The following is a 55,740-nucleotide window of genomic DNA, read 5'->3' on the forward strand; positions in this document are numbered from 1 at the left end:
GTATGCCCGGATCTTCTGCTCCAGAGAATGGTTATACACAAACCGACAGGCATGGATGTGCTTCATAAGGAGCGTAACCTGCTCTCTCGATGGATACATCCGATACTTGTAGGCTTGAAGCATGTAAGGATTGCTTGTTTGTTCTTATAATAATATATAGTCCCTGGTAATTGTGCGACGAGGGGCGGCTCTGCTTTTATCCCCACCCTAAAGGGTGGGGTCTTCCCGCTCCGCCACCTTCACCCCCCCAAGATAAATTTGAAAACTATACAGAGACATTTCATTACAGTGACCCCTTATCTCTCTGAAGAGTGACCCCGGGGCGCGTACCTTGTTCGGGGCGTGATAACCTGACGTGGGATGTTATCGTTGTGGGTGCAGGGCCTGCGGGGAGCGCTGCAGCGCGGGCCTGCGCGGAGGAAGGGCTCTCAACGCTCTGTATCGAGGAGCACGGGACGATCGGCCACCCGGTGCAGTGTGCCGGGCTCCTCTCGACCTCTGCGTTTGCGGAGTGCGGTGTATCAAGACGCCCGATCTTAAACGAGGTGAGCGGCGCCCGCATCCTCTCCGGCCTCGGCGGGGAGATATCCTTCGATGCGGGTGTCACAAAGGCCTATGTCGTTGACCGTGGTCTCCTCGACCGCGAGATGGCAGAGAGGGCGGCAGACGCCGGGGCGGAGTTCCGGTTGAAGACCAGCGCAACCGGTATACAGGGCACCACTCTCCAGACCCGGGGCGTCTGCGGGCACGAGGAGTTCTCGTTCCGTCTCCTGATCGCCGCCGACGGACCACGGAGTTCTATCGCCCGCATGCTCGGGTTCCAGCGCCCGGCGGTCTACCTTGCCGGGATACAGGCTGAAGTCCTCTGTTCCACCGACCCGCGTTACGTGGAGTTGCACCCAAACGCCTCGCCCGACTTCTTCGGCTGGGCGATACCGGTCTCGTCGACCCGGGCCAGGGTCGGCCTCTGCGCGAGGGAGCACGCAAAAGAATCCTTCGACCGTTTCATCGCCGGATACGGGGGGAGCATGCTCCACCTCGTGACAGGGGTCATCCCCCTCGGGGTCATGCCGCAGACCTGCGGTCATCGGACGTTTGTAGTCGGGGATGCGGCCGGGTTTGCAAAACCCACCTCCGGCGGTGGGGTCTACACCGGCGTCCGCTCGGCAAAACACGCGGCCACCGTCGCAGCGGCGTGCTGCTCCGGGGGGACGTTTGATAACGCGCATCTCCAGGATTATGAACGCCGGTGGAAGGAGGATTTCGGGAGAGAACTCGATATCGGGATGAAAGCGCTCAGGATGCGCCAGCGGATGACGCCCGAAGAGATCGACCGTCTCTGCCGGACTCTCAACAGCCCGGAGATCATAAGGACGATCGTGGAGCATGGTGACATCGACCGGCCGGCCACTCTGCTTCGCAAACTTCTCGTGAAACCAGCGGTGGCCAGGGCTATGGGGATACTTTTCGCATCGGAAGTACGCCGGATTATTACCGGTTTAAATAACAATATTGTTTAGTAATACATTTATACTAAAAAGTGCTACAATCGGGTGAGATGTGTTATGCATATCCCTGATGCGTTCATCCCTATCGGGCAGGCCCTGGTTTACTGGGTAATAGCCCTGGTATTTGTTGCTCTCGCTCTCCGCTGGGCGAGGCGGTCGATGGGAGAGGAGAAGATACCCCTGGTTGCCGTGCTTGCCGCCGGCATCTTTGCCATCCAGGCGTTGAACATCCCCATTCCCGGCGGGACGAGCGGGCATATGGTCGGTGCAACGCTTGCAGCGATCGTCCTCGGCTCGCCGTATGCGGGTGTCTTCGTTCTGACGCTGGTACTCCTGGTGCAGGGCGTCATCTTCGGCGACGGCGGTATCACCGTGATGGGTGCAAATATCATAAACATGGGCGTGATCGGCGGGTTCATCGGTTACTATGGTTACACCGCCGTCAGGAGGCTGATCGAGAACCCGTATGCCGCAGCGTTTATCGCAGGCTGGGCGTCGCTCTTTCTCTCTGCAATCCTATGTGCGGTTGAACTTGCAGTCGCCGGCACGTTTCCCCTTGTCGCCGGGCTTACCATGATGGGTATTTACCACGCCATCATCGGTCTCATCGAGGGAGGCATCACCGCGATAGCCCTGTACCTGATAGCCTCGGCACGACCGGACATCCTCGAACATCCGCTGGGGGTGGGTGCATAATGGAGACGAAACGGTTTGTCATCATCGGCATCGCGGTTGCCATCCTGATCGCAATCGCCGCACCCTTCCTCGCATCGAGCAACCCCGATGGGCTTGAGAGCGCGTTCTTCAGCATCTACGGTGCGAAGTCATTCATGGGCAGCGACCTTGACGAAGAGACTGCCGCCGCTGCAGAAGAAGAGGCGGTTGCGGTGACTGGAAACGACTTCTCCCACGAACCCCTGATACCTGATTACAGCATACCCGGTCTGGATAAGGCGGGGGAGGTGCTTGCTATCGTGGTCGGGACGCTGCTCATGCTGGGACTTGCATTCGCCGTTGCAAAGGTCTCCACCAGGTCAGGCAGTTAGATACCTGAAAACCTCCAACCATTTACTGTTATGCACCTGATCGAGACCCGCGAACTCACACACGTCTACCGCGGCAACGTCCGCGCCCTGGAGGGCGTGAACTTTGTTGCAGAGCGAAAGGCACGAATCGCTGTTATCGGGCCGAACGGTGCCGGAAAGAGCACGCTCTTCAAGCACTTTAACGGCATCCTTAAACCCACCTCCGGCGAGGTGCTGGTCAGGGGAGAGCCCATAACAAAGGAGAACCTCCGTGAGGTGCGTAAGTTCGTCGGGATCGTCTTTCAGAACCCGGACGACCAGATCATCTCCCCCACCGTTGAGCAGGATATAGCCTTCGGCCCGATCAACCTGGGTCTCGATGATGAGACGGTCGCCCACCGTGTCGAGGAGGCTCTGCGTCTCCTCGGGATCGAAGACCTCCGGGAGCGTGCGCCACATCACCTATCCGGCGGCGAGAAGAAACGGGTCGCCATCGCCGGTATCCTGGCGATGGAGCCACAGGTCCTGGTGCTCGATGAACCGACCGCGGGACTTGATCCGCAGGGTGTCGCTGACCTGGTGACGTTCATAAACCGGTTGCCCGAGGATTACGGCATGACGGTGATCTTCTCGACCCACCATCTCGACCTGGTGGCAGAGATGGCAGACTTCATCTATGTGATGGACGGTGGGAAGATCATGGGTTCAGGAACAGTCGAGGAGGTCTTTGCCCAACCGGAACTCCTCACCCGGGCAAAACTCGATGTGCCGCCCATCCCGAGGTTGATCCGGTCGCTGCAGGAGAACGGTGTGGAGATCGAGATGGCCTACACCTACAGGGGTGCCGAGAAGGTTTTCCTTGACGCCTATACGAGAGGAAGATGATCGACGACCTGTACTCCATCGAGAAGTCCGCCTACGGCACAAGCATAATCCACCGACTGGATGCAAGGATAAAACTCCTGCTGACTCTTGTTGCCATCGTGGCCATTGTGGCGCTACCATACTCTACAAAGGTCTACACTCTCGGCGCCGCCTTCTTTGTTCTTTTTCTCATTCTCTGGGCGGCATCGCGTCTCTCACCGCTGGTCTACTTCCGGAGGCTTGTGTTTATCCTGCCGTTCGGGATATTTCTGGTGGGGTTCCAGGCCTTTGTGAAGAACCCTTATTACGAGACCTTTCATACGGTTGCAACCCTGCCCTTCGGGCTCGAGGTCTACGCGGAGTCGCTGGAGTTCGCCTCGATACTCCTTGTGAAGTTCATCGTCAGCATATCGTTCATAATCCTGCTCTCCTCGACAACGAAGATGCAGGAGATGATCGAGGCGGCCGGGAGGTTGGGTCTGCCTCTGGAGTTCACACTCACCCTGGGGATGATGGTCCGCTACATCTTTGTATTTGCCGAGATGTTCGGGAGGATAAGGACGGCGATGTCAACCAGGTGTTTCGATCCCCTTGACCGCCGCCTCCCCTACCGCTACAGACTGCACCAGGTCGGCTACACAGTGGGGACGATCTTCATCAGGTCATATGAGCAGGGGGAGCGCACCTACACGAGCATGCTTTGCCGGGGCTACGGCGGAAAGTCCGGTCTTTATATACGCAAGAAGCCCCTCAATACCGGGGAGATGGTCTTTGCAGCCACAACACTTGGTTTCATTGTGCTATCAACAATACTGGTCTACCTGCATCCATAGGACGCCGTGGCCCGGTCTCTGGCAGGATTGCACCCTGAAAACCGTGCCCGGGGGGATAAAGGTGGTCGGCGGGGAGAAACAGGATCTCGATGATGGGGTTGTTGTGTTGACAGCAGGAGATACCTTCCCGGACAGTGTGTCGATGGAGAATCGCCCCTGTCTCCTGTCTTGATGTGTTACCGGGACACTCTATTTTCGGGCAGGGAGTTGACCACCCCCGCCTCCCGGCGCCTCCTCCCGCCCCCTCAAGGGGGCGGGCAGTGTGTGGAGATAGCAGGGATGGTCGTGCATATCTTCTCCAGAGTCTCCCCGGTGTTTCTGGTTTTAAATAAACCGTGGCTTCCTCGAGAGGTAGCCCGGCGTGTAGAGGGGGCGGAACGGTTTCCCGTCGCTTTCCATTCTCACCGCCTGGATGAGTTCGCTCTCGGTCATCGTCTCCCGGTATGGTATTTTCTTCTCCGAGAGTCTCCTGATGGTGACCGTGAGCCTGCCGGTCTCGGCCTCCAGGTCGCCGATCATCACGACGTAGGGCACCCAGTCCATCCCGGCCTCACGGACCTTCCTGTTCACACTCTCGTCCCGGTCATCGATGTCCACCCGGATGGCTGCTGCCCTCAACCTGGCGGCTATATCCTCGGCAAAAGAGACGTGCCGTTCCGCCACCGGCACCAGTCGCACCTGGGTCGGCGCAAGCCAGGTCGGGAACGAGGGCACCTCCTGAGTTGCGGTGTTCTCAAGCATAGCGCAGATCACCCGCTCGATCGAACCCGTCGGCGAGCAGTGGAGGATGGGGGGATGGATCTCCTGCCCCTCGGGGGTGTAGTAACTGATATCGAACCGCCCGGCGCTCTCGACATCGATCTGGACGGTCGGGTTCTCGATCGGCCTGCCCTGTGCATCGATCGCCGCAAGGTCCACCTTCGCGATCCAGTAATGACTCCGCTCCGAGAGAACCTCGATCAGCATCGGCACCCCGGAGTCTGCAACGATCTTCTTCACCCATGGTTCATACTGCTCAAAGAAGTCGCGGGTGCATCTGAAGACACCGACAAGCGGCGTCTCGAGGTCGCGGCCACTCTTCCAGCCCATACTCAGCTGTTCCTCAAACACCGCAAGCGCACCCTCCATGTCCCGGCAGAGCGTGTGCATATCGGGCATCGTGAATGCACGGAGACGTTTTAACCCGATAACCTCCCCCTTCTGCTCGTGGCGGAACGAGTAAGTCGAGAGCTCGTAGAGTTTCATCGGCAGCGTGTTTGGCGAGATGTGCATATCGTTCATGATGGAGAACATCCCGAAACAGGCCGCAAAACGGAGCATCATATCACGGTTGCCGCTCTTGAACCGGTACTGCCGCTCCCCGAACTTGGCAGCGTGCTCCGCAATAGCCCTATCAGCCAGGTCGTACATCACCGGCGTCTCCACCGGCATTGCACCGTAATCGAGCACCTGAGACAGGACATAATCGGCCAGGAGGTCGCGGATCAACTTGCCCCTGGGCATCCATCGGAGGTGGCCTACGTCCGAACGCGGTTCATAGTCCACAAGCTCCTTCGCCCGCATCAGGTCAACGTGGGCCGGTTCGACTCCCTCCTTCCCGGGGTGGCCAAGTTCCTTCTGGACAAGAGATGCAAACGGCGTATTTCCCGCCGCATATTCGTTGGCGTCCCGGCGCTCGCCCTCGGGTGTGATGACGAAGAACTCATGCTCGATCTCCTTCTTCGCGGCGGTCGAAGCCCCCTCCCCCGGGGTGATCGTCCTTGAGAGTTCAGAGAGCGGGTGACCCTTACAGGAGAGGGTGAACGCCTTGTACCAGCCAAAAGGCGCCCGTTTCACAACAAAACCGTCCTCCTGTTCCCGGAGCGCCCCTTCAATACCCCGGAGAACGCTCACCGCCACCTCCGGTGGCGCCAGGTCGGATGAGAGATGGGCATAGGGGTAGATCATGATATTGCTCGTGCCGAGTTGCCTGGCGGTATTGACGATCTCCTCGACCGCCTGCCTGACGACATCATCAATATTCTCCTCGTCAAGAGACTCTACCGCGCAGAAGACAGCAAGCGCCTCATCGAGTGCGTCCTTTGGGACGGCATCCTCTTCGGCGACCTTCGTCTTCTTCCTTGCCTCATACTCGATATGATCAGAGTGGATCAGAAGAAGTCGCATTGGTATCCCCAGTTGAATTGTTCAATGTCTGTTTTCCTGCTATATAGTGCATAACGCTCGCTGTCGGGGTCGCGCCGACCCCTCTGCCCGACCTTCCCGTGGTTTGCCGGATCCCCTGCGCCTGATCAGGTGCGGCGCGCGTTCTCATGGTAACGGGAGAGCGTTGCCTGCCGCTGGTTCATGTACTTTGCATCCTTCTTCATGTTGTATGGGCGCGCGGCACGGTCGGTGTGGTAGAAGACCAGCTGCCCGATCGCCATCCCGGCATATACCCGCACCGGCCTGGAGTTCACGTTACACATCTCGAGCGTGATCGTTCCCCGGAACCCTGCATCGATCCAGCCTCCCGTCTGGTGGAGTTCGACCCCCAGGCGTGCGATGCTGCTCTTCCCCTCAATGCTTGCCACGATATCGTCGGGGAGTTCGATCGACTCCAGTGTCTCGCCAAGCAGGAACTGGCCCGGTGCAAGTACGATAGAGTCGGCCACGGTCTCCTCCGTCCCCGCACATACGCTCTCCTTCTCAAAAGGATCGATCACCATACCCCCGGGAACGTACCAGACAAAGTGCGACCCGAGCCTGATATCCAGCGAGTTTGGCTGAATCAGGTCGGGATCGTAAGGTTCGACCTTTATGTGCCCCCGCCTGATCCGATCCTCTATCTGCCAGTCAACAAGAATCATTCTATCATATCTCTCATGCAGACTATTCCTTGTTTTCGAGATGCCACTCCGCCCGCCGCATCAACCCGTGCAGCGTGCTCACCTCGCGGGTGGTAAGTTTCGTCCGGCCGAGCACCCGCCGGATGAGTGTGAGCGTGTTATCCCGCTTGAAATCCGGATGCTCGATCAGGTCGAGAAACGCGTCTATATGACGGTAGAGCGACTCCATCTCGATTGGCCCGGCCAGGGGGTATGTCCCGCGCGGCAGGCTGGCAAGTTCGTAGCAGAGGATGCCAACAGCGTGGGAGAGGTTAAGGATGGGGTAGACCTCCGAGGTTGGAATGGTGCAGATCAGGTTAGCGCGCTCGAGTTCGGCGTTCGAGAGTCCCCAGTTCTCCCGTCCAAAGAGGATCGCGACCGACCCGTCGATATCAGCGATGATCTCTCTGACCTCTGCCGGAGTGTAGTAGGGCATCCGCGTCGGGGTGCAGACCGATTTGCTCACCTCACCCGTCGTTGCAACAACAAAATCGAACTCCCGGTAGACCTCGTCGATCGTCATCCGGCGGGCGGAATCAAGGACGTCGCGGGCGTGGGATGCGCGCATTATGGCATCGTCGCCAAGAGCGCAGGGGTTGACCAGCACCAGGCGGTCGAACCCGAAGTTCTTCATCACCCTTGCGGTAAACCCTACGTTCCCATCGTAGAGGGGTTCGACCAGGACTATAGAGATCTCTGGCATACTCTCCTTTCAGTGCACCGCCCGGACGGTCGCCCGGAGCACCTCGATCCCTTCCTCGTAGACCGCGTTTCCTACAACGATAGTGTCGGCATAGCGACCCATCTCCGCAGCCTGTTCAGCCGAACGTATCCCTCCCCCGTAGTAGAGGAGGGCGTCCTGGACCGCTCCGGCTGCCGCCTGCACGACCCGCGGGTCGCCGTATCTCCCGCTGTACTCGATATAAACAATCGGAAACCTGAAGTAACGGTCAGCCACCTCTGCAAACGCCGCCACCTCTCTCGCAGAGAGGTTGCAGTCCGCACCCGTCACCCGACCGACCGCCGAGTCCGGGTTGAGGACTATGTAGGCCTCGGGCACAACCATCTCCCAGTTTATGCCGTTGCCGCTGTTGAGAAGCCAGGTGTAGTGTTTCCCGACGATCCAGCGGACTTCGTTTGTGTTCAGCACGCTCGGCACAAAGAGGTGGTCGACCCCGCCATCGAATATGGCGCAGTCGGGGCTCGCCGGTTCGACCACCACCGGCAACCCGTAGGGGGAGACCTGGTCCAGGAGTTCAAGGAGGTTCTCTCGTGTCACGTTCAGCGTGCCCGAGAGCATCAGGGCATCTGTGCCGCTTGTTGCGATCTCTTCGACGGCTCCCGCAGGGAGGCGTTTATCGGGGTCCAGTTTTGTTACGTGGGTCCACGTCTTCCAGTTGGCGTGCATTCTATCTCACTTCAGGTGACTGATGTAGTCATGGATCCTGGCCTTCGGGATGCCGGTGATGGAGGAGACCTCCTCCGGGTCAGCCTCACGAAGTGTTTCGGCATCGTAAACCCCCGCAAGGTACAGTCGCTGAAGGGTCGCCTCGCCCAGTCCCGGGATCTCCAGGAGTTCTTTTCGCCCGCGTTCGATCACCTGTCTGCTGACCTTTGGGGGTGTGGGGCGACCGAGATACCTGCAGACCAGATCCACATGTTTATGTACGGTTTCCGGGTTAATGCCGGTTTTGGCCGCGAGGTAGGGGATGGGAAGGTAACAGAGACCCTCGGGACTGCTGATGCCCGCCTCAAGGTACTTCTTCAGGCTGACCGCAGGAACCCCCGCTTCCCTCAAGGCGCGTTCACTGGAGATCCGGCGCGCCTCCTCGAGCAACTCGTTTGCAGCGGTCTCGGGGATGCCCGCTTTCTTGAGCGTTGCAACTTCGGCAAGAGAGAGTGCCTGGAGGTCGCCGATCCCCTCTTCGAGCAGGTTCCTGAAGATCTTTGCGTGGCTCCGCCCCTTTCTCGGCGGGACTATCTTCCTGACGAGTTTCCTGAGTTCCGATCTCCGGCGAAGGATCTCAAGCGCGTCTTCGGCCTCCCTTACAAGCCCTCCTGCCTCTTCGATATCGGTACCCACCGCCTCTGCGAGTTCTTCTGGCGAGATGCCCGCGATATCGGATACGGTGTATATGTGCTTTTCATGCAACCGCTGCAGCAGGTCGTCGGTCATCGAGGGCATGAGATGAAGCGCCTCTATGTTCGAGGAGATATGACTGCAGAGCGGGCAACCCATGTCCCAGGGACGGGCGCCTTTCTTGATCAGGCGGATGTGAGCGAGGTTGTGCTTCTCACAGGTCTTATCCGTCCTGATAGCCCTGCCCCAGGCTGTTCCCGGCAGGCTGATGTTGAACCGGCATTCAGGGTAGCCGCTGCATCCGATAAACTGGGAACCCCCGCTATGCCGGATCCGGAGATCCTGGCCGCAGACAGGGCAGGGGCCGACGGTATGCTCTTCAGCGGTCTGCTCCATGATCTCCTCTCCGATCTCCGACTCGTGGGCTTCGAGGTTGTCAAAGACCCGGTGCAGCATCTGGCGCGACTCGGTGATGACGTCGTCACGGGAGCGCCGGTTCTGTTTTATGAGCTGCATGTGCTCCTCAAGTGTCCGGGTCATCTCGGGTTCGGTGATCGTCGCGGCGTGGTTGTCGAGCGCGTCTATGACCGCCCTGCCAACAAGCGTCGGCCGGAGGGGGTTCCCCTCCACATACCGCCGTGAGATCAGTTTCCCGATCACCTCGTGCCGGGTGCTCTTTGTGCCGAGTCCAAGTTCCTCCATCACCTGGATGAGCCGGCTCTGGGAGTAGCGTGCGGGGGGTTGTGTCTCTTTCTCCTCGAGTTTCAGATCCTTAATCGGCAGTTTCTCGCCCTGCCTGAGCCCGGGGAGGATGGTCTCTTTCGCCTCTGAGTAGGGGTAGACCCGGCGCCACCCCGCGTCGATGAGTCGACCGCCCGTGGCACGGTAGGTCTCGCCGGAGGCATCGAAGGTGTACTGGGTGGTCGCCCATTTCGCGTCGGGGGAGAGGGTTGCCAGGAACCGGCGCACAACCAGTTCGTAGACCTTCCACCGCTCCTCCCCGAGAACCTCACGGGTCGCTGCTGCGGTGGGGTGGATGGGGGGATGGTCGGTACTCTCCTTCTTGCCGCGGGTCGGCGTGGAACGCCGGTTCCGCTGTACCCAGACGACATCTTTATCAAAGACCCCTCCCTTCAGGGTCTCGAGGATACCGTTCAGGGAGAGCGACCCCGGGTAGACGGTGTTGTCTGTCCGGGGGTAGGAGATGTAACCATTCATGTAGAGGTCTTCGGCGATCCGCATCGCGTTTGCCGCCGAGAACCCGAGTCTGGCTGCCGAGACTATGAAGGTCGTGGTATCGAACGGTGTCGGGGCACGGTCGATCTTCTGGCCCTCTTTCACCTCCGTGACAACAAGCGGCTCTTTCGTCCTCTCCTTTGCGGCGAGGGCGGCGTTGTAATCGGTGAACCGGCCGGCAGTATGTCGGGCCTCAAAGGTTGTTCCGTCTTTCTCTGTTGTGAGCGAGAGCTGCCAGTACTTCTGGGGGACAAAGTTCTCGATCTCACGTTCCCGGTCGACGATCATGGCAAGCGTCGGGCTCTGGACGCGGCCGACGGACAGGATGTCCCGGCCACCCCGGCGTGCCGCAAGGCTGAGGAACCGGGTCAGCGCCGCCCCCCACATCAGGTCTACCGTCTGGCGGGCCTCGCCGGCAGCCGCCAGGTCAAAATCAAGTTCAACAGGATTTTCAAAGGCCGCTCTTATCTCTGCTGGAGTTATCGCCGAGAACCGGGCACGGTTGATCCTGACACCGGGGTTCACTGCACGCACAAGTTCGTAGGCCTCTTTGCCTATGAGTTCCCCCTCGGTATCGAAATCGGTGGCGATGGTGACGAGATCGGCCTTCTTTGCAAGTTTCTGAATGAGGTTGACTATCTTCTTCTCGGTCGGTTTCTTGACTATTCCGGCATCGATGAGGGTGCGGGGGGTGTGGGTTGTGCTGCGCCAGTTTGTGTAACCGGGCTCGAAGTCCACCTCAACCACGTGTCCTTTGAGGCCTACAACCGTCCTGTCGTCGAAGGAGTAGGTGAAGACATTCCCGTCTTTTGTAGTCTTCACCTTCTCCTCACCTGCAAGGATCTGTGCGATCCGTTTTGCAGAGATGTTCTTCTCTGTGATGATCAGGTGCACTCTGGATCACACCTCGCCTCTATCGATGTACTCAGCCACGATGCGCCCGAGTTCCCGTGGATCCGCCCGACCACGGGTCTCTTTCATCACCTGACCAACGAGGAAGTTCAGTGCGCCTTTCTTCCCCGCCCGGTAGTCGGCGACCGCCTGCGGGTTTGCGGCGATCACGTCACGAACGATCTCTGCAAACTCTTCGCTCTCGCCCCTGACCAGCCCCTCACGTTTTACTATCATGGCGGGAGGTTCACACGGTCTTCCAGCGGCGCAGGTGTCAAGCATCTCCCGCAACACCTGGACGGCGACGGTCTCGGTGATCGTACCGGACCTGATGAGTGCCAGGAGTTCAACGAATCGGTTGGCAGGAAAGTCTGTGATCCGCATCCCCCGGTAGTTGAGTTCTCCAAGCAGCGTGTCGGCCACCCAGGTTGCGGCGAGAAACGGATCGACGTAGGCAACTTCTTCGTAGAAATCGGCAAGTCTGGGGTCGCCGGTCAGCGTCCTGGCGTGGTTTAGCGAGATCCCGTACTGGGCCATGAACCTTTCTTTCCGGGCGGTGGGCAGTTCGGGGAGATCGATCCCGGCGACCATCCCGGCGACCCTTAGCGGTCGGAGATCGGGTTCGGTGAAGTAGCGGTAGTCCTGTTCCTCCTCCTTGCTGCGGGCTGATGTGGTGATCCCCCGCGCTTCCATGAAGTGCCGGGTCTCCCGGGTAACGCTCTGGCCGCGCCGGAGCAGGTTCTTCTGCCGGGTCACCTCGAAGGTGAGTGCCTTCTCAACCCCCCTGTAGGATGAGATGTTCTTGACCTCGACCCTTTCAGAGCCCTCGATCGAGATGTTTGCATCGACGCGGAGCGCTCCCTCACGGTCGCCGTCAAAGACCTCGAGGTACTCCAGGATCGATCGGAGCCTGTTGAGGAACCGGCGCGCTTCCTGCGGAGACCTCAGATCCGGTTCGGTGACTATCTCGAGCAGCGGGATGCCGGAACGGTTGTAGTCGACGAGCGAGTAACTTGACCCGCCGGCGACGTGGATGAGCCTCCCGGGGTCCTCTTCAAGGTGTATACGGGTGATCCGGACGATCTTTTCATGACCCTCGTCGTCCTCGATCTCGACAGTTCCCGCGACCGCGAGCGGTCTGTCGTACTGGGTGATCTGGTAACCCTTCGGGAGGTCGGGGTAGAAGTAGTTCTTCCGGGCAAACTCCGACTCTTCCAGCACATTCATTTTGAGGGCTTTTGCCACCTTCAGGCCGTGCTCGACCGCTTTTCTGTTCAGTCTGGGGAGTGCACCTGGCAGACCGAGACAGATGGGGCAGCAGTGGGTGTTGGGTTCGTCGTTCTGGTAGTCGGTCGAGCAGCTGCAGAAGAGTTTTGTTGCGGTGGATAGCTGGACATGAACCTCAAGCCCGATGATCGTCTTCATCGCCCCACCCCCTGCTCGTAGGCATAGGCGGCATCGATGACCCGCTCGTCCTCGAACCGTCTTCCCATCAGCTGGAGACCCACCGGGAGACCGTCCACACTCCCGGCACACGGCACTGATATCGCCGGGATACCGGCAAGGTTTGCCGGCACCGTCAGGATGTCGGATAGGTAGAGTGAGAGCGGGTCGGTCTTCTCGCCCAGCCGGAATGCGACGGTCGGCATTGTAGGCCCGGCGATTATATCTGCGCTGCGGAACGCCCGCTCGAAGTCCTCCTTTATGTTCCGGCGCGCTATCTGTGCTTTTGCATAGTATCGGCCGGCGTAACCTGCGGAGAGGGCAAATGTGCCGAGCATGATCCGGCGCCTGACCTCGGCACCGAACTTCTCCTGCCGGATCTCCCTGTAGGCCTCGTGCCAGGGTTTTCTGGTATCGACCGCAGGGCCGTAGCGAAGCCCGTCGAACCTGGCCAGGTTTGAGGAGGCCTCGCCTGTGCAGATTACGTAGTAGGCCGCGAGCGCATACCGCATCCCGGGGATGCTGACCTGGACGGTTCTGGCGCCCATCTCTTCCAGGACGCTGATGGCGTCTCTGACCGTCTCTGCGACGCGCGCGTCCACACCCTCACCGAAGTACTCTTCGGGTACGCCGATCCGGAGCCCCTCGATATCAACTGAGGGTTGATGCTTGTAGGGCCGGTCGATCATCGTTGAGTCCCGGGGGTCGTATCGCGCGATCACGGATAGCAGTCTTGAGATCTCCTCCACATTCCGGGCCATCGGCCCTATCTGCTCGAGGGAGTTGGCGTAGGCGATAAGTCCGTAGCGTGAGACCCTGCCGTAGGTCGGTTTGAACCCCACGATCCCGCAGAAGGCTGCGGGGCACCGGATTGAACCGCCGGTATCGGTGCCAAGCGCCATCGGAACAAGCCCTGCGGCGACGGCGGCGGCGCTCCCACCGGACGAACCGCCGGGAACCCGTGAGGTGTCGATGGGGTTTGTCGTGGGGCCGAAAGCGCTCGTCTCGGTGGTTGTGCCCATGCCAAACTCGTCCATGTTGGTCTTGCCGACGATGGCGGCCCCTTCACGCCTGAGGAGTTCCACGACGTGGGCGTCATACGGCGGGACGTAGCCTTCAAGGATCCTCGACCCGCAGGTGGTCTCGATTCCCGCCGTCGAGATGTTGTCCTTGACCGCGATGGGGGTGCCGGCGAGCACTCCATCGGAGAACGGCGCCTCCTTACAGGTGGTGATAAAGGCGTTGTAGCGGTCATCCGGTGAGAATTCAAGGGTTCCCGCCACTCACATCACCCTGGGCGCCTTGATAAACCCGTTCTCTGTCGATCCTGCGTTCTCCAGCACTTTTTTCTGCGGGAGCGAGGGCCGGGGCTCGTCCTCCCGAAAGACGTTCACCGTCCCGCTCTCGGAGACGGTTTCGCCTTCCACGGTATCGAGAATCTCAAAATAGTCCAGAATCTCGTTAAACTGGCTCGTGAACTCGGAGATCTCCGCTTTTGAGATACCGATATCCGCAAGTTCTGCTATATGCTCTATCTCCCTCTCAGTGATCATGTTCCGCCCTGCTGATCTCAGTTAAGTACCGTTGCACCGATTTTTTATAACCATTGGCACGTGCGAGGGTTTCGATGGTCTTCCAGATCCCGCTTCCGTATTGCATCGCTTTCTTCTCCGTCCAGGCAATTTCGGCAGGAATGTGACGTTCTGCGATCAGGCGGAGGGGGTATTTTCTCACACCTCCGCGCACTCTTATCGATGCCGGGATGGGCAGCGCGGCGCGCACCACCCGGAGATCCTGGTATGGCATCGAGAAGTAAGCGCCGTGAAGCGCCGCAACCGCCTGATCCCGGGCCCGCTGGCGGGGGAGGTCTGCAAAGTCGCGCTCGAGTTCCGCCGCAAGGTCGGTGGAGGAGAGGTAGCGGGCGTAGCCGCCGAAGATCTCGTCTGCTCCCTGTCCGGCCAGGATCCGGGTATGCCCCTGCTCTTCTGCCGTTTCCGCGACGAAGTATAACGTTGTCGCGATCGAGGCGTCGACCGGGTTCGGAGGGCCGGGGATGGCCCGGACGACCCGGGACAGTGCGTCTGCGACCTCTTCCTTTCCAGGGGATATGACCGTGAGGTCGAGATCCAGCATCCTGGCGGCTTTTGTTGCACGCGCGAGGTCGTGTGAACCGGGAAGTCCCACCGTGACGCAGGGGAGGCGGGCGAGGTGGGCGATGAGAGCGGAATCGACGCCGCCGGAGAACGCAACCACGCCCTCGTCGCTCCGGAGTTTGACGGCGGTAACGATAGCCTCCTCCAGGCTACAGGGAGGGGGGTCGGGTTTTATCCGGCCTACCGGTCTCCCGCCGCAGCAGATGGTTCCCGGGGGGACGGGGCCGGGAATGATACCGGGGTCGTCCCTTGCGGTGCAGTCGTCCCACTCGACCAGGAACTCGCCGCCGCAGCGGGCAAGGTTCTCCGGGTTTGTGGCAAGCATCCGCTCCAGTTCGGCGGTGGTAATCCGCACTCCGTCGCGTTCGATCCAGCCCTTCAGTCTCATGCAACCCGTCTCCGGGTGGTTCGTGCTCTGTGGACTCTGCACCCGATGCCGCCCGGGAGATTCTGATCCTGTGGGGCGGGGTTTGAAATAATGGTTGCTGAGGTTCTCCACCGTTGGAGCGCGGTGTGGGGTGGAGAATTCACAGGGATGTGCTCCCTGTAGCAGCCTCCTCCAGATTTCGCCATTCGGCCACATTCTGAGTCTCTGTCTTCTGGTTAACGCCAGGTGTAATGGTCACCCCTACCAGAAGTACACTCACAACAGCGGTATTTTTACAATTATTCAGAAATAATAGCACGATTCTCGTAAATAGGCCGTTTAAACCCACTTTGCAGGACCCTGCCCCCGGGCGTTGCGACAGATCTTCTGCTCCCGGGGCACCACGGTTCAGTAACTCCACATAAAGCGAAGGTTCGCTTTCTCAACCCCGGGGCGGCGGGGGCAGAAACGGGATCTCGATGATTGGGTTGTTGTGTTGACCCAGCAGATATCTCCAGGGCAGTTTATCGATGGAGAATCGCTCCCCTCCCCTGTCTTGACGTGTTACCGGGACACTCTGTTTTCGGGCAGCGAGTTGACCACCCCCGCCGCCCGGCCGCTACCGCGGCCTCCTCCCGCCCCCTCGGGTGCGGGGGACAGTGATCGGTGACAGCCACTTGAAACCCGTGGGAAGAATTGAAAGAGGATTTCACCGGCAGAACACCGGGATCATTTCGGGTGAGATTTTCAAAAACCCGGGAAAAAGGAGAAAATTATTGTGGGATATCTTCCCAGCGGTCTTTAAACTCCTTCTCGACGCCGGGGAGCGTGGTATACTCCATCTCGCTCAGGGAGAGTCGGTGCGGTTCGAATGGTCCGTGAGCCCTGATCATGCTGGAGATCTCACAACACTGCTGGCGGACGCGGTCAAAAGCGGGGTCGTCGAACATATCTGCGGGCCCGATCAGCCTGCCGTTGGAGACCTGGAACCCGAGACAGATGACCCGCGGCGGTCCATCAAACGCTGTGCAGTTTGCATCGGGAACGCCCACCGGCATGAATGGGCCGTGGTGCGAGCCGCGCATCCACCCGGCCACAAGGATTGGCGTCCGGAATGGGTCGAGGACCTCTCCAACCGCCGGGAACCCGCTCTGCGCCCTCACGATCATGACCGGGTCGTCCTTGCCGACATATCGGCCGGCAATCAGGCTCAGCCGCTGGGTGCTGGTGGACGCCCCGATAACGCCGTTCTTCTTCCAGACATACTTGATAACGTAACGGCTCGGTGCTCCGATATAGGCGAGGAGGTTGTATGACTCCTCGGGTGTGCTGAACCTGATCCTCCTCTTCTCCATGACATCATGGACCTCGAATATGAACCCGTCGTGGAGCGACGGGTCGATGACGAGACCGGAGGTGTTGAACGGATCTGCAAAGATCTTGTAGAGGAAATAGTTCCAGGCTCCAGGCTCAGTCTTGTCGGCCATAAAGATCAGGACGGGATCGGATCCCCGCTCCTCGAACTCCATCTCGGCGACACCGGGTCCCATACCCTTGACGTTGCCGCTGAACGAGTCGCTGAGCAGGTCCTGACCGGCGCCGTAGAGTTTCATCTCTCTGGCGATCCCGGCACACTCCATAAATATGTCCCAGGCCAGTTTGTGGATCTCTTCGTCGTCCTCACCCCTGGTGTGGGTCATGATCAGCTCCAGGTCGTCACCGCAGTGGGTGACATAGGAGTCGATGATGAGGTTACCTTCTGCCTCCTTGAGTCGCCGGGTGGCTGTCTCCAGGATCTTCGGGTGGGTTCGGGAATGTCCCGGAAAACTGCCTACGTCTGCTTTAATCACGGATACGGTAGTCTTAACCATAATCTTCACCACTGGTTGAGCGGGCGGGCATGCCCGTATAAGTAGTTGATGGGGTATTCACTGTATATGTAGGTGTTGTTGTACTCAAAAATAGGTTGCTCGTGAGGCTCGACCCACGAGCCGTTCATAAAGGGTTGCCGGACTCAATCAATCCTGATCGGTCTCCCTCTGGAAAACCGGACCTCAAGGACCCCGTGCCTGTATCTGGACTCCATCGAGTCAGGATCCACCGGCGGCAACGCCAGCACGGTCACCCGGCTTCCGCCGGCGATGATCGTCAGGGTGCCGCTGATAAACCGTAACTGGATCTCTTCCTCCTCGAATCCCGGAAGGTCGATCGCCACTGTCAGGTCATCGTCGGTCCTGTAGATCTCAACTATCGGTTCCATGTCCATCCGTGGGGGTTCAGCATCCCCTGTATGCGGGATCATCCATCCTCTCTCTGTCTTCCCCGGCACCCTGAACCCGGTTCTTCTCTTCAATGAGGCGCCCCCTCATTACGCTGCCCGGTTTGAATTAGCCAGCACCTCCGTGAGATTCTATCAAGTCCGGTGGTTTGTGAGAGGGGGAGGTGGTAGTCCTCCTCAGAACGCCATGCCCGCCTGAGCCACAGGGTGTTCCAGCCTCTTCTTCAGATCCTCTGTGAGGCGCCTGATCTCAGCGAAGTCCTTCTTCCTTGCGTATACCGCATCTTTGAGGGCCTTTGTGAGATCCCTGACTTCCTGCTCGGTCTTCTCGGTCTCCTGCAGTCTGGCGCGGTTGATCATCGAGACGGCCTCCTCGAGCGCAGACCGCTGCTCCTGGTTGTAGAGTATCTGCCAGGATTGGCGCTCGTATTCCTCCAGACGGTCGAGATCGAGCGTGCCCTTCACACGGCTGAGGGCGTCTTCGAAGTGCTTCTTTGTGATCCTCACGTTGCCGATTGCCTGGCGCCGCTCCTCCTCGCTCTTGTTGCTCATTGCCGCGATGAACTCGCGCATCGCTGATAACTTCGCCTCGCGGACGAGTGCCTCGATATCAGCACCGACGTAACCCTCTGTCCTGTCGACCAGTTCGTCGATGTTGATGTCTTTTGCCAGCAGTTCTTTGTTCCGGAGGTAGACCTCGAAGATCTTCTTCCTGCCGTCTCTGTCGGGCGGCGGGACGTAGATGACCCTGTCAAGCCTGCCGGGGCGCAGCAGTGCCTCGTCCAGCATGTCCGGGCGGTTGGTGGCGCCGAGAACCATGACGTTCTTTAGTTCCTCAAGGCCGTCGAGCTCTGTCAGGATCTGGCTTACCACGCTCTCGGTCACATGGGATGACCCCATATACGTTCCCCGTTTCGGGACGAGGGCGTCGATCTCGTCGAAGAATATGATCGACGGTGCCGCCTGCCGCGCTTTCCGGAATATCTGGCGCACGCCGCGCTCTGATTCTCCGACCCATTTAGAGAGGAGTTCAGGGCCCTTGACGGATATGAAGTTGCACTCGCTCTCGTTTGCGACCGCTTTGGCAAGCAGGGTCTTGCCCGTGCCCGGGGGGCCAAAGAGCAGGATGCCACGCGGGGGCTTGGTATCCAGGGATGAGAAGACCTCCGGGTACTTGAGAGGCCATTCAACGGCTTCTGCAAGTTCCTGTTTTACGTCTTCGAGCCCTCCAACATCCTCCCACTTGACGTCCGGGACCTCAACGAGTACCTCACGCATCGCGCTTGGCTCAACGTGCTTGTGCGCCTCGATGAAGTCTTCGTTTGTCACGCGGAGCTGCTCGATGATCTCGGCCGGGATCTCTTCCTCGATCTTGATCTGGGGGATGACACGGCGGAGCGCATGCATTGCCGCCTCCTTGGCGAGCAGAGCGATATCGGCACCGACGAAACCGTGCGTCGTTCGGGCATACTCTTCAAGATCCACGTCATCGGCGAGCGGCATGCCACGTGTGTGGATCTGGAAGATCTGGAGTCTGCCCTTTGTGTCCGGGATGCCGATCTCGATCTCACGGTCGAACCGGCCGCCGCGCCTGAGTGCGGGGTCGATCAGGTCCGGCAGGTTGGTTGCGGCTATCACCACCACCTGTCCGCGGGCCTTCAGGCCGTCCATCAGCGCAAGGAGCTGGGCAACGATCCGGCGCTCGACTTCACCCTTCACCTCTTCACGCTTTGGCGCGATCGCATCGATCTCATCGATGAAGATGATCGACGGTGCGTTCTCCTGAGCCTCGTTGAAGACTTCACGCAGGCGTTCCTCGGACTCGCCGTAGTACTTGCTCATGATCTCGGGGCCAGAGAGCGTGATGAAGTGGGCGTCCACCTCGTTTGCAACCGCTTTTGCGATCAGCGTCTTGCCGGTGCCCGGTGGGCCGTAGAGAAGGACGCCTTTTGGGGGCTCGATCCCGAGACGCTCAAAGAGTTCCGGGTGACGCAGCGGGAGCTCGATCATCTCGCGGACGAGCTGCAGTTCGCGGTCAAGACCGCCGATGTCCTCATAGTGGACGTCGCCTACAATCTCACGACCGCGTTTTGATACCTTTTCGGGCTCGTAGGGGGTTTCCTTCAGTTCGATCTCGGTGCTATCGGTGACTATGGCAACGCCTTTCGGCGCCACTTTTGCTACCGCGAACGTGAGCGGGTTGCCCAGGATGTTGATCCGGATTAACTGGCCTTCCGTTACCGGACGACCACGCAGGATCCTGCCAAGGTACTGCTCGCCGCCAACAAGGCGTATGGGCTGCGTGGGCTGGATGACGACCTTCTTTGCGTATCCGGCCTCAATCTTTCTGATCCGGACCTTGTCATCGATACCGGCCCCGACGTTGCTACGGGTGCTGCCGTCGATCCGGAGGATCGCTCTCCCGGTATCCTGGGGAAAACCGGGCCAGACCAGTGTCGCTGCCTTCTGGCGCCCCTCGATCTCGATAACGTCGCCGCTGACGAGGTTGAGCGACTTCATGGCGTCAAGACTCAGCCTGGCGATCCCACGGCCTACATCCTCGTGAGCCGCTTCTTTGACGATTACTTCAATGGAATTATTATTGGTCATTTGAACAAACTCCTGTTTTACTTACTCACCATAGGTAAGCGTTATTAACTATATATATTTTTCCACTAACTACCCCTCTCCCCGGGCTGGATGATCGCCTCTTCTGTGATGATGTAATCCATCATTATATCGTTCTCGTCAGCGGGAATACTTTCCATCTGCTGACAGGAGAAAGCGATCCCGATCTTTTCCAGGTGAGGGTATCTCTGGAGGAAACGGTCGTAGTAGCCTGCACCGTAGCCGAGGCGGTTGCCATAAGAATCGAAGGCGAGCATCGGGACGACGATCGCCTGGACCTCCTCCGGCCGTACCGGGATCTCGTGACCGATCGGTTCAGGGACGTTGAATGTGCTCCTGACAAGGACACCGGGGTCGGGAAGGGCGGAGAGGCGGAGGCTGAGGGTCTCCCTCTCTATGATAGGAACGACTACGCGGACGCCACGAGTGTTTAAGGCCGCTATCAACCCCCGGGTCTCGACCTCAGGTGGTTTTGAGACGTATACCATGACGGTCGTGAATCCGTCGAGAAGATCCAGAAGATTGCGCTCGATCCTGGCACTGTATACAGCGATCTCTTCTGGCGAGAGGCGGGACCTGGCCTCCCGGGCCTTAAGACGAAGTTCCGCCTTTGTCAACCCCATTAAAGAAATATTTGGCTGAATCAGACCATAAAACATGCCATGTTGAGGGGAAAAACTGGCAGAATACTCTCCCTGCTGCCGGGGATAGTGATGTTCACCGAAGGACGTTTACCGGGAGACGCCTGGACATGGACGGAAGGAAGTTCCTCATCAACATGCCAGGGTGACTCCACATCGATACACTGCCCGGGAGGTGTCTCCCGGGGTCACCTTCTTTCTGCTCCCCGTGCACCGCCGCGTCGGCAGCCGGAAGGTGGGGTTGTTCAACTCCCAGCCCGGAAAATAGTGCCCGCTGACACGCCGCGTCAGGGGGTGATCCTCTATCGATACACTGCCAGGTAAGGAGTTCCGCCCTGAGACGGCCCACCCCCCCGAAACACCTTTGACCGGATTTCCTCACCCGCGATCTTCACCCGGAGAGATATCGCCGAAGGCCTGCCAGAGATGCTGGCAGCCAGCCTCCCCATACTCTCCTACTCTCGCCCGCCCCTCTCCTCGCCGCAGACATCCCTGAACTGGCGGAAGGTGGTGGCAAGGATGCCTGTCTTACCTATCATCCCGGCAATCAGGAGGACGTCCAGGATCTGCTCCGGAGAGGCTCCCTCCTTCAGCGCGGCCCCCATGTGAACCTTAAGGCAACTTTCCGCTCCTGCACCTGCTGCGGCCGCAACGGCGACCAGTTCCGCGGTCTTCGGATCGAGGGAAGCAGGTCGAGAGATCCTATAATCAGCAAGAGCGGAGAGCGCAAAGGCCTCAGGACGTTTGCGCAACACACTGAAGATGAACGGCACAACCCCGAGCATCTCACGAACATCCTCTGTAATCTCATCGCCAAGGTCATCGGCGTGAGCGAGGAAATCCTCTATAAGTTTTTCAGTTTCAGGTTTCATGAACTATCCTCCTGAGGTGAAAAACAATGATAGGGGCGCCAATCCCCCCTCTTTCAGAAGTTGAAGTGCCGCCCGACTATCTTTAACGCACAGTAGTCCCCGCACATCGTGCAGGCATCAGCATCGGCCGGCATCCTCTCCGTCCGGATCGCCCTGGCGCGTTCGGGATTGATCGCGATCGCAAACTGCCGCTCCCAGTCGAGATCGCGGCGTGCATGCCCCATCTCGAGGTCAGCGTCGCGCTTCTTGAGTTTGACCATATCCCCGACGTGGGCGGCGATCCGTGCACTGATGACGCCCTCGTAGACCTCCTCGGGCGTGGGGAGCGCCAGGTGCTCTGCGGGGGTCACATAGCAGATAAAGTCAGCTCCATATGACGAAGAGAGAGCAGCGCCGATGGCTGCCACACGATCGTCATATCCCGGCGCTATGTCGGTGACCAGAGGGCCGAGCATATAGAACGGTTTTCGGTTCGTGACACGTTTCTGGATTATAACGTTTGCCTCGATCTCGTCAACCGGGATATGCCCCGGCCCCTCAATGATCGACTGTACACCCTCCGCGTGCGCCTTATCGGCAAGTTCCGCGTTTATAAGCAGCTCCTGGATCTGGGCGCGATCGGTTGCATCGTGAACCGCGCCTGCCCGCATACCGTTGCCAAAAGATAGCGTGACCTCGTGCTCCTTGAGGATCTCAAGAAGGTAATCAAACTCCGCATAGAGCGGGTTCTCCTTCTCGTTGTGAAGCATCCAGGCTGTCATAAACGCCCCCCCTCTCGAGACAAGCCCGCCGTGTCGTCCCTGGTTCTGGAGGCGTTTCATCGTCTCGTAGTTGATCCCCGTATGGATCGCCATGAAGTTGGTCCCGGCCCTCGCCTGTTCCGCCGTGATCCTGAAGAGGTCGTCCTCCTCCATGTTAACGACAGCGCCGTACTTCCTGGCAGCCTCGATAAACGCCTGGTAGAGCGGCACCGACCCGACCGAGAGACTGGTCGCCTCGATTACACGGCGCCGGATCTCCGTAAGATCCCCGCCGGTCGAGAGTTCCATCAGCGTATCGGCACCGGCACGTTCAGCCTGCCGGGCCTTCTCGACCTCCATATCGATATCTACGATGTCTGATGAGGTTCCTATGCTCGCGTTGACCTTTGTGCGAAGCCCCTCGCCGATGCCACAGATCTTAACCTCCCGGTATGGAGAGACCGGGATGACTATCTGACCGCTCACCAGACCGCGCCTGACAAAATCTTCTGTTACGCCCTCTGCCGCCGCGACAGTGCGCATCTCTTCAGTGATGACGCCGCGTCGGGCGTCCTCTATGAGACCCATGAACCTATGTTGGATGAAATAAGTTGATAAAGCCTCGTTTTTTAAAACCAGGCTAAAATTGGCTTGATCGCACAACAAGTAAACTTGATTTGAGATTATTCAGGTACTATTTCATAGCCAGAAACCCAAGCATTACAAGAAATAAGCACCCACCTCTCTCTTGCAACGTGATCAGATGTATGTAAACTTCGGGGGTTTCGTCCCCGTCAGCACCGTCGACTGGCACGGAAGGGCGGCCTGCACCGTATTCCTGAGAGGATGCCCCGCGCGCTGCTTCTACTGCCACAACGTTGCAATCCAGGATGGCGAGGATATCCGCGACGCCGACGAGATAATCGAGATGATCCGGGGTTCACGTATGATTGCAGGTGCCGTGGTCTTCTCCGGCGGCGAACCCACCATGCAGGGACCGGCGCTCGCCTACCTCGCCGCCGCCGCCCGCAGGATGGGGTTCTCTGTAGGGCTGCACACAAACGGCATATTCCCACGTGTCATCGAGACCCTCATTAAAGAACGCCTGGTGGACATGATCGCGCTCGATATCAAGACAACATGGGACCGCTACGACGACCTCCTGAAACTCCCCGCCTCCAATGCGGTGAAACAGTCCCTCTCCGCATGCAAAAGTGCAAAGGCCGATGGCAGCCTTGAGACCTGTGAGATCGTGGTCACCCTCTTCCGCGGTCACGAGGCTGAGCTCCCCGAGATCGCAAAGGCGGCCGGCGACCTCGACCTCGTCCTCCAGCAGGGCGTGGCCGCGGGGTTTGCTCCTTTCAACCTCAAGGAACTCCAGGCTTTAGCGGCCCCGCTTGGCCGACGGCTCCGTATCCGCACCCGGGAAGATGGGGAGGTCATCTACGACCCCCTCCAGTAAATGACGTTAAGCATAATATCGTCTGGAACGCACCGTTAAGGAGACGTTTATGGCGGTTGCCGCAACCAGCGCCGCCGGGACCTGGAAGCCAGCCTCGTCCCGGCACGGCCCGCTGTTCTGGAAAAGGGTGGAACGGGATGAAGGTTATTGGAATCGTTGGTATGCCCGGAAGCGGGAAGGGAGAGGTCTCAAGGATCGCCCGCGAACTCGGGATACCTGTCGTGGTCATGGGAGACGTGATCCGGGAGCAGGCAAGAAAGGCGGGGCTCCCCCCCACAGACGAGAACCTGGGTGCGATATCGGCGCAACTTCGCGCGGACCTCGGTATGGACGCCATCGCCCGGCTCACAATCCCCATCATCGAGTCACAGGCTACCCCCGTGGTGTTGGTCGATGGCATCCGGGGTGACCGGGAGGTCGCGGTCTTCCGGGAGCATTTCCCGGATTTCACGCTCATCGCGATCGACTCGAGTTTTGAGACTCGTTACCAGCGTCTCGCGAAGCGTGGCAGATCGGACGATCTACTCACCCCGGAAGAACTCCGTGCCCGTGACGGGCGGGAACTCGGGTGGGGACTGGGTCGGGCACTCGATCTCGCGGATTATAGGATAAAGAACGAGGGTTCGCTTGAAGAGTTTGCTGAAGAGGTCCGTGCCCTGCTCTCCCGGCTTGGAGGGGTGGAAGGATGAGTCTCGTTCCCTACTTCTCCGCCTCCTCAAAAGTCTGGGACTCGCTGGACTGGATATACGGGATCGAGGAGATCGGGTATAGCGGGTGGGAGATAGTTGCCGACGGGAACTACCGTCTGGATAACCCCGAAAATTTTGCTGCGATCAAGGAGAGAGTTGCGAGCACCGGTCTTTCAGTCAGCGTTCACGCCCCTTACAGCGACCTGAACCTTGCCTCGCTCAACTACCCCATATGGCGCGAGTCCATCCGCCAGATCTGCGGTTGTATTCACCATGCGGCTGACCTGACCGACCGGGTGACGATCCACCCCGGATACCTTTCCCCCCTGGGAAAACTCATCCCCGACCTTGTCTGGGAACAGCAGAAGGCCGCGCTTACCGAGATCGGAAAAGAGGCAGAGGATTGCGGCGTCCTCGCCTGTCTCGAGAACATGATAAGCATCAGGGACTTTCTCTGTCGATACCCCGAGGAGATGATCGGCCTCACGGAAGGGATTCCAGGGATCGGGATCACAATCGATCTCGGGCACGCCAACACCAACGGTCTTGTGGACGCGTTCCTTGCGCATATCGGGGAGGCTGACCACCTCCACATCCACGACAACCACGGCCAGTCGGACGAGCACCTTGCGCTTGGCGACGGTATCATCCGCTGGCAGAAAGTAGGCCGGATCATCGCCCGGGATTACACCGGCCCGGTTGTCATCGAGGGCCGGAATCTCGAAGAGGCGCGACGAAGCCTTATGGCATTCAGGGGATGGTTTGTATAGCCGGAGAGACCCTTCACGTCCACTTCCTGGGCACTTCCGGGGCCCTCCCTTCTCCCCAGAGGAACCCTTCCTGCATACTTATCCGGCGTGGCTCCGACACCCTGCTCTTTGACTGTGGTGAAGGCGCGCAGCAACAGATGATGCGCGCCCGAACCGGATTTACCGTTAACGCCATATTTATCACCCACTGGCACGCCGACCACTTCCTTGGCGTATTCGGGCTGGTTGAGACTCTCGCGTTCATGGGGCGGACGGAGCCACTCCCGCTATATGGCCCGCCCGGAGTCGGCGATTTTGTCGACCTGGTGCAGAGGGTCGGCCGCTACGACCGGAGTTTCCCGATCATCGCCCACACCCTTGAACACGGTTCGGTCGTCCCGTTCAACGGTTATACGATTCGGGCGTTTGCAACGCTCCATGGGGTCACCGGGCTCGGTTACGTCCTTCTGGAGGATGAACGACCGGGTAGGTTCAACCGCGAGCTGGCGATCGAACTCGGGGTCCCCCCTGGCCCGCTCTTCGGGCGACTGCAACGCGGTGAGACCGTTCGCATCGTCCGCGACGGTGTTGAGACAGAGGTCCTGCCCACCGAAGTTCTGGGCGAACAGCGTCCCGGGAGAAAGGTTGTCTATACCGGGGATACCCGGCCGCTCCATGAGAGGGCCGATTCCGCGGGGATGATCCGGGATGCGGACCTCCTGATCCACGACGCCACATTCGATGACCAGGAGCGAGATCGCGCCCGCGAGGTTCTGCACTCAACCGCCGGCGAGGCTGGAGAGGCGGCCGATGCCCTCGGCGCCCATATGCTCGCTCTGGTGCACATAAGTTCCCGGTATACGACTACAACAAACCATATACGCGATGCCCGGCGACAGTATAAAGGCAATGTGATCCTCCCGGCCGATCTGACGGTGCTGGAGATACCCTACAGGAGTTGATCGAGATGGACGGTGATACTGATGGAGCAGGAAGTGTTTACCAGGAGCCGCCTGATACTCACGGGTCTCGGAGCCCTGCTCATCAGTGCCGTTGTCTCGAGCGTAGCGGGTATATATCTTGGTTCAGTACGTGAAAACCTCCTCTTGATACCGGGACTGATGGTGCTCCTGCCCTCGATCATCCATATCCGTGGAAGCATCGCCGGTGTTCTCGCCTCCCGTCTCTCCTCTGCGATGCACCTTGGGGAGTTTTCCGTCGATTTTGGGGAGGGAAGCGTTCTCGGGGACAACGTCCGTGTCTCCTTTGTAGTGACAATCCTGATAGCATTCGTCATTGGTATCTTTGCCTATGCAGCAAGCCTGATCCTGGGCTACCCTGTGATCGGTGTCACGGACCTTGTCCTGATCTCGGTTGTCACGGGTATCCTGGCCGGGACGGTGGTGACCGTGATCACCCTGCTCATCGCGCTTGCGAGTTACCGCTACGGCCTTGACCTGGACATGATCGCTGCGCCGACTGTCACCACCTTCGGAGACATCGTAACCCTTCCCATCCTGATGGTCTCGGCGGCCTTTGTCATGCACCTCGGTCCCCTGACACGCCTGGTTCTTGGGGGCATCGCGGTCGCTCTCACGGTTGCTGCTATCGCCTACACCCTTCACCGCCGGGAAGGGATCGGGCCGATTGTCCGGGAGAATATCGGTCTGCTCATACCTCTGAGCGTCATCGGCACAATGGCGGGGCTGACCTACTCTTCCAACCTTGAGACGCTGGTGACAACCGCAGCCCTTCTCATCCTGATCCCGCCGTTCACGGGTATCCTCGGGTCCATCGGTGGTATCCTCGGATCACGCCTCTCGACCGGGATGCACACCGGCGAGATCAACCCGGTGTTCCCCCCGGAGCGCAGCGTTGCCCATCACTTTATTATTTCCTATCTCTATACCTTGGTACTGCTTCCACTGCTGGCGCTCATAGCACATGGGGCAGCGGTGCTTATGGGGTCAAACAGCCCCGGTCCAGGAATGCTGGTCATAGTCAGCCTTGCGGCGGGCCTGATCGTCATGACAGTGGTGATTGGCGTGGCGTACGTCACTGCAAGCCTTTCATTCCGCTACGGTCTGGATCCCGACAACTTCGGGATCCCTGTCATCACAAGCCTGATTGACCTGATCGGTGCAACCGCACTGGTGGCAATGATCGGCCTTCTGCTGTAGTCAAGATAAAAATCCCGGTTAATAGATTATGATGGACCTTGAATACCAGCCGATCAGCTTCAAGGATGTCCTGATAGAGATGAAGGACATCTCTGAGTTGATGATCGACCTGGCCTACTCCGCGATCCTTTTTGAAAGCAAAGAGATTGCGCTCGAAGTGATCAACCTCGAGGAGAGGATGAACGGCCTCGTTTACCAGGCCAGGGTTCAGAGCATCCTCGGCGGGAGAAGGCTTGAAGAGGCCGAGGCGATGAGCGGTATGCTCCAGGTGGTTGAGGCCGCGGAGAGGATCGCAAACTCGGCTTCGGACATGGCAAAACTCATCTTAAAGGACATAAAGTTCCCTGCAAAACTCAAGCGCGCCCTTCCGGAGGCGGAAGAGATCGTCACCCGGCTCATTGTGAGCCAGAGTAGCGAACTTGCCGGCAGGACGCTCGGGGACCTCAAGGTCCAGAGCACAACGGGGATGCAGGTTATTGCCATCCGGCGCGGGAAAACCTGGATCTACGATCCTGACAAGAATACAAGGGTCGAGGCCGGGGATATCCTGATTGCACGCGGTCCTGAAGCCGGCGAAGATATTATTGGCCGGATGGCGGGGATGGTCGGGGGCGCAGCAGGCGAACCCTCGCGTGCGGGTGAGGTTGATGACCTCGACCGTGCTGTCCAGCTGATAATCGAGATGAAGAACCTCTCCGAACTCTCTGTGGGGCTGGCCTACACCTCCCTTCTTTTCAACAACAAGGAGGTGGCGCACGAGGTGGTCTCCCTGGACTCCAGGCTCGATGATATGCGCTACGACCTGGATCTCTGGATCCTTGAGGCCGCACGAAAGATCGATGACGTGCGCCATCTCCGCGGCCTCCTTTACATGTCGGCGTTCACGCAGGCGATCAGCGATGCGGCCCATTCGATAGTGGATGTCCTGCTTCGCGATATCGAGATCCCACCGCTATTCAAGAAGATCGTCCGGGGCTCTGATGAGATCATCACGCGTATGCGCGTGGAGCCATCCTCACCGCTTGTGGGCAGGACGCTCAAGGAGGCGTCGCTCGGGACGGTGACCGGGATGGTTGTGCTCGCCATCAAGCGCGGCAACCGATGGATCTACCGGCCGGGGAAGCGGGTCCGACTGGAGAGCGGGGATATCATTATAGCAAAAGGTAGAAGGGATGGCGAATGCAGGCTGTACGAACTTACCGGGCACACCGCTGAGGTGTCCGAGGATTGAGATGGAGAACTGACCATGCAAAATATTGATGATACGATTGTTTATCGCCTTGGAGCAACCTGTGGCCTGGACGAGGTGGAGGAGGGAAAGATCTACCTTGGATGGGTGCAGGGGTTTGCCCCGTTTGGCGTCTTTGTCCAGTTAAACGACAAAGTCAAGGGCCTTATTCATAAGAGCAACGTTAAGATGAAGCATACCGAGCGCGACCCCATCATTGTCCATGTCCTCCAGGTCAGAAGCAATGGTAACATCGATCTCGAGGAGGTCACGCCGATCGTCTACCAGACTGTCAACGTGATCAAGAAGATGCCTTCTGTGCTCCTGGTCGATATCGGGAAGAGGGTTGGAAAAACGGTGATGATCAAGGGCGAGGTTGCCCAGATCAAGCAGACCTCGGGTCCGACTATCTTTACGATTGTGGACGAGTCTGGCACGGCAAACGCGGCGGCGTTTATCGAGGCTGGAGTCCGCGCATATCCTGAGGTCGAACTCGGGGACATTGTCGCTATCACCGGCGAGGTGATGCAGCGCAACAACCAGCTCCAGATCGAGGTCGGGTCCATGACTGTCCTGGAGAGTGAGGAGGCGGCGGCGGTCAGGGAGCAGATCGAGGCAGCGCTCGATAAACGTGCGGAGCCCCGGGATATCCCGTTCCTGGTAGAGAGCGAGGTTCTTGAGGGCTTGAGGCCACAGATGCGAAAAGTGGCGAAGGAGATCCGGAAAGCGGTCTTCTCAGCGCGCCCGATCGTCCTGCGGCATCACGCGGATGCGGACGGGATATGCGCCGCCGTCGCTATTGAGCAGGCGGTGACCGCTCTGCTCCGGGAGAGCGGCGCTGATTTCGATGCTGAGTATTTCCTGTTCAAGCGTGCGCCCTCGAAGGCTCCGTTCTATGAGATCGAGGATATCACGCGGGATCTCGATTTTGCCCTGAAGGACGGCGTCCGCTACGGTCAGAAGATGCCGCTGATCCTTCTGATGGATAACGGTTCCACCGAGGAGGATATGCCGTCGCTGAAGATGACCAGGATATACGATCTCCAGGTGATGGTTGTGGATCACCACCATCCAGACGAGGTCGTGGACGATTACCTGATAGCGCACGTCAATCCCTACCATGTTGGCGGGGATTACGGGGTCACGGCAGGAATGCTGGGGGCGGAGATCGCGCGTATGGTCAACCCGGCGGTTGAGAACCAGATCCGGCACCTGCCGGCGGTTGCGGGGGTCGGTGACCGGAGCGAGGCGCCGGAGCGTGCGCGATACCTTGCGGTTGCTGGACCGGAGTACTCGGAGGAGGATTGCCGGAATATTGCGCTCGCGCTCGACTACGAGCAGTTCTGGCTCCGGTTTGGTGATGGCAGGGAGATCATCAAGGATATTCTGAACCTCTCTGGCAACCCTGAGCGCCACGAACGACTTGTCGATCTCCTGGTCGAGGAGGCGAACCGCGCGATCGAGGAGCAGATTGAGGCTATCATGCCGCACGTCGAGGCCAGTGTGCTCGAGAACGGTGCTCACCTTTTCATGCTCGATGTGGAACTTTTCGCTCACCGGTTTACATTTCCGCCGCCTGGAAAGACCTCGGGGGAGGTGCACGATCGGCTGGTCCGGGCGCACCCCGGTGAACCGATTGTCACGATCGGCTACGGGCCGGACTTTGCGGTCCTTAGGTCACGTGGTGTTATGATGAACATTCCGCGGATGGTGCGTGAACTCAGAGACGAGATCACGGGTGCAGGGGTGAGCGGAGGCGGTCACCTTGTTGTCGGGAGCATCAAGTTTGTTGAGGGAATGCGCGATGTTGTGCTTGGTAAGCTGATCGAGAAGATCGGTAAAGCACCTATCTGATCGCTCTTTTCTTTCTAATCTGTTCTGTCTGCGGTTTTTTGGCCAATCCCCTGAAACCGGTGTTGCAACGCTCTGGTGCTCTTTGCCTGACTCTTTTGTCTGACTCATGTTCTGTGGGGGGAGACGGAGACAGAGACAAAGATCGGGGCCGGATGCGCTTATCCCATAAGGGTGGAGGCCCTTTGCGGCGTGTTGGTTCTGGGGGTGTCCTTGCATCCACGTGAGAGAGTTCCCGGTGACACGCCGGGACTGGTGCAGGGGACGTTCCGTCCCCCTCCCGGTCAGCACCTCCCCACGGGGGCGGGTTCTCCGTAGATACAGTCTCCGGGAAGGTATCTCTCCGGGTCGTCTCACTCACGCTCCCCCTGAGACGTCCTTCCGGGTCTACCGCCGATCACTGCCCGCTCCCGGGGGGACGGGAGGAGGCGGGGGTGTTTTACGTAAACAGTTCTACCTGAGATGCAGGAGACATCCATTCATCTGTTTTCTCTGTGAGAAACGTCCTGGAGGGTTCATTAATCTCCCCTGACACGGCCCTCCCCTTTATCGCCATGCACCGCCTGCTCCGGAAGGTGGCGCTATCCATAACGACACTCTACCAGCCCATTTCCCCACACCCGGGCAGGAAAAGCAAAGAACCGCGTTCGTTCCTCCCATCTCTGGCCGCGCCGCGCTCTTTTCTGCCTGCAGGGTTGGGTCGATGGTCAACCATATATGGCACTGGTATGAAACACTATAGGCGTGAAATCGGCGGTACTGGGCGGCGGCCTTACCGGTATAACCCTGGCCCGTCTGCTCCACGATCGGGGCAGCGAGGTCATCGTTCTCGAAGGGAACGACAGGATCGGGGGGCTCTGCCGCTCGAGGACAGAGGCGGGGTTTACGTTCGACACCGGGGGATCGCACATAATCTTCTCCCGCGACAGCGAGGTCCTCTCCTTCATGCTCTCGGTCCTCGGCGAGAACGCCGACCATCGGAAGCGGAACACAAAGATCCTGTACAAAGGCCGTTACGTCAAATACCCATTTGAGAACGGGCTCCACGACCTGCCTGACGAAGACCGTTTCTTCTGCATCAACGAGTTTGTCCGGAACCTCATTGCCGTCGAGAAAGGCGAAGTCCCACCGCCTACGAACTTCGCCGAGTGGATATACTTCACCTTTGGCCGGGGTATCGCCGAGTGCTACATGATCCCCTACAACGAGAAGATCTGGAACTACCCCGTCGACCGGATGTCGCACCACTGGGTGGAGGGACGCATCCCCCGCCCTCCGGTCGAGGATATCATCCGGTCGGCCATCGGCATCGAGACCGAGGGCTACGTTCACCAGGCGGTCTTTTCATACCCGGTGAAGGGAGGGATCGAGGCCCTGGTCAGGGCAATCTCAGAACCCGTCCTCCCCGCCATCAGGACAGGTTTTACCGTCACCTCCATCTGCGAGGAGGGTGGAAGGTTTGCTCTCAGCAACGGCCACGAGACCGTTTACGCCGATCGCCTGATCTCGACGATCCCGCTCCAGAACCTGCTTCCAACACTCCAGGGCGTCCCGAAAGAGGTGCAGGCAGCGTGTGACGCCCTCCGCTACAACTCGCTCTGCTCGGTCTTTATCGGCCTCAAAGGCAATGTCCCGGATATCTCATGGCTCTACGTCCCCGACGAGAAGACCGGGCTCTTCAACAGGATCTCGTTCCCGTCAAACTACAGCACCGCGGTAGCCCCGCCGGGCCACTCCTCCATCCTTGCCGAGATCACCTACAACGAGGGAGACGCCGTCTCCCGGATGACCGACGACGGCGTTATCGAGCACACCGTCGACTCTCTCATCGCCGCAGGCTTTATACCATCCCATGACGCGGTCGTCTACACCGGCGTCGAACGGCAGAGGTTTGCCTACGTCGTCTATGACATCGACTACCTCAAGAACATCGCAATCGTCCGCGATTTCTGCCGGGAACGGGGGATCGACCTTGTCGGGAGGTTCTCACAGTTTGAGTATCTCAACATGGACGGCTGCATAAGGAGCGCCATCGACTTTGTGGAGGGATATCCATGAAGGTCAACTTCTTTGTCGAGGATATGCTCCTGTTCAAGTACATCGGCTGCGCAACACTGGCAAAGGCACTCTACCGCGCTCTTATCATGGACGAGTCATGCCCGCAGGTTGCCTGGAACGCTCGCGGCCGTGAGTTTGACCTCGTCCACTACCACACCTTCGGTCCCTTCGCCCTGGCGAACAAGACCTACAGTCTCGGTGTCAAGGTGCTCACCGCGCACTCCACACCACGTCTCAACACCGGCAACCTGACCATCTCCGAGGCTGTAAACCACCTCTATCCGGAGATCTATCGGGGGTTTGACCACATCATCACCATCTCCCCTCTCTGCGACGAAGAGGTTCACGAGATCGCCCCCGATGTCCCTACAACCCTGATCCCGAACGGTGTTGACCGGGATAGGTTCCGCCCGGACCCAGAGAAAAGGGCAGCGTTCAGGAAGAGGTACGGGATCGGGGAGGACGAGTGGGTGGTGCTTACAGTCGCCCAGCAGACGCCCAGGAAAGGGATCTACGACTTTATTGCCCTCTCGCACAAACACCCGGACATAAGGTTCGTCTGGGTGGGGGGGTTCCCATACGGGAGACTCTCGCAGGACTACAGCATCATTGAGGAGGAGAAGAAACGCTGCGGGAAGAATGTCATCTTCACCGGGTTTGTCGACGATATCACCGCCGCATACTGTAGCGCCGATGTATTCTTCATACCCTCCTATGCAGAGGGTCTCCCGATGGTCGCGCTGGAGGCGTTTGCTACCGGTCTGCCGGTCGTCGCCCGGAAGATCCCTGAGTTTACCGGGAATTTCAAGGACACTGCCGTCTACTTTGAGAACCTCGAGGGGGCCGGAAGACTGATCGAGGATCGGAGTCTGCTCGGGCGGCATGCGACGCTATCGCGACCATTTACAGAGGACTACGACATCCGTAAGATCGCAAAACTCCACATTGACCTCTACCGGGAGCTGACCGGGCAGTGACATCTTTCCTGAGACGGTCTTTGCGATCGCGAGGCCACCTGGCATCAGACTTATGGCACGAACCCGGCAACAGTTATACCGCGAGTGGTGAATCGAGAGATGATCTCCGTAGTTGTTCCAACCTATAACGAAGAGCAGAACATCGAGCGCTGCCTGCGGTCGCTCGCCGACCAGACGGTTCCCCGGGAGACCTACGAGATCATCGTCGTTGATGGGAACTCAAAAGACAGGACGCGGGACCTGGCCGAACCAATGGCCGACCGTGTCTTTATCCAGACAGGCAAGCGGGTGGGCGGCGCCCGTAACGACGGCGCGATGGCCGCATCGGGCGATATAATAGCCACTACGGACGCGGACTGTATCGTCCCACCGGACTGGGTGGAGCGGATCGAACGGAACTTCGCAGAGCGCGATATCGTCCAGTTATACGGCACGGTCTATCCTATCGAGGAGGGTCTCCGGAACCGGTTATCGCTTCTCGGTGCAAACGCCTTCTCGCGCCTGGGTTATTACACCAGGACGATCTACTTCACCCTTGGGTGCAACACCGCGTTTGACCGGGAGGCGTTCATCCGTGCCGGGATGTACCGCTGTATCGACGCCGGGGACGATCTGGAGATCGCGCAGCGGATGCGTAAACTCGGGAAGGTCTACCTGGATCCTGGCCTGAAGGTGGGGTTCTCGATGCGTCGCTACCAGCAGTTCGGGACGATCAGGTCGCTGTGGGAATGGTTCCACATCGTTCGTTCCGGTGGCGAGGCGGCCGATGCAACCTATACTAAACGGGAGTACAGGTGAGGTGGCCTGATCTTGGAGAACCCTGAATCCATCCCCCGGGATTACATCGAGACGGTGCAGCGGTCAGATTCCTGTGAGTTTGCACGCCTGCTCGGTATGGTTGTGACGGGGATCGAGGACGGAAGTGTCCGGGTGAGAATGTCAATCGAGGGCACCAGAAACGCTCACGGCACAATCCACGGCGGCGCGATCTTTGCCATCGCCGATCATGCCTTCGGCGTTGCGGCAAACATGGAGGGAATCGATCAGATCGCGATCTCTGCGAATATCCGCTACTTCTCTGTTCCGGCGGGGGATTCCCTCGAGGCAGTGGCCCGCAGGGTCTCGGAGGGGGAGAAGACCTCGGTCTATGCCGTCGATGTCTACTCGGGGGATCGTCTGGTTGCCGCATTCGAGGGTGTAGGGTTCAGGATCAGGTTTCCAGGCAAGGCGGTCGGATAAATCTTTTTGAAGATCCTTCGTCGACCCTCCCTTCTTTTCGGGGCGATTGTCCCATGGAAACCATGTCCGTGGCGCAGGTGAAATTTCCCCTGTCTCTAACCGGGAAGAGGCCGGGAACGTCCTCTCACCTTTCTCCTGACCCCTGGTTCGCGGTTACCCGTGCATACACTTATCTTGAGTCGGTGCCACGTACTCTCATGAATTATGAATCAGACGCTGTAGAGATGGTTGCCCGTCTGATGGCCCTCTCTGCCAGAACCGCCCCGAAAGCGACCGGCACCGACGTCATCAAGACGATGATCGTCATCGGCGAGCAGAAGGCGCAACTTGCCGCAGCGATGCGGGACTACGGCGAGAAGCACAAAATCGGGTTCTACATCAGGGATGCCGGAAACGTTGCCGCAAGCGATGCCTGTCTCCTCATCGGTTCTTTGCTACAGGACACCGTGGGTCTAAACTGCGGTGGGTGCGGGTATGAAACCTGTGCGGAGGTGCTCGATGCGCAGCGCGAGAGACGGTCGTCTGCCACGCCGTTCCGGGGCCCGAACTGTGCCGTCAGGATGACGGACCTCGGGATCGCGGTAGGTTCTGCGGTTAAGACCGCAAGCATCCACAACGTCGACAACCGGGTCATGTACTCTGCCGGCGTTGGTGCGCTGGCGCTCGGGTGGCTGGAAGGCTGCGGGGTTGCCTACGGTATCCCGCTGCGGGCATCTGGAAAGAACATCTTCTTTGACCGCGCACGCTAAACCGGTGACAGAATGCCTGTAATGAAGATCCGGGGCGGGGATCTCGACCTCGTCGAGTACGAGTTCACCTCCTTCTCCCCCGGCGAGAATATCCGGACATGCGGCCTCCAGAAAGACTACCACCTCACCCCTGTCTCCGGCACGGTCACCGTCCGTGCCCCGGCAAGGATCCACCTCACCGTGCTCGATATGAACAGGTTTGCCCCGGATCACCCGGGTGGAGGTGGGATCGGGTTTGCCATCGGGGTCTACTGCACCGCCGAGGTCGAGTGCACCGATTCGGGGATCGATATCGACTACTCCCGTGAACCGATCCTCCGCCACTTCACCGAGGTATTCCGGCAGGTCGTAGGTTATAAGGGCGGGTTCAAGATCCGTGCACGCGACCACCGATACGAGCACGTCGGACTCGGGTCAACGAGCACCATACTGATCGCGGTTGCAAACGCCCTCAACACAGCGGTGGGGTCGCCCCTTACAGGCGAGAACCTCCGTCTCCTGCTCGGCAGCAACTTCGTCGAGGAGACGGTGGCTGGAAACGTAGCCTTCGGGTTCGAGACCGGGGTAGGACCCGCTGCAAGCACCTATGGCGGGATGGCGGTTATGGGCGACGAGCTGACGCTCGTCTACCGGCACGCCTTTGCCGAGGGGAAACGACTCTACATCGTCATCCCGCCGTCCGAGATCTCCTCGGCCGGTGAGAAGGAATTTTACCTCCTGATGAACAAGGCCCGGACTCTGGACTATCGCGACCGCGAGTTGAAGTCCTACCTGATCCTGATGGATCTCATCCCGGCACTGGAGAGGGGCGACCTGGAGAAGGTCGGTGAGGTCATCTGGGAGATCGAGTTCCGTGGCTCCAAGCGCGCCGAGGTGGAACATCATGGGTTTGAGATCTACCACTACATGGCGGCTTTACGGGATGCCGGGCTCGAGTTCGTGGGCATGAGTTCGGTTGGCCCCTCGATCGCTGTGATCACCGGCAGACCGGAGGAGGAGGTGGCGAAGATCCTTGCAGATCTCGGTCTCCAGGTTGCCATCGCGACCACGGTTGATAACGAGGGTTTGAAGATCAGCGTGGACAGTAAGGAGTGAACGGGTTTACACCCCCTCCTCCGGTCAGAGACTGTTCTTCCGGTAATCGTAGTCGCCGCTTGCGATCCGCGCCATCACGATCTCGCCTACGGCGTTGAGATCTCTCTCGGGAAAATAACCGGAGGTTATGCTGGACCCGCCGGTAGAAGAGAGCAGATAGATCTTACCCCTGGCAACGTCGAACAGTCTTGCGATCGGGCCTTTTACCGTGACCACCATCTGAACCCTGTCGTAGTTCATCGTGACGGTCTCGCGATCGACTGCACCGTTCACAAACGAGAAGAGTTCATCTCCGAGGTCGAACTCTGTGATCCTGTACGAGACGTAAACAGCATAGAATATCGCCAGGATAGCAGAGACCGCGATCAGGGGCAGTATGTATGGCAGGACGTGGCCGGCAACCCCGGGCATGGCCATAGCCTCGCGGTATAGATAGATGGAGGGGTAGATCATCACCAGAGCGAGGACGAGAGAGGCTGCACCGGCCCTGATCAGGAGCACTCTCTTTGCGCCTTCGGGCTGTTTCTCTGGTTTGCGGTCGTAGACAAACTCCGGCAACAGTTCCCGGAGAAGGGCCTGCTGAGTTGCATCGTCCTTCAGGAGGCAGAGAACGGGGCGCAGGCTCTGCCCGCTCCCGGACGCAAGTCCCACCACCTCAGCCTCTATGCATGACCTGTGCATCAACCTGGCTGCGAGGGTGCTCTTGATGCGGACAGCGTTGATCCTGGAGACGTCAAACGAAGTCCTGTAACTACGGATCAGTCCATGCTGGAGGTATATCGTATTACCCCTGCGGTATACGCGGTAGTTGTAGTAGTAAAAGATCTGCGATGTAAAGGGGCCCACCAGCAGGGCAGCAAAGATCAAGAGCGAGATCAGTGCCCCGGCGCTGCCCACATCGGTTCTTGCCGAGACGTAAAACTGAAATATGGAGTAGAACAGGAAGAAGAGACCGGAGACGGTCTGATAGGTCGATACGTTGAAGAGACCGTGCAGGATCACGTCCAGCGGGGTGAACAGTGCGGGCGTTTCAACCGGTTCGTCCTCATCGTCCTGAAGATCGCTCCGGTCGTGAAGGCGGTGCAGTATCCCCGACCGTATCCTCTCAGCCAGACCCTGTTCAAACGTCAGGACGGCCTCCGGTACCGTGGCACCGCTCCCCGAGTTGATGTTGATCAACAGACTCGATGTTCCAAGCAGTCTGTTTGTGATGCCACGGTTCACGTTGACCGATGCTATCTTTGAGTAGGGGATCGTCTTCTTCCTCTTAAAGACCGTGTCCCGCTCCACCACCACGCCGGTATCGTCGAACTTGATGGTCGTCCGGCTCCAGATCCTGTAGTTGATAAGAATTGCCGCGATGAAGATGACCGCAAGTGAGGCTGCTACCACCGGTCGACCGAGCTGTGTGACGCCGATAAACAGAATCAGAGCATATGGAAGTGTTCTCTCAATGATGATCCCGGGGTGACACCGGATCCGTTTCCCTTCGATCTTTGCCTCACCCTGCTGGTGGGCGGTGCCGGACAGGTCTTCAGTCGCTCGATCATCTGTTCCGGTCATTCGTCTGCCGACCCCGTCACCGATGGTGTTGGCGTATGTAGCCTCTCCCGGAGCATCTCCCCGATCAGTTTGTTGAGCAGTTCGGCCACTCTCTCCGCCTCTTCAAGTTCCAGGTAATTGATGGTGGCCTCGCCTCCTGCGGTGGTGATGGTAACATCCGCAAGACCGAGCAGGTTGTTGATCGGGCCCCTGGTGATCTCCACCTGGTGCACTCTCTCGATCGGTACCAGTGTGTGGCTTATCACGAGGACTCCGCGACGCATCTCGATCCGGTCGTCGGTGATCCTGTAGCGGTACCGCGCGTAGAAGACAGGCGGGGCCACCACCATGTATATCAGGACGATCGCCGGAACCCCTACAAGGGACAGTCGGGCGATATCGTAATAGGGGCCAGGAAGGTTCTGCGTGAGGCTCGTAAGAAAGGTGCAGATCGCAAGGAGGATCGCATACCCTATGCCGTATTTGATGTAGATCGAGATCATGCACCGGCGGTTCAGTCTCCTGTAGCCGTCTGTGCCAGCAGCGCCTGACGATGGATCAGGTGCCCCATCCTCAATCCCTTTTTCTCCGGTGAATGTCGACATTGAAATATCTCTGGTAGCAGGTCTGGTATACCTGTAAGATGTACACCCTGCATAAGGGTTTCTCCATCAAATACCCTCCTGGCGGTCGCGAACTTCTCCGCTGAACGTTTCACATGCGCAAAAATCGTCAATCCCGGACCCTCCTCCGGGAGCGACCCTTCGTATCCGATCACAGTGGGGGCAGTGCCATGAACCTGCCTCTTCTGACCCCCTATGGCGTCTCCAGGTCTCTTTTTGCGCTTCTTTCTCCGGTCGTTTGGAGCCATCGGCGGAATGGGGACGACTGCTGTATTGACCGTTCGTGTCTGAGTGCGTCGTTCGAGTTCAGCGATCCGCACAAACCACCCCCGGACACCGGACGATCGTGAATGATCGCTTCAGGGTCAGTGCACGAATATCGTCACGTTCCATGATGACATAACCCCGGTATTCACCCATGCACGGGGGTGGTCTTTGCCCTGGATCCGGATAACCGCCAGGATAGCCCGGTTTGGAGAACTGAACCCGTATAGGTTCGATTTTTTTCGTAGTTTACAATCTGTTTATCACTAACTCCGACCAACATGATGATGTATGGCACCAGACCTAAAAAGGAGCAGGAATACCCTCATTGTAGCGGCGTCGCTGCTCGTGATCGCGGTGGCGTGCGTCGTCACCGCCGCCTGCACGGAACCCGGATCACCGGTCCGTGAGCCAGGACCCTCCCTGGCCGGGACTTCCTGGACTCTCGACTCATACATTGCCGGTAATGGCACGCTCGTTCCTGCCCTGGCCGGGACCGAGGTTACTGCCAGTTTCAGTGACGATGGCAGCCTCACCGGTTCTGCCGGGTGCAACTCCTACGGGACCATCTACCACCTCGACGGTGCAAACCTCAGCATCGAGCCACCGGGCAGCACAAAGATGTACTGCAGCGAACCGCCGGGCATCATGGAGCAGGAGAACCGGTATCTTGCCCTGCTCACAGAGGTCGCTTCAGTGCGACTGGAGGGGGACCGCCTGATCCTCACAGACGCTGACGGCACCGACCTGCTCTTCTTTGAGCAGGCCACGTCGTCACCTGAACTCTCACCTGTTGGAACGGAGTGGGTCCTCCAGGGTTACATAAGCCCCGAGAAAGAGGCGATCTCTTCTGTGATAGCCGGCACCACAGTCACGGCCACCTTCACCTCCGGTGGGAATCTCACCGGTTCTGCCGGGTGCAACCGATACGGTGGCGGCTACACACTTGACGGTGCAAACCTCTCGGTTTCATCGCTCTTCAGCACCCTCATCTACTGTGAGGAGCCAGAAGGCGTCATGGACCAGGAGGCGCTTTATCTCGCCCTCCTTGAAGACGTCTCTTCCTGGAGACTGGAGGGTGGACGTCTGATCCTCACAGACGCTGACGGCACTGACCTGCTCTTCTTTGAGCAGGCGCAGGTCGAGCAGGAGTCGTGACGGCCCCGCCACGTCTCGTCGGTTATGAACAGTGCACCTGGGCAAACAGCCAGGTGTGACCTGTTCCCCGGAGGACTGCGGTCAGCAACCCTTCCCGGGCCCCACCTCCAACCATATTGAATCTCACATCTGCCATTACCCAGGCCACCGTTCCCTCGGCGCTTATATGGATGCTGGAGATCTCAAGCCTGATCAGGTCCGGTGGCGCAGAGTCCTGTTCAAGGTAGCGCTGGAGTGCCTCCTTCCCGACCACCTTATCGCCGGCATCGCTCCAGAAACCACGGAAATCGACGTCAGTGAGCGCCAGAATCCCGCCGACGTCTTTCCTGCCGAGAGCCTCCACCAGGCGCTGGATCACCGTCATGACCTGGTCGCGTGTCTGTTCACTGACTCGCATGAAGGAGGGTCATGTCAAAAAACGATATTAGTTTCGAGCAGGTGCAGCGTCCCCGGGATTGAGCGGTTCATCGCCCGAGCCTCCGGCCAGTTCCCGTCCTGTGGCCAGGAGGGACGCGCGGAATTCCCGTGACCTCGCTGTACGGATGAGGGCCGCAACACCCCCCTCTGCAGCAACCTCCTGCCTTATCACCAGGTTAAAGGACTCGTAACCGATCGGGGTAAAACTGAGCAGTCCTGCCTCCCGCGCTTCGCCGACGGAGCAGACCCGCATCTCCGCACCAGCTGCCAGGTCTGGGTCCTGCGGTGGGTGACCAATCCCCTCCCTCTCAAGCCAGGCATCAAGGAGGGCCCGTGCCGCCTGGCTCTTCGGGCGGTTGGAAACCCTCAGCAACGCAAGCGTCTCAGGATCCGGTTCACCTGTTGAGGCGATCCCGAGTTCCGCCATGCCAACCGGCAGCCGCAGGAGGTTCACGCCAGGCAGGTAACGGAGCACCAGATCGTTCCAGGCAGATTCCATGTCCGGGAGAACGACCGATGCCACGTGGCATGTATTCGCACGCAGAGCAAGTACCGCTCCGATCGTCGAGGCGTTGCAGCAATGGAGCAGGTAGCCAGAATCCTGGAGCCGGTTTCCCAGTTCAGCGATGACCGGGTCACGCTTCCCTACGCAAACAACTGTCCGCGCGACCGTGGCCGAGGGGGCGGTGAGACTTACACGCACCCCCTCTCCCGCCTCTCTCCCTTCGCGCCCGGCGGGGATGTGGATATACCCGTTTGCCCGGACAACCGACATCTGGATACCGCCGCCGCGTGGATGGGGCGTTGCCCAGCAGGTGCCGTTTACCTGCCCGACCGATACCGGGACGAACTCATCGAACCCGAGATCGGACGTCAGCCTTCTGGCCAGCCTGGCGTCCATCTCCTCGATGAGGGGCGGCGCGAGCCCCCACCACAGAAGCAGGTTTGCGACAACCTCCCGGAGTACCGTCTGCGCTGAAACAGGGTATCCTGGCATCCCGAAGACCGGTTTCCCATCGAGATCTGCAAGCAGCACCGATTTTCCGGGCCTCATTGCGATCCCGTGGAAGACGATCTCGCCGAGTCTGGCGACGGCGTCGCGGGAGTGGTCGCGACTGCCGGTCGAAGTCCCTGCTGAGACGAGGACGAGATCGTTCTCGGCGACCGCTTCGGCGACCGTTTCCAGGATCCGGTCAGGGTCGTCCGGCACGACCCCGTAGCGGTGGCAGGTAGCGCCCATACCCCTCAGATACGCCTCCGCCATCAGGGTGTTTGTCTCAACCGTCTGCCCCGGTCGGGGCAGCGTGCCTGGCGGGACGAGGTCGCTACCCGTCGGGATGATTCCTACCCTGACCGCCCGCACCCTTAAACTGGTTATCCCGTAGGTTGCGAGCGCACCGATATCAGAAGGCCGGATCTGGTGGCCTTTCGGGAGCACGAGTTCTCCAGCCTGGATATCCTCGCCGGTACGGCGGATGTTCTGCCCCGGCGCGGCAGACTTCCGGATCCAGACACGACCGCCCTCTTCCCATGTATCCTCAACCATGATCACGGCGTCAAACGCCGGCGGGATCACATCGCCGGTGTTGATCCCGAGATACGTGAGAAGTGGCAGGGGTCGCTGATCCAGCGCTCCGAGCGTCTCGTGGCTCTTCACGGCGTAACCATCGAACTTTGCAATATCCGCTATCGGGACGGAATACTCTGCGTAGAGTGGCTCGGCGGTCACCCTGCCGACGGCGAGTTGTAAAGGCATGCTCTCCGCATGGCCCGAGGGTGGGAACCTCTGACGCATGATCTCAAGCGCCCTTGATAGCGACGTAAGGTTAAGGTATCTCTGTGTCATATCCCTGGATCCAGGAAAGGCCCGTCCTCTATCGGCCGGGTGCAAACCCTGCACTCAAACAGTGTCTCCTCCCTCGCAGCAAAGATCTCGTCGACGTCGTCCGGCAGGTCCAGGAGACGGAATACGACCTCTTTTCCCGAACATGAAAGAACAAAAGAGTCTCCTCCAGGATACCTGAACCGCCGGTTTCCCGGTGTCGCGCCGGTGATGCCGATAAGCGCATCCGTGGTGCAGGGGTCGGCGCCCGGCGTAACCACGAGATCAGGACGCCGCAGGTCGCAGTCCAGGATGCGTGTTGCCGCCTCCGCGATCCGCACCCCGGTAGCCACCCCCGTGCAGACCTCTCCATGATAGTTCGCGGCCTCGCGGATGAGGCTGGCGCGGTAGTCGGCGGGCTTCATCTTCTGGATCTTCTCCGTACGGTCGTGCCCGGTTGCGGAGAAGACGCAGTCCCACCCCGGCTGGTAAGGTTTGATGTCGATCACCGGTGTTCCATCGATCAGGTCGAGATGCTCAAGCAGAAGGTATCGACCTTCGCGCACGCCGAGCAGTTGAACAACCGAGATCGATAGAGGATTCGGCCGTGCCGGAGAGCGGAGAGAGAAGACGCCTTTCTCCGGGAGGTCGTTTGAGATCTTTCGCGCGACCGCCTTCAGGACGTTCCGGTCTGCCTGGTGGAGCCAGCAGACCAGGATCAGGTGCGAGTTCTCCTCGATACCATCGAGCCCGGCCGCGTAGCCTTGAAAGATCTCAACCTCCGCACTGACGCCCTGGATGGGCATATCGCTCCTGGATCGGATGCTTGAATGTACGAGCCCGATGGGTGAGAGTTCCATGTGGTGCCTTCTGTGCCGACGGATTCAGGTGCTGCATCGCTGGGCGATGCTAAATCTCAACTGATGGTCTTCTCGTAGTAGGATTGTGATCGGCAGTCGCTGCAGACGCCGTTGACAAGCATGTTGTCTGGAACTATCTCGCCGCAGATGGAGCAGACGGCGGATTTCCAGGGCAATTTCTGAGGAACCTTCACGCGCACGTGTTCGTGCGAGAGGAGGTCGCGTCCTGCATCGATGATCTCGTCGATCAGCGCGGTGCCCCGTGTCCTGGGGTCAAAGAGCGGGTCCTTTGTGTACCAGAGGGCAAACGTCGGATACCGCTGAATCTTTTCGCCGTCAAGGAAGACCCGGACACCGTTAACGTAGGGAGCGTTGGCCGGGCCGTTCATGGTGATGGCAAATTTCCCGATAGGGATCACGCGGAGGCGGTGGTTGCCGGTTGTACAGTGGGCGATCACCTGCAGGGCGTCCGGCAGACACTTTGTAGTCTCGCAGACAGCATAGATCTTCTCACCATCAGGCGGGTTCAGGAGTTCCAGGGCGTAGTCCACCATGTAGACCCCGACCAGGAGACCCGGGGCCGGGTATGTGTGAAACTCTATGCATCGCCTGAAGTCCTCTATCAACTCCGGAGATGTACCCCTTGATCTGAGACGCGCCTCGATATCTTCCCATGTATGATTCAGTCTCGGTTGCACGTGAGAGTGTTTGATCATAACCTGTTGTAAATATTTTGGATTGGTAAATCAGGTAAAGTTTACTCTCTCAGAGAGGCCATCGCGTCGTATCAATCAGATGCCATTTTGTGACCCAATTCCGGATCCTGTTGCGAATGTCGGATTTGATGGGATCCGGGCATTAAAAAATCAAATATATGTTGTAAGGTAGATCCATATGTTAAAACAATATGTTTAAACTTATATACTACTGAGTAGAGTAAACCTACTGTGGGCATGCCTGGCATTCCTGGCATGCTTTGCAACCCATGTTGAATGTAACAACCGGGAGAATGTGAATGACAGATACCAGTGAAAAATTGCGCTACGTTCACACAACCTGCCCCTACTGTGGTGTAGGGTGCGGGCTGAACCTTGTGGTGAGCGATGGCAAACTCGTTGGGGTCGAACCATACAAGAGAACCCCGATCAACGAGGGGAAACTCTGTCCCAAGGGAATGACCTGCTGGGAGTTCGTCCAGAGCCCTGACAGGCTTACAAAACCGCTTATCAAGAAGAACGGTGAATTTGTCGAAGCGACCTGGGATGAGGCGCTCGACCTCGTGGCCTCGAAGTTCAAAGAGACATACGAGAAGTACGGGCCGAAATCCCTCGGTTTCCAGGTCTCGTGCCGCACGCCTAACGAGGAATGCTACATCATGCAGAAACTCGCCAGGGTGGCCTTCAAGACGAACAACGTCGACAACTGCGCGCGCATCTGCCACGGGCCGTCCGTCGCCGGGCTCTCGCTCTCTTTCGGCTCCGGTGCCGCGACGAACCCCTTCGAGGACGTCCTGAACGCGGATGTCATCTTCATGATCGGGGCGAACACCATTGAAGCACACCCGCTCGCTGGACGCCGGATTGTTCAGGCCAAGAAGGCAGGGAAGACGATCATCGTCTGCGACCCGCGCTACACGCCCACGGCGCGCCTGGCCGACCACTACGTCCGCTATAACCCATCGACAAACATCGCCCTGATAAACTCGATCATGTACTGGATCATCCAGCAGAATCTCCATGATAAGGAGTTCATCGAGAAGAGGACGACCGGATTTGAGGAACTGCAGAAGACCGTTGAGAAGTACGCGGATGTCGAGTCGATCACCGGTGTTCCAACTGAGAGGGTCAAGGAGATCGCGCGGATATATGCCAGCGCCAGGAACGCCGTGATCATCTACTGTCTGGGTATCACGGAACTTACAACCGGGACTGACAACGTCAGGTCGCTCGGGAACCTCGCGATGCTTACCGGCAACGTCGGCAGGCCTGGAACCGGTGTCAACCCGCTTCGTGGCCAGAACAACGTCCAGGGCGCCTGTGACATGGGTGCTTACCCGAACGTCTACTCCGGCTACCAGAAATGCGAGGACGACGCTACCCGCAAGCGGATGGAGGAACTCTGGGGCGTCACCGGTCTTCCAGGCGAATACGGTGCGACCCTGGTCGAGCAGATCAAGCAGTGCGGCGACCCGATCAGGGCGATGTACATATTTGCGCTCAACCCCGTCGTCTCCTACCCCGACTCGAACCTTGTGATGAGCTCGCTTGAGAAACTCGATTTCCTTGTCGTGCAGGACATCTTCATGACCGAAACGGCGAAGTACGCCGACGTGATCCTGCCAGGCGTCTCCTTTGCCGAGAAGGACGGGACATTCACCAGCGGTGAGCGGCGTGTCAACCGTGTCCGCAAGGCCGTGGAACCGCCGGGTGAGGCAAGGCCCGACTGGGAGATCTTTGTTGACCTCGCCCACAGACTTGGTCTCAAGGGATTCGACTTCAACTCGCCGGAGGACATCTGGAATGACGTGCGGCGGGTCACCCCGTCGATGGCCGGTATCTCCTACGAGAGGATGGAGAAGCCCGAGTCACTACACTGGCCCTGCCCGACTCTGGAGCACCCGGGGACACCGATCCTGCACCGCGAGAAGTTCTCGTCGGCAGACGGCCTCGGGCATTTCTTCGGTATCGAGTATCGGCCACCTGCGGAGGTTGCTGACGCTGAGTATCCGTTCACCCTGATGACCGGACGCCTGCTCTTCCACTACCACACCCGGACTCAGACCGGACGGGCGAAGATCCTCCACCACGAGGTGCCCGAAGCCTACGTGCAGATCAACACGGAAGATGCAGCGCGGTTGAATATCAAGAACGGGGAGAAGATCCGGCTCCGCAGCAGGCGCGGAGATGCGGTGGCTGTGGCCAGGGTGACCGACGAGGTTGGGCCCGGTGTGCTGATGATGACGATGCACTTCAGCGGTGAAGGGTCTGTGAACCGGCTGACGAACACCGCGCTCGATCCGATGTCCAAGATGCCGGAGTTGAAGCACAGTGCGGTTGCCGTCGAGAAGATAACGGAGGTGCAGTGAGATGGCAGCAAAGGGAGATATGCTATACGCCTGGACAACGAGCCCCGATATTGCCGGCGTCGCTGAGTGCGGCGGTGCGGTGACCGGGCTGCTCAAGTTTGCCCTGGAGAACGGTATCGTCGATGCCGTGCTGGCGGTGAAGAAAGGTGTGGACATCTACGATGCGATTCCTACGCTCGTCACCGACCCCGCGGATATGGCTGAGACGGCCGGCTCGCTCCACTGCGGGACGCTCCTGCTCTCGAAACTGCTCAAGAAGTATCTTGACGGCGCCGAGAATATGCGCATCGGGATCACGGTTAAGGGTTGCGATGCGATGGGGCTCTACGAGCTTGCAAAGCGTAACCAGGTAAACCTGGACAACGTTCTGATGATCGGTGTGAACTGCGGTGGTTCTGTCAGCCCTGTGACCGCCCGGAAGATGATCCGCGAGAAGTTCGGGGTTGACCCGGACGATGTCGTCAAGGAGGAGATCGACAAGGGTCAGTTCATCATCCAGACGAAAGACGGCCAGCACAAGGGCATCTCGATGGACGAGCTCGAGGACGAGGGATACGGCCGCCGTCCGAACTGCCGTCGCTGCAAGATGAAAGTCCCGCGTCAGGCGGACCTTGCCTGCGGTAACTGGGGTGTCATTGGCGATAAGGCAGGGAAGGCGACCTTCGTTGAGGTCTGCTCCGATAGGGGCGCTGACCTCCTCAGCAGGGCGGTGAAAGCCGGGGCCATTGCTACGGAGCCTGCAAACCCGAAGGGTGTCGAGATCCGCGGCAAGGTCGAGAACTCGATGCTGAAACTCGGCGACAAGTGGCGGAACCGCTACTTCGAGAGTCTGGGCGAGGGCAAGGAGCGTCTCCAGAAGATCATGGAAGACTCCTCCCGGTGCACCAAGTGCTACGCCTGCATCGAGCACTGTCCGATCTGCTACTGCGTTGAGTGCAGTACGAAGAAGACTTACCTCGTTCCGCCAGGAGTGCTCCCCGTGCCGTTTATGTTCCACCTGATCCGCTACGCCCATGTGGCGGACTCGTGTGTCAACTGCGGCCAGTGCGAGGAGGACTGCCCGATGGAGATCGCGAACTCGCTCTACATGCATTCCCTGCAGGTGGAGATGGAGAAGATGTTCGGTCATACCCCTGGCGTGAACATGGAACTCCCGGTGCTTGCGCTTGTTGAAGAGCATGCCGAGCGTGAGCGGCTTGCCTCAACTGGAAGCGACCAGATCTTCGATATCTTCAAGTAAAATCGGCTGAAAAATTCCAGACAGACCGAAAGGAGAGGCCGGCCAGATGGCCGGCCACACCTCTGTCTTCGCGAGGGTGTCATTGCGCCCGTGCCGGCGGAGGTGATTTTTTACGAAGAAAACAGGCAGAATGTCCTCGGCGGGAGGGGGATGAATGCCGTCGGGTGGCGGATCCTGTTTATTTAGCGTGTGCGATAAACTTGAGGTTTCGAGCGTTCCACCCCGCTGGCGCCTCGCCCAACCACGATACCCCCCGAGTCTTTATGCTCCGGATACCGTTTACTCCTGCACACCGACGCCGTCTCCGGCGCCCGGATCACCACCCCCTCAGCCACTCCCCGGGATGGCGATTCTCCATCGATACGGTGCCAGAGGACAACCCCTGCCTCCCGCGTCAGCGGTCGTGTGATGTGGTTTGCCGCTTCGTCCATAGAAAGATGTTCCCGGCGGCACGCCTGGATCCTTTCCCACCGGCCCCGGAAAACCCCCGGCGGAGACTTTTTCCTGCTCCCGGAGAAACCGTTGAGAGAGATTCCCCTTTTTTTTCCCGGGAAGAGAGATCCATGCCGCACTACAACCTCAGCCCATCGCTCATCGGCCGGTTCTTCTACCATGACTGCGAACGCTACCTCCGATACCACGCAACCCCGGAACAGGAACGGGATGCCGCCGGTATCCCGCCGGCGGCGGTCGAGACCGGCCCCGTGACCCGGGCGCTCCTCGAGGCCGGGATCCGCTGGGAGGAAGAGGTCGTCTGCCAGAGGGTCGCTGGGCGGGTGCTCGTCCCCGACGGCGCCGGCCCCATCACCGACCGCTCCTTCTCCATCGAGGAGACCTTCAACCTCCTCCCAAACCTTACCAGCGGGGAGGCGATATACCAGACGACCATCCCGGTCTCCGTCCACTTCCTGCGCGGCTACGGGCTTGACCCGGAGGTGCACCGGTTCGCCCCCTGCCGTCCCGACCTGATCCTCATGGACGACCGCGGCCGGCTGCAGGTCATCGATATCAAGGCAAGCGAGGAACTCAGTATCAGCCACCGGATCCAGGCGACGCTCTACGCACTGATCCTGGATCACGCCCTCGCCCTCCTCGGACTCGATCTCAGGGTCGACCTCGATCACGCGGCCATCTGGCTCCACGGCCAGACCGCCCCCGAACCCTTCGACCTCCACCTCAACATCCGGGTTGTCGAGGAGTTCCTCCGCCACCGTCTCCCGGAGATCCTCAGCCGCCAGGCACCCGACCTCGCCTGGCACCTCACGTCCCGCTGCGAGTCCTGCGAGTTCTACCCGTACTGCCGTGCCGGGGCCGGGAGAACCGCGTCCGTCTCCCTGATCCCGGGTCTCTCCACCGCCGCACGCCGCTACCTCCGGGAGGCCGTGCCGCCGATCGAGACGCTGCCCGACCTTGCAGAGTTCCTCAACGATCCGAAAGCCGAACCTTACCTGGACGGTTGCGGTTCGCTTGCCGGAGAGCGCGAACACCTCCAGGCGGTCGTCCGGGCGCTCCTTTCGGGCGAGGTCGTCCCGCTCCCCGCGAGATCGCACGCCCTCCCCGTCCACGAGGATATCGCCATCATCCTGACGCTCCAGAGCGACCCGGTCTCCGGGCTGATATACGCCCTCGGGTTCCGGCGGATCGGGGGAAGAGAGGTCTACGGCACCCCCGCCCGCGAGGAGATCCATATCGCTGCCGACCCCGCCGATACCACACGCGTCCGCCGGGAGTTCATCCGCGGACTCCTTGCTGACCTTGAGGCCGTGGAGACCTACAACCGCGGCCGCGACTGGAAGGATCAGAGATCCCTCCAGACCTACGTCTACGACACCTACGAAGAGGCTCTCTTCACCCGGCTCCTCGACGACGCCATGGATGACCCGGACATCTCAGAAGAGGCGCTCAGGCTCCGGTTCTACTACCAGGACGCCGGGATCGCGGCCGCTTCCAGTCACCCGGAGACCACCGTCTCCTATCCTCTCGTCGTCCTCACCCGCGAGATCCGGCGGCTGCTCGCCCTCCCCGTCCCCTTCTCGCTCCGTCTCCCCGAAGTGCTTGATGCGATCCCCTCGTCCCGGTTCCACTACCGCCTCTCGCCCGGCCCCCTCTTCTGGAACGAGCACAACAACGCCATGAAGGCCGACGCCATACTGCTTGCCTGGCACGGCAACCGGCCGGAGGCTCTCGACTGGATCCGCCATGAGGTATCCCGCCGGCTGCTCGCCGCCGGCAGCGTGCTTGAAGGGCTGCGCGAACGTGTGAGCGATCGTCTGCAACGCTGGCCGGAGAGGTTCCGGTTCCCCCGCCCCTTCGAGGCCGCGACCCCTGAGATATCCCGGCTTCTCTTCATAACGGAGTACGAGTCGTTCATGGGCGCACGCCGGGTCCAGGACCTCCGCAGCAGGCCGCGGGAGGTGCGTCTCCGGGAGGGGATCAGCATACCGGTCGAGAGAGCGGAGGGGAACTTCTGGCGACTCCTCCGCCCCCTCGACCTTGCGGTCTTTGAACGCTCGCGCTCGTTCAGTTACCTCCTCGTTCCCGAGGGCGAGGAGGTGGCGTTTGACGATCTGCGCTACCGGAGCAGCGCAAGCCCCGGCGGGGCCGGGGTCGCGTTTGCCCGCGTCCACGACACCATCGTCGATTATGCCGCCGGACTGGTGAAGGGGGTTGTGCTGGAGGTCCGGTATCCCCCGAACCGCCCGCCGATAGAGCGCGGGGTGCTCCACCCCCGGTTCACCGACTTCAACGCCCCCAGGATGATCGAGAGGCTGCTCTCCCTGGACGGCGACCCGGAGAACGGGTTCATCCGGCTCCTCCGCGACCCCCGCGGGTTTGCCGCGCCCCTCCCGGCGCTCCCGGCGCCGGTCGATGATACCGGGTTTACGAGGAGCCAGGAGAGGGCGTTCCGGCACATGACGGAGAACCGGCTGACCCTGGTCTGGGGGCCGCCCGGGACCGGGAAGACCCATTTCCTGGCGACGGCCATCGTCTCGCTCATGCGGGCGCAGCGTCTCCGGGTCGGGGTGGCGGGGTTCACCCACGCCGCCGTCGAGAACCTGCTCCTGAAGGTCCAGGGGATGACCGCATCCTTCCCGGTCTACAAACTCCGGGAGGTCCGGACACCCGGGGCGGATCGGAGCCTCGCGGTTCTCGGGCATGACCGTGCCGGCGACCTTGCCGGCTACCCCGGGTTCCTGATCGGCGGGACGGTGCACGCGTTTGAGAGGCTCGAGAGGCTCCTTCCCGCACTCGACCTCCTCGTCGTAGACGAGGCCTCGCAGATGCGCCCGGCCGACCTTGCGATGGTCTTCCCGATGCTCTCAGCGGCGGGACGACTTGTTCTTGCCGGCGACGACCTCCAGCTCCCGCCGGTGATCCAGGGGCGCTACCCGGCGCCTGAGGACGGGTTGCCGGGGCTGGAGGACTCGATCTTTGCCTACCTCCGGCACCGCGACGACCCGGAGGATCCGGTCTACACCTGCCAGCTCCTGGAGAACTGGCGGATGAACCGGACACTGTCCCTCTTCCCGGCGGAGACGCTCTACGGCAGGGGCTACGCCCCGGCAACGGAGGAGGTTGCCCGGCGCCGGATCTACCTCGTTCCGGGGGAAGAGGAAGAGCCCTGGCTCGATCGTGTCATCGACCCCGACTACCCGCTCGTCCTCTGCGTTCTCGAGGGTGTCAGGACGACGATCGAGAACCGGGTCGAGGCCGACCTGGTCGCGAGGGTTGCGGCGAGGCTTCGCGAACGCCTGATCGACCCCGAGACAGGGAGACCCTACGTGACGCCGGAGTTCTGGCACCGGGGGCTCTTCATCGTCAGCCCGCACCACGCCCAGATAGGTGCGATCAAAGAGAGGCTTGCCGCACTCATCCCCGGCGACCGGTCGGTCTTTGTGGACACCGTCGACAGGATGCAGGGCCAGGAGGCGGACGCCGTGATCGTCAGTTACGGGGTGAGCGACGTCGAGACTGCTCTTGCCGAGGCGGAGTTCATATACAGCAGGAACCGGCTGAACGTCTCGCTCACCCGGAGCCGGGCGAAGTGTATCGTCTTCCTGCCGCGGCCGCTGCTTGAACCGCCGCTCGACGTGGTCTCAAACGATCGGAGCGGGAGGACGGGCTTTTCGCATATGCTCGACCTCCAGGAGTTCTGCCGGGAGGACGCGGCCCGGTTCGGCCTTGATGAGGGTGTCTCGCTCACGGTGATGAGGGCGGAGAGCCCGCGATCTCCGAGCGGTAACGGACGAGCGATGTGACGGCCGCGATCCCGGTCAGGATGGCGCCGACGAGGTAGGCGTCGTGGAGCGCAAACAGAAACGCACCCTCCCCGAGACCGGCGTAGACCGGCATCCTCCAGGCCACCACCGCGCCAGCGACGGCGATGCCAAGCACCATCCCGACGTTTCGGACGGTCGCGAGTATGGCCGAACCCACGCCGAGATACTTCTTCGGGGTGCTCCCCATGACCGCACTGTTGTTTGGCGACTGGAAGAGCCCGGTTCCAAGCCCGAAGAGCGCCAGGCAGCCGATCAGCCCGGGGCCCTGCATCAGGCCGATCCGCGCCATGAAAAGGAGCGCGACGGCGCAGAGTCCCGCGCCGAGGGCGCTTGGCGCCCGCGTCCCGATCCTGTCCGAGAGGGCGCCGCTGAACGGCGCGACCAGGAGCACGACCAGCGGGAAGGCGACCATCACCATACCGATCCTGTCCGGGGTATACCCCATCACCTGCTGGAGGTAGAACGGGGTGAGAAAGACCAGGATGTACTGCGACATGAAGTTCAGCATCGCGCTTAAGTTAGCAAACGTGAACGTCCGGATGGAGAAGATCTTGAGGTCGAGCATCGGTTGCGGCACGCTGAGTTCCGTCCTGACGAAGACGGCGAGCGCCGCAAGCATCACGGCAACGAGCCCGAGCCTCCAGGACCGGGTCATCGTCTGCCAGCGGTTGACGATGAAGAGGAACGAGAAGAGAGCGATGAACGCGCTTCCCGCGCCCACGGGGTCGAGGCTCTGTCCCGGCCGGGGTTCAGGGCGGGGCAGGATCCTGGAGGCGATGAGGAGCGCTGCAATCCCGACGGGGATGTTTATGAAGAAGATGAACCGCCAGCCCAGGTATGCCGCGATGAACCCGCCCAGCGTGGGGCCGATCGCAAGCCCGATCGCTATGCTGGTCGCGTTGATCCCGAGGGCTCTTCCGCGTTCGGATGGCTGGAAGGCGTCGACGATGATCGCCGAGGCGACCGCCATCATCATACCGGCGGTGACCCCCTGGACGGCGCGGGCGGCGATCAGCATCCCGATGCTCGTCGAGAACCCGCAGAGCGCCGAGGAGACGACAAACCCGGCCAGGCCGGAGAGGTAGAGGATGCGGTAGCCGTGCATGTCCCCGAGGCGGCCGTATGTGAGAAGCAGGCTGCTGATCATCAAAAGATAGATCATCGGGACCCACTGCGCCGTGGGCATCCCGGTCTCGAAGACCTCCGCGATCGTCGGGAGCACGACGTTCACGACGCTTGCATCGATGGGGCCCATGATGCTCCCGAGCATCACCGTGGCAAGGATGAGCCACTTCCTCTCCATTCAGTCACCGTTTATGTGTCTCAGTGCGGCCTCTGTTATCTCGCGGCCCTGGGGCGTCCTTTTTATGAACCCGATCTGGATCAGGTATGGCTCGTAGACCTCTTCGACCGTTCGCACCTCCTCTCCGATCGAGATCGCGATCGTTCGAACACCCACGGGGCCGCCGCTGAAGTCCTCCCCGATGACCCGGAGGATCCGGCGGTCAAGTTCGTCGAGTCCGAGGGGGTCTATCCCGAGCATCGTGAGCGCGGACTCCGCGGTGGCGGCATCTATCCTTCCGTCCCCCCGGACGATCGCGTAGTCGCGCACCCGCCGGAGGAGCCGGTTGGCGATCCTGGGGGTTCCGCGGCTCCGTCTTGCTATCTCGATAGCCCCTTCATCTGTTATGGGCGTCTTCATGATCGCGGCGCTCCGCCGGACGATCCGGACAAGGTCTTCGACGTCGTAGAGGTTGAGCCGGAATATGAACCCGAACCGGTCGCGGAGCGGGGATCCGAGCAGCCCGACCTTTGTGGTGGCGCCGATGAGGGTGAACTCCTCGAGCGGCAGCTGGACGGCGCGGGCCCCGGGGCCTTCGCCGATCATGACGTCTATCGAGCAGTCCTCCATCGCTGGGTACAGGATCTCCTCGACCACGGGGTTTAGTCTGTGGATCTCGTCTATGAAGAGGATGTCGCCCCGGTTGAGAGCGGTCAGCTGGGCGGCAAGGTCGCCGGGCTTCTCGAGCACGGGGCCGCTTGTGCTCCGGATGGAGACGCCCATCTCCCTTGCGACGATATGGGCAAGGGTGGTCTTTCCGAGGCCCGGCGGCCCTGAGAAGAGGATGTGGTCGAGGGCTTCGCCGCGCTGTTTTGCGGCCGCTATGGCTATCGCAAGCGTCTCCTTCACCCCGGACTGGCCGATGAACTCCTCGAACCTTGTCGGCCGGATCCTGGGGTCTTCCTCCTCGCTGCGGAGGAGGCCGGATGATGTGACTCTCTCGGTCATGGGGCAATCACTCCTGCCGCAGCCTGGCAAGCGAGGCGCGGATCAGGCTCTGGACGTCGGGGTGGGGCAGTCCCGGCAGGACGGCGTCGACGGCGTCCTGCGCCTCCCTCGGCGAGAACCCGAGGGATATGAGGGCGCTCACGGCGTCGGAGGCCTCCGACGGCCGGCCGACGTGATGTGTCTTCATCTTCTCTTTCAGTTCCAGGATCAGCCGTTTTGCGCTCTTCTGGCCGACACCGGAGATCCGGGTGAGCGCTTTTTCGTCCTCGTTTATGATCGCGACCGCGAACTCGTCGAGTCTGATCTGGGAGAGGATGTTCATCGCGGTCTGGGGGCCGATCCCGGAGACGGTTATAAGGATCCCGAAGAGTTCGAGTTCGTCGGGGTGGAGGAACCCGTATAGCAGGATATCGTCGTCCCGGACGATCATCCGGGTGTGGACGCGGACGGGGCCTTCGGTCTTGCGGAGCGCTTCGAGCGTCAGCCGGGTGACGGTGACCCGGTATCCGACGCCGTTGACGTCGATCACCACCCAGGTCTCCCCGGTGGCTACCAGTTCTCCTGCAAGGTGTGCTATCATGGGGATCGCTGTATGTTCATGTGGCAGAGGGCGATCGCGAGGGCGTCGGCGGCGTCGTCCGGCCGGGGGATCTCGTCCAGACGGAGGAGTCGGCGCATCATCTCCTGGACCTGGTGTTTTCCGGCACGACCCGACCCGGTGACCGCCTGCTTGATCTGGTTGGGGGTGTACTCGGCGATGGGGATCCCGCGCTGCTCGGCGGCGAGGAGGATGACACCCCGGGCTTCGCTGACGGCAATCGCGGATGTTATGTTCCGGGTGAAGAAGACCTGTTCGATGGCGATCCAGTCCGGCCGGTGTTCGTCGAGGACGCTCGAGACGGCGTCATAGATCTCGCGGATGCGTTCGGGTCTTCTCTGGCCGCTCGCGGTCTCGATGCAGCCGTAGGTGACGGCGGTGAGAGATGGGGGGGAGGTGGTGTCACCCGGATCCCCCCTCACCAGGACACCGTATCCGACCCGCTCCAGCCCCGGATCGATCCCGACGACGGTTATACCCTTTATGGCCTTCATCGCTATGATAACTTCCGTTCTTCAGATAGATACCAATTGTGCATGCGGCCTGAAAGTATTCGGGGGGTGAGGCGGGGGATAGGGGGGTTTTCCGGGACGGTGTTGGGGTGGGGGTCAGTGTGTGGAGCTGATGGCTGGTGATACGTCGAGACAGGGGAAGGGGCGTCCCGTCCCCTCCCCGTCAGCCCTACCCCCACGGGGTGGTGATAAGGTATCTTTATCTTACGGGGGTGAAGGGGGCGGAGCGGGAAGACCCCACCCTTCAGGGTGGGGATGAAAGCAGAGCCCCTTCATCATACAATTACAGGGAACTATATATTGTTATAAGAACAAATAATCATTATATGCTCCAAGCCTACAAGTA

At 59.8% G+C, this 55,740-nt stretch carries 49 protein-coding genes; 22 read left to right on the forward strand and 27 right to left on the reverse strand.

Going from position 1 to position 55,740, the window contains the following annotated elements; all coding sequences use genetic code 11:
* A partial coding sequence (locus QMC91_RS06040) for a helix-turn-helix domain-containing protein (protein ID WP_300236855.1) occupies positions 1–123 on the reverse strand: 123 nt, incomplete at its 3' end.
* 227 nt (positions 124–350) lie between these two features.
* On the opposite strand from QMC91_RS06040, the gene QMC91_RS06045 reads away from it, so the two are divergent.
* The 5 genes from QMC91_RS06045 to cbiQ are packed head-to-tail and all read left to right on the forward strand — an operon-like array spanning position 351 to position 4,230.
* On the forward strand, positions 351–1,520 hold the full coding sequence (locus tag QMC91_RS06045; RefSeq protein WP_300236857.1) for an NAD(P)/FAD-dependent oxidoreductase: 1,170 nt from the start codon (positions 351–353) through the stop codon (positions 1,518–1,520).
* A gap of 45 nt (positions 1,521–1,565) precedes the next feature.
* On the forward strand, positions 1,566–2,204 hold the full coding sequence (cbiM, locus tag QMC91_RS06050; protein ID WP_300236770.1) for a cobalt transporter CbiM: 639 nt from the start codon (positions 1,566–1,568) through the stop codon (positions 2,202–2,204).
* Complete coding sequence (locus QMC91_RS06055; RefSeq protein WP_300236772.1) at positions 2,204–2,554, forward strand: PDGLE domain-containing protein; 351 nt, start codon at positions 2,204–2,206, stop codon at positions 2,552–2,554. The genes cbiM and QMC91_RS06055 overlap by 1 nt, the downstream gene beginning before the upstream one ends.
* A gap of 30 nt (positions 2,555–2,584) precedes the next feature.
* Positions 2,585–3,418, forward strand: coding sequence for an ATP-binding cassette domain-containing protein (locus QMC91_RS06060; protein ID WP_300236774.1), 834 nt, complete (start codon positions 2,585–2,587; stop codon positions 3,416–3,418).
* A complete protein-coding gene (gene cbiQ / locus QMC91_RS06065; RefSeq protein ID WP_300236776.1) occupies positions 3,415–4,230 on the forward strand; it encodes a cobalt ECF transporter T component CbiQ in 816 nt (271 codons plus the stop codon). The genes QMC91_RS06060 and cbiQ overlap by 4 nt, the downstream gene beginning before the upstream one ends.
* 324 nt (positions 4,231–4,554) lie before the next feature.
* On the opposite strand, the gene QMC91_RS06070 is transcribed toward cbiQ, so the two are convergent.
* The 15 genes from QMC91_RS06070 to thiC form a co-directional block, all read right to left on the reverse strand.
* The gene (locus QMC91_RS06070) at positions 4,555–6,396 is read right to left on the reverse strand and encodes a threonine--tRNA ligase (protein ID WP_300236778.1); all 1,842 of its coding nucleotides are present in this window, start codon (positions 6,394–6,396) and stop codon (positions 4,555–4,557) included.
* 125 nt (positions 6,397–6,521) lie between these two features.
* Positions 6,522–7,079: a dCTP deaminase gene (dcd, locus tag QMC91_RS06075; RefSeq protein ID WP_300236779.1), complete on the reverse strand. Its 558-nt coding sequence runs from the start codon at positions 7,077–7,079 to the stop codon at positions 6,522–6,524.
* Between the two features lie 22 nt (positions 7,080–7,101).
* A complete protein-coding gene (locus tag QMC91_RS06080) occupies positions 7,102–7,800 on the reverse strand; it encodes an RNA methyltransferase (protein WP_300236780.1) in 699 nt (232 codons plus the stop codon).
* Between the two features lie 9 nt (positions 7,801–7,809).
* Positions 7,810–8,505, reverse strand: a complete 696-nt coding sequence (locus QMC91_RS06085; protein ID WP_300236782.1) for a phosphoglycerol geranylgeranyltransferase — start codon at positions 8,503–8,505, stop codon at positions 7,810–7,812.
* 6 nt (positions 8,506–8,511) lie between these two features.
* Positions 8,512–11,307, reverse strand: a complete 2,796-nt coding sequence (locus tag QMC91_RS06090; protein WP_300236784.1) for a DNA topoisomerase I — start codon at positions 11,305–11,307, stop codon at positions 8,512–8,514.
* 6 nt (positions 11,308–11,313) lie between these two features.
* The gene (gatB, locus tag QMC91_RS06095) at positions 11,314–12,729 is read right to left on the reverse strand and encodes an Asp-tRNA(Asn)/Glu-tRNA(Gln) amidotransferase subunit GatB (protein WP_300236785.1); all 1,416 of its coding nucleotides are present in this window, start codon (positions 12,727–12,729) and stop codon (positions 11,314–11,316) included.
* A complete protein-coding gene (gene gatA / locus QMC91_RS06100; RefSeq protein ID WP_300236787.1) occupies positions 12,726–14,030 on the reverse strand; it encodes an Asp-tRNA(Asn)/Glu-tRNA(Gln) amidotransferase subunit GatA in 1,305 nt (434 codons plus the stop codon). The genes gatB and gatA overlap by 4 nt, the downstream gene beginning before the upstream one ends.
* Complete coding sequence (gene gatC / locus QMC91_RS06105) at positions 14,031–14,300, reverse strand: Asp-tRNA(Asn)/Glu-tRNA(Gln) amidotransferase subunit GatC (RefSeq protein WP_300236789.1); 270 nt, start codon at positions 14,298–14,300, stop codon at positions 14,031–14,033.
* Positions 14,290–15,288: an asparagine synthase C-terminal domain-containing protein gene (locus tag QMC91_RS06110; protein WP_300236791.1), complete on the reverse strand. Its 999-nt coding sequence runs from the start codon at positions 15,286–15,288 to the stop codon at positions 14,290–14,292. Before QMC91_RS06110 ends, gatC begins: the two co-directional genes overlap by 11 nt.
* Before the next feature lie 752 nt (positions 15,289–16,040).
* Positions 16,041–17,138 carry a fructose-1,6-bisphosphate aldolase/phosphatase gene (gene fbp / locus QMC91_RS06115; RefSeq protein ID WP_300236793.1) on the reverse strand — a complete coding sequence of 366 codons (1,098 nt, stop codon included), beginning with the start codon at positions 17,136–17,138 and terminating at the stop codon, positions 16,041–16,043.
* A 143-nt stretch (positions 17,139–17,281) separates the two neighbouring features.
* Positions 17,282–17,620, reverse strand: coding sequence for an Hsp20/alpha crystallin family protein (locus QMC91_RS06120; protein ID WP_300236795.1), 339 nt, complete (start codon positions 17,618–17,620; stop codon positions 17,282–17,284).
* Between the two features lie 102 nt (positions 17,621–17,722).
* Positions 17,723–20,155, reverse strand: coding sequence for a CDC48 family AAA ATPase (locus QMC91_RS06125; RefSeq protein WP_300236797.1), 2,433 nt, complete (start codon positions 20,153–20,155; stop codon positions 17,723–17,725).
* A gap of 65 nt (positions 20,156–20,220) precedes the next feature.
* The gene (locus QMC91_RS06130) at positions 20,221–20,796 is read right to left on the reverse strand and encodes a 5-formyltetrahydrofolate cyclo-ligase (protein ID WP_300236799.1); all 576 of its coding nucleotides are present in this window, start codon (positions 20,794–20,796) and stop codon (positions 20,221–20,223) included.
* 473 nt (positions 20,797–21,269) lie between these two features.
* Positions 21,270–21,686: a carboxymuconolactone decarboxylase family protein gene (locus tag QMC91_RS06135; protein WP_300236800.1), complete on the reverse strand. Its 417-nt coding sequence runs from the start codon at positions 21,684–21,686 to the stop codon at positions 21,270–21,272.
* Between the two features lie 53 nt (positions 21,687–21,739).
* Positions 21,740–23,014 carry a phosphomethylpyrimidine synthase ThiC gene (gene thiC, locus QMC91_RS06140; RefSeq protein WP_300236802.1) on the reverse strand — a complete coding sequence of 425 codons (1,275 nt, stop codon included), beginning with the start codon at positions 23,012–23,014 and terminating at the stop codon, positions 21,740–21,742.
* Between the two features lie 175 nt (positions 23,015–23,189).
* Between thiC and QMC91_RS06145 the strand changes: the two genes are divergently transcribed.
* The 13 genes from QMC91_RS06145 to QMC91_RS06205 all read left to right on the forward strand — a co-directional run bounded on the left by QMC91_RS06145 (position 23,190) and on the right by QMC91_RS06205 (position 36,703).
* Positions 23,190–23,888 carry an anaerobic ribonucleoside-triphosphate reductase activating protein gene (locus tag QMC91_RS06145; RefSeq protein ID WP_300236803.1) on the forward strand — a complete coding sequence of 233 codons (699 nt, stop codon included), beginning with the start codon at positions 23,190–23,192 and terminating at the stop codon, positions 23,886–23,888.
* A gap of 137 nt (positions 23,889–24,025) precedes the next feature.
* Complete coding sequence (locus QMC91_RS06150; protein WP_300236805.1) at positions 24,026–24,577, forward strand: dephospho-CoA kinase; 552 nt, start codon at positions 24,026–24,028, stop codon at positions 24,575–24,577.
* Positions 24,574–25,347, forward strand: a complete 774-nt coding sequence (locus QMC91_RS06155; protein ID WP_300236806.1) for a sugar phosphate isomerase/epimerase — start codon at positions 24,574–24,576, stop codon at positions 25,345–25,347. The genes QMC91_RS06150 and QMC91_RS06155 overlap by 4 nt, the downstream gene beginning before the upstream one ends.
* The gene (gene rnz / locus QMC91_RS06160; protein ID WP_300236808.1) at positions 25,335–26,288 is read left to right on the forward strand and encodes a ribonuclease Z; all 954 of its coding nucleotides are present in this window, start codon (positions 25,335–25,337) and stop codon (positions 26,286–26,288) included. The genes QMC91_RS06155 and rnz overlap by 13 nt, the downstream gene beginning before the upstream one ends.
* Positions 26,289–26,309: 21 nt before the next feature.
* Entirely contained in the window at positions 26,310–27,506 is a 1,197-nt protein-coding gene (locus tag QMC91_RS06165) for a magnesium transporter (protein ID WP_300236810.1), read from the forward strand.
* Between the two features lie 28 nt (positions 27,507–27,534).
* Positions 27,535–28,737, forward strand: a complete 1,203-nt coding sequence (locus tag QMC91_RS06170) for a potassium channel family protein (protein WP_300236812.1) — start codon at positions 27,535–27,537, stop codon at positions 28,735–28,737.
* Between the two features lie 15 nt (positions 28,738–28,752).
* Complete coding sequence (locus QMC91_RS06175; RefSeq protein ID WP_300236814.1) at positions 28,753–30,588, forward strand: DHH family phosphoesterase; 1,836 nt, start codon at positions 28,753–28,755, stop codon at positions 30,586–30,588.
* 741 nt (positions 30,589–31,329) lie between these two features.
* Complete coding sequence (locus QMC91_RS06180; RefSeq protein ID WP_300236815.1) at positions 31,330–32,643, forward strand: FAD-dependent oxidoreductase; 1,314 nt, start codon at positions 31,330–31,332, stop codon at positions 32,641–32,643.
* Entirely contained in the window at positions 32,640–33,620 is a 981-nt protein-coding gene (locus QMC91_RS06185) for a glycosyltransferase family 4 protein (protein WP_300236817.1), read from the forward strand. Before QMC91_RS06180 ends, QMC91_RS06185 begins: the two co-directional genes overlap by 4 nt.
* Positions 33,621–33,719: 99 nt before the next feature.
* Positions 33,720–34,418 (forward strand): glycosyltransferase, encoded by a 699-nt coding sequence (locus tag QMC91_RS06190; protein ID WP_300236819.1) that lies wholly within the window; start codon positions 33,720–33,722, stop codon positions 34,416–34,418.
* A 12-nt stretch (positions 34,419–34,430) separates the two neighbouring features.
* The gene (locus QMC91_RS06195; protein WP_300236821.1) at positions 34,431–34,859 is read left to right on the forward strand and encodes a PaaI family thioesterase; all 429 of its coding nucleotides are present in this window, start codon (positions 34,431–34,433) and stop codon (positions 34,857–34,859) included.
* Between the two features lie 197 nt (positions 34,860–35,056).
* Complete coding sequence (locus tag QMC91_RS06200; RefSeq protein ID WP_300236823.1) at positions 35,057–35,608, forward strand: ferredoxin domain-containing protein; 552 nt, start codon at positions 35,057–35,059, stop codon at positions 35,606–35,608.
* 12 nt (positions 35,609–35,620) lie between these two features.
* Entirely contained in the window at positions 35,621–36,703 is a 1,083-nt protein-coding gene (locus QMC91_RS06205) for a GHMP kinase (protein ID WP_300236825.1), read from the forward strand.
* A gap of 24 nt (positions 36,704–36,727) precedes the next feature.
* Here the strand turns inward: QMC91_RS06205 and QMC91_RS06210 are convergent, their stop codons facing one another.
* From QMC91_RS06210 to QMC91_RS06220, 3 genes are read right to left on the reverse strand one after another with little or no spacing between them, the layout of a single operon-like run.
* Positions 36,728–38,266 (reverse strand): PH domain-containing protein, encoded by a 1,539-nt coding sequence (locus QMC91_RS06210; RefSeq protein ID WP_300236826.1) that lies wholly within the window; start codon positions 38,264–38,266, stop codon positions 36,728–36,730.
* Entirely contained in the window at positions 38,263–38,850 is a 588-nt protein-coding gene (locus tag QMC91_RS06215) for a PH domain-containing protein (protein WP_300236828.1), read from the reverse strand. The genes QMC91_RS06210 and QMC91_RS06215 overlap by 4 nt, the downstream gene beginning before the upstream one ends.
* The gene (locus QMC91_RS06220; RefSeq protein WP_300236829.1) at positions 38,760–39,116 is read right to left on the reverse strand and encodes a hypothetical protein; all 357 of its coding nucleotides are present in this window, start codon (positions 39,114–39,116) and stop codon (positions 38,760–38,762) included. The genes QMC91_RS06215 and QMC91_RS06220 overlap by 91 nt, the downstream gene beginning before the upstream one ends.
* 307 nt (positions 39,117–39,423) lie before the next feature.
* Here QMC91_RS06220 and QMC91_RS06225 point away from each other — a divergent pair, with 307 nt between their 5' ends.
* Entirely contained in the window at positions 39,424–40,290 is an 867-nt protein-coding gene (locus QMC91_RS06225) for an META domain-containing protein (RefSeq protein ID WP_300236831.1), read from the forward strand.
* A 22-nt stretch (positions 40,291–40,312) separates the two neighbouring features.
* Here QMC91_RS06225 and QMC91_RS06230 read toward each other — a convergent pair whose 3' ends face one another.
* The 4 genes from QMC91_RS06230 to QMC91_RS06245 are packed head-to-tail and all read right to left on the reverse strand — an operon-like array spanning position 40,313 to position 44,087.
* Complete coding sequence (locus tag QMC91_RS06230) at positions 40,313–40,687, reverse strand: nuclear transport factor 2 family protein (RefSeq protein WP_300236833.1); 375 nt, start codon at positions 40,685–40,687, stop codon at positions 40,313–40,315.
* A 27-nt stretch (positions 40,688–40,714) separates the two neighbouring features.
* Positions 40,715–42,553 (reverse strand): molybdopterin-binding protein, encoded by a 1,839-nt coding sequence (locus QMC91_RS06235; protein WP_300236835.1) that lies wholly within the window; start codon positions 42,551–42,553, stop codon positions 40,715–40,717.
* Complete coding sequence (gene tsaA, locus QMC91_RS06240; RefSeq protein WP_300236837.1) at positions 42,550–43,389, reverse strand: tRNA (N6-threonylcarbamoyladenosine(37)-N6)-methyltransferase TrmO; 840 nt, start codon at positions 43,387–43,389, stop codon at positions 42,550–42,552. Before tsaA ends, QMC91_RS06235 begins: the two co-directional genes overlap by 4 nt.
* Before the next feature lie 56 nt (positions 43,390–43,445).
* Positions 43,446–44,087 (reverse strand): FmdE family protein, encoded by a 642-nt coding sequence (locus tag QMC91_RS06245; RefSeq protein WP_300236839.1) that lies wholly within the window; start codon positions 44,085–44,087, stop codon positions 43,446–43,448.
* A 317-nt stretch (positions 44,088–44,404) separates the two neighbouring features.
* Between QMC91_RS06245 and fdhF the strand changes: the two genes are divergently transcribed.
* The 3 genes from fdhF (at position 44,405) to QMC91_RS06260 (ending at position 51,973) form a co-directional block, all read left to right on the forward strand.
* A complete protein-coding gene (gene fdhF / locus QMC91_RS06250; protein ID WP_300236841.1) occupies positions 44,405–46,474 on the forward strand; it encodes a formate dehydrogenase subunit alpha in 2,070 nt (689 codons plus the stop codon).
* 1 nt (position 46,475) lies between these two features.
* The gene (locus QMC91_RS06255) at positions 46,476–47,714 is read left to right on the forward strand and encodes a Coenzyme F420 hydrogenase/dehydrogenase, beta subunit C-terminal domain (protein ID WP_300236843.1); all 1,239 of its coding nucleotides are present in this window, start codon (positions 46,476–46,478) and stop codon (positions 47,712–47,714) included.
* Between the two features lie 563 nt (positions 47,715–48,277).
* Positions 48,278–51,973 carry a bifunctional RecB family nuclease/DEAD/DEAH box helicase gene (locus QMC91_RS06260; RefSeq protein ID WP_300236845.1) on the forward strand — a complete coding sequence of 1,232 codons (3,696 nt, stop codon included), beginning with the start codon at positions 48,278–48,280 and terminating at the stop codon, positions 51,971–51,973.
* Here the strand turns inward: QMC91_RS06260 and QMC91_RS06265 are convergent.
* From QMC91_RS06265 to ruvC, 4 genes are read right to left on the reverse strand one after another with little or no spacing between them, the layout of a single operon-like run.
* Positions 51,915–53,297, reverse strand: coding sequence for an MFS transporter (locus tag QMC91_RS06265; protein WP_300236847.1), 1,383 nt, complete (start codon positions 53,295–53,297; stop codon positions 51,915–51,917). The genes QMC91_RS06260 and QMC91_RS06265 overlap by 59 nt on opposite strands.
* Complete coding sequence (gene ruvB / locus QMC91_RS06270; protein WP_300236849.1) at positions 53,298–54,284, reverse strand: Holliday junction branch migration DNA helicase RuvB; 987 nt, start codon at positions 54,282–54,284, stop codon at positions 53,298–53,300. It lies immediately after the preceding gene.
* 7 nt (positions 54,285–54,291) lie between these two features.
* Positions 54,292–54,864: a Holliday junction branch migration protein RuvA gene (gene ruvA / locus QMC91_RS06275; protein ID WP_300236851.1), complete on the reverse strand. Its 573-nt coding sequence runs from the start codon at positions 54,862–54,864 to the stop codon at positions 54,292–54,294.
* Complete coding sequence (gene ruvC / locus QMC91_RS06280; RefSeq protein WP_300236853.1) at positions 54,861–55,376, reverse strand: crossover junction endodeoxyribonuclease RuvC; 516 nt, start codon at positions 55,374–55,376, stop codon at positions 54,861–54,863. The genes ruvA and ruvC overlap by 4 nt, the downstream gene beginning before the upstream one ends.
* Positions 55,377–55,740 lie beyond the last annotated feature (364 nt).

The sequence above is a fragment of the Methanoculleus sp. genome (assembly GCF_030019085.1).
Lineage (GTDB): Archaea > Halobacteriota > Methanomicrobia > Methanomicrobiales > Methanoculleaceae > Methanoculleus.

Coding starts and splice junctions, on each gene's coding strand:
- QMC91_RS06070 (WP_300236778.1), bottom strand. CDS start 6,396: ATGCGACTTCTTCTGATCCACTCTGATCATATCGAGTATGAGGCAAGG.
- ruvA (WP_300236851.1), bottom strand. CDS start 54,864: ATGATAGCACACCTTGCAGGAGAACTGGTAGCCACCGGGGAGACCTGG.
- QMC91_RS06190 (WP_300236819.1), top strand. CDS start 33,720: ATGATCTCCGTAGTTGTTCCAACCTATAACGAAGAGCAGAACATCGAG.
- QMC91_RS06175 (WP_300236814.1), top strand. CDS start 28,753: ATGCAAAATATTGATGATACGATTGTTTATCGCCTTGGAGCAACCTGT.
- QMC91_RS06150 (WP_300236805.1), top strand. CDS start 24,026: ATGAAGGTTATTGGAATCGTTGGTATGCCCGGAAGCGGGAAGGGAGAG.
- QMC91_RS06085 (WP_300236782.1), bottom strand. CDS start 8,505: ATGCACGCCAACTGGAAGACGTGGACCCACGTAACAAAACTGGACCCC.
- QMC91_RS06220 (WP_300236829.1), bottom strand. CDS start 39,116: ATGGCTCCAAACGACCGGAGAAAGAAGCGCAAAAAGAGACCTGGAGAC.
- QMC91_RS06235 (WP_300236835.1), bottom strand. CDS start 42,553: ATGACACAGAGATACCTTAACCTTACGTCGCTATCAAGGGCGCTTGAG.
- QMC91_RS06110 (WP_300236791.1), bottom strand. CDS start 15,288: ATGAGACTGAAGGGCTGGATCGAACGCGACGGAGTGCGGATTACCACC.
- QMC91_RS06225 (WP_300236831.1), top strand. CDS start 39,424: ATGGCACCAGACCTAAAAAGGAGCAGGAATACCCTCATTGTAGCGGCG.
- QMC91_RS06080 (WP_300236780.1), bottom strand. CDS start 7,800: ATGCCAGAGATCTCTATAGTCCTGGTCGAACCCCTCTACGATGGGAAC.
- QMC91_RS06145 (WP_300236803.1), top strand. CDS start 23,190: ATGTATGTAAACTTCGGGGGTTTCGTCCCCGTCAGCACCGTCGACTGG.
- gatC (WP_300236789.1), bottom strand. CDS start 14,300: ATGATCACTGAGAGGGAGATAGAGCATATAGCAGAACTTGCGGATATC.
- ruvC (WP_300236853.1), bottom strand. CDS start 55,376: ATGAAGGCCATAAAGGGTATAACCGTCGTCGGGATCGATCCGGGGCTG.
- QMC91_RS06135 (WP_300236800.1), bottom strand. CDS start 21,686: ATGAAACCTGAAACTGAAAAACTTATAGAGGATTTCCTCGCTCACGCC.
- QMC91_RS06265 (WP_300236847.1), bottom strand. CDS start 53,297: ATGGAGAGGAAGTGGCTCATCCTTGCCACGGTGATGCTCGGGAGCATC.
- QMC91_RS06170 (WP_300236812.1), top strand. CDS start 27,535: ATGATGGACCTTGAATACCAGCCGATCAGCTTCAAGGATGTCCTGATA.
- QMC91_RS06125 (WP_300236797.1), bottom strand. CDS start 20,155: ATGACCAATAATAATTCCATTGAAGTAATCGTCAAAGAAGCGGCTCAC.
- fdhF (WP_300236841.1), top strand. CDS start 44,405: ATGACAGATACCAGTGAAAAATTGCGCTACGTTCACACAACCTGCCCC.
- cbiQ (WP_300236776.1), top strand. CDS start 3,415: ATGATCGACGACCTGTACTCCATCGAGAAGTCCGCCTACGGCACAAGC.
- QMC91_RS06230 (WP_300236833.1), bottom strand. CDS start 40,687: ATGCGAGTCAGTGAACAGACACGCGACCAGGTCATGACGGTGATCCAG.
- gatB (WP_300236785.1), bottom strand. CDS start 12,729: ATGAAGACGATCATCGGGCTTGAGGTTCATGTCCAGCTATCCACCGCA.
- QMC91_RS06055 (WP_300236772.1), top strand. CDS start 2,204: ATGGAGACGAAACGGTTTGTCATCATCGGCATCGCGGTTGCCATCCTG.
- QMC91_RS06210 (WP_300236826.1), bottom strand. CDS start 38,266: ATGACCGGAACAGATGATCGAGCGACTGAAGACCTGTCCGGCACCGCC.
- QMC91_RS06165 (WP_300236810.1), top strand. CDS start 26,310: ATGGAGCAGGAAGTGTTTACCAGGAGCCGCCTGATACTCACGGGTCTC.
- QMC91_RS06155 (WP_300236806.1), top strand. CDS start 24,574: ATGAGTCTCGTTCCCTACTTCTCCGCCTCCTCAAAAGTCTGGGACTCG.
- cbiM (WP_300236770.1), top strand. CDS start 1,566: ATGCATATCCCTGATGCGTTCATCCCTATCGGGCAGGCCCTGGTTTAC.
- QMC91_RS06185 (WP_300236817.1), top strand. CDS start 32,640: ATGAAGGTCAACTTCTTTGTCGAGGATATGCTCCTGTTCAAGTACATC.
- dcd (WP_300236779.1), bottom strand. CDS start 7,079: ATGATTCTTGTTGACTGGCAGATAGAGGATCGGATCAGGCGGGGGCAC.
- QMC91_RS06215 (WP_300236828.1), bottom strand. CDS start 38,850: ATGTCGACATTCACCGGAGAAAAAGGGATTGAGGATGGGGCACCTGAT.
- QMC91_RS06255 (WP_300236843.1), top strand. CDS start 46,476: ATGGCAGCAAAGGGAGATATGCTATACGCCTGGACAACGAGCCCCGAT.
- fbp (WP_300236793.1), bottom strand. CDS start 17,138: ATGGTTAAGACTACCGTATCCGTGATTAAAGCAGACGTAGGCAGTTTT.
- QMC91_RS06130 (WP_300236799.1), bottom strand. CDS start 20,796: ATGGGGTTGACAAAGGCGGAACTTCGTCTTAAGGCCCGGGAGGCCAGG.
- QMC91_RS06200 (WP_300236823.1), top strand. CDS start 35,057: ATGAATTATGAATCAGACGCTGTAGAGATGGTTGCCCGTCTGATGGCC.
- rnz (WP_300236808.1), top strand. CDS start 25,335: ATGGTTTGTATAGCCGGAGAGACCCTTCACGTCCACTTCCTGGGCACT.
- thiC (WP_300236802.1), bottom strand. CDS start 23,014: ATGGGTCTCATAGAGGACGCCCGACGCGGCGTCATCACTGAAGAGATG.
- tsaA (WP_300236837.1), bottom strand. CDS start 43,389: ATGGAACTCTCACCCATCGGGCTCGTACATTCAAGCATCCGATCCAGG.
- ruvB (WP_300236849.1), bottom strand. CDS start 54,284: ATGACCGAGAGAGTCACATCATCCGGCCTCCTCCGCAGCGAGGAGGAA.
- QMC91_RS06205 (WP_300236825.1), top strand. CDS start 35,621: ATGCCTGTAATGAAGATCCGGGGCGGGGATCTCGACCTCGTCGAGTAC.
- QMC91_RS06060 (WP_300236774.1), top strand. CDS start 2,585: ATGCACCTGATCGAGACCCGCGAACTCACACACGTCTACCGCGGCAAC.
- QMC91_RS06260 (WP_300236845.1), top strand. CDS start 48,278: ATGCCGCACTACAACCTCAGCCCATCGCTCATCGGCCGGTTCTTCTAC.